Consider the following 57,671-nt stretch of genomic DNA (forward strand, 5'->3'; position numbering starts at 1 on the left):
CGCCCGCCGTTCGCCCCCCCCACCCAGAGGACCGACCTCATGCGTTCCACCCCCGCGCCCCGGCCCTTCGCCGTGCTCCTCGCGGCCCTCGTCGCCGTGCTCGCCGCGGCCCTCGCCTCCGCCGCACCGGCCGCCGCGCACGACGCGACCTCGAGGGCGTACGTCGAGGTGAAGGGCACCGGAAGCCACGTGGAGGCAACCCTCGACCTCGAGTACGACCTGCTCATGAAGTCGGCCTGGCTGTACGAGGAGGCCTACGGCGCGAAGGGCCGCACCGAGCAGCTGCACCAGCTCAAGACCAACGCCGACGCGGTGCACGAGTACGTCACCGGGCGCTTCGCCGTCGGCCACGAGGACGCCGCCTGCTCACCCCGCCCCGCCCGCGACGCGGACGTCCACACCCGCGGCACCCGCCCGTACGCCGTCCTCACCCTGGTCTACGACTGCCCGGGCGGCGCCGGCGGCACGTACACCGTCTCCAGCGCCCTCTTCCCCGACGCCGAGAGCTTCGTGCACAGCACGCAGACGATCGTCCACTACGACATCGACGGCCGGCGGGGCTCCCAGGTGCTGACGGCCGCCGAGCCCACCCTGGAGACCACCGGGCACCACGAAACCCGGCAGATCACCGACTTCTTCCTGCTCGGCATGGAGCACCTGCTGTTCGGCCTCGACCACATCCTCTTCCTGCTCTCCCTGCTCATCGGCGCCCGCGGCCTGCGCGACGTCGTCCTCGCGGCGACCGCCTTCACCGCCGCGCACAGCGTCACCTTCCTGCTGGCGGCCATGGGCCTCGTCCATGTGCCCGGATCGGTCGTCGAGCCGGTCATCGCCGCCTCCATCGCCGCCGTGGCCCTCGCGGGGCTCCTCCTGCGCGACCGCGAGGCCACCGGCCGCTGGCGGCTCCCGGTCGTCTTCCTCTTCGGCCTCGTCCACGGCCTGGGCTTCGCGGGCGCCCTCGGCATCGAAGAGAGCTGGTCCTGGGAACTGCTGCTGTCGCTGCTCAGCTTCAACGTCGGCATCGAGGCCGTGCAGCTCGGCATCATCGCGGTCACGTTCCCTCTGCTGGCCCTGCTGCGCCGCACCCCCGCCCACCGCTGGGCGCTGCCCGCGATGACGGCTCCGATCGTGGTCGTGAGCGTGTACTGGTTCTGCGAGCGGGTGGCCGTGCCGGCGTGACGGGGTGCGGCCGCCGGGTCGGTTGCCCGGAAGCGGTCAGGCCTCCAGGCGGACGGGCATCAGGACCGAGAAGGCGCCGTCGTCCTCCGCCCGGCGGATCGTCAGGGGCGCCGTGGGTGCGCCGAACTCCAGCACCAGCTGGTCTCGGGCCCCGGCGGCGAGGGCCTGGAGGAGGTACTCGCGGTTGACGGCGACGTCGTCCGGGCCCTCATCGCCGTCCTCGCACACGCTCACCGTGCCGTCGCCCGCCACCGTGAGCACGCTGATGTCGGGGGACTTCCCGTCCTGCTCCCGCGCCTCACCGGGGCGGACGGGCCCGGTCTCCAACGCTGCGCGGAGCGCCGGGACCTCGACGAGGACGCGCCGGCCCTCCGGCAGGCGCACGATGCGGCGGTAGTCGGGGAAGTCGTGGTCGAGACAGCGGCCGGCCGCCTGACGGTCGCCTGCCGCCAGGGCGACACGGTCACCGTCCACCGTGAGCTCGACGGACGCCTCGCCGCCGGCCAGGAGCGCCCGCATGGCGTCGGCGAGCGGGGACGGCACGACGACCTGGCGGCGGGGCCCGTCGTGCCCGGTGGCAGCGGTCTGCGCGACGGCCATCCGGTACCGGTCGGTGGCCACGACATGGAGCGTCCCGCCGTCGATGTCGAACAGGACACCGCCGAGCACCGGCAGTTCGGGGTCGGTCCCGGCGGCGAAGCGGACCGCGTCGAGTGCGGCGGCCAGGCCCGGGACGGGGACGGCCAGGCGGACGGTGGCGGAGGCGAGGGATGAGGACATGGGGTTCTCCTTGCGGTCGAGTAGGGCGCGGATCGCGGAGAACTCGACGCGGGCGTCGGACAGACCCCGTTCGAGACGGCGCAGTTGCGCCTGCAGCAGTTTCCTGACCAGGTCGGTATCGGCACTGGACCAGCCGGCCAGCACCAGGCGGATGTCCGCCAAGGGCATGCCGGTCCGGCGCAGCCGTGCCAGCAACCGGGCCTCTTCGAGCTGCTCGGGGCCGTACCAGCGGTAGCCGCTCGACGGTTCCACCCGGGTTGGGACCAGGACCCCGGCGCCGTCGTAGAACCGCAGCGCGCTCACGCCCAGGCCACTGTCCCGGGCCAGCTCACCGATACTGCGCATGTCGTTCTCCACACCCGGGACTCTGCCCCCTCCACCAGGTCGAGGGTCAACCCGCCTGCCCGGAGGGGCCGCGCCAGGCCCCCCACCAGACCGGCAGGTCGGCGGGTTGAACGGGGCGTGACGTCCGGCACCGGGGAAGGGACGTGGTTCTTCACCCGCCCGTCACGCGCCGGCCAGCGGGCCCGACCACGATCGTGATCGTTCCCGAAAGCCGTTCCCAGGAGGACCCCCGTCATGCTGCGCCGGACCCTGTCCGCACTCGCCGTCGTCTTCGCGCTCTCCGCCACCACCGGCACCGCCGCCGCCACTACGGGCAAGGCCCCGGCCGCCGAGGGCCGCGGCGCGCGCGTGCTGGACGTGATGACGTTCAACATCCACCACGCCCAGGGCACCGACGACGTGCTCGACGTCCCGCGGATCGCGGACGTCGTCCGCAGGAGCGGCGCCGACGTGGTCGGGCTGCAGGAGGTCGACAACCACTACTCCGCGCGCAGCGACTGGGCCGACCAGGCCGCCGACCTGGCGAAGCTGCTCGGCTACCACGTCGTCTTCGGCGCCAACATCGACAACGCGCCCCCGGCCGGCAGCGGCCACCGGATCCAGTACGGCACCGCGATCCTGTCCCGCTACCCGATCACCGCGTCGGAGAACACCTGGCTGTACAAGTCGCCCGGCCAGGAGCAGCGCGGACTGCTGCACGCCACCTTGAACGTGCGCGGCAAGGCCGTCCACTTCTACTGCACCCACCTGGCCGCCAGTTCGCAGACCGACCGCCTCCAGCAGACCCCGCAGATCGTGGACCTGATCGGCGACAGGGAGCCCGCCGTCCTCGTCGGCGACTTCAACGCCCTGCCGGACGCCCCCGAGTCGCAGCCGCTGCAGTCCCGCTACACCGACGCGTGGGCCCGTTCGCTGCACGGCCGTGGTGACGGCGCGACCTACCCCGCCGAGGCCCCGACCGAGCGCATCGACGCCATCTACACCACCGACGAGGTCAAGCCGCTCGTCACGCGCGTGGTGCAGGCCGACCCGACGGCCTCCGACCACCTGCCGCTGATCAGCAAGGTCCTGGTCACGCCCTGATCAGGAGCCGGGGCCCAGCCGTTCGACGACCGAGCGGAGCTGGTCGCGGTCGAGCTCGTAGACGGTCTCGCCTGCCCGTGGGTCGCGTGCGTGGAGCACGTGGAACAGCGGGGCGTACGGTCCGCCGAGGTCGACGAGGGTCGCCGAGGCCCCGCGTACCGCCCGCTCGGTGCCCTGCGGGCCGGAGAGGTCGATGCGGCTGAGGACCCCCGGGGTCACCCACACCGGGACCGACCCGAGGTGGCCGAAGAGCTGCAGATGGAAGTGGCCGCACAGGACGAGCCGTACGTCCGTGCCGCGTACGGCGTCCGCCAGTTGGGCCCCGTCCTGCAGCCCGAGGGCCTTCTGGGTCGCGACGTCGAGGGTGACGGGCGGGTGGTGGAGGACCACCACGGATCCGTGCGGCGCGGGCTCGGCCAGCACCTCGCGGAGCCAGCCGAGCTGGCGCGGGCCGACCCGGCCGTACACCTTGCCGGGGACGAGCGAGTCGAGCGTGATGAAGCGGTGGCCGCCGATCACGCTCACGGCGGCCCGCTCGCCCTCCGGGGAGTCGACGACCGCGGTCGCCAGGTCGTCTCCGTCGGCTCCCAGGTGGCCGCTGCCCAGCACCTTGGCGAAGGCGCCGCGCTCGTCGTGGTTGCCGGTGCAGAACACCACGGGCGCCCGCCTGCGCGCGGCGAACTCCCGCACCATCTCGCGTGCCGCGGCGTACGCCTCCGGGGAGCCGTCGTCGGCGACGTCGCCGCTGACGACGACGGCGCCGACGTCCGGGACGGAGTCGAGGGCCGCGAGCATCCGGCGCAGGGACTCCCGTGCGTCGATCCCGCGGGAGTTGGGCCCGTCGACGGGGCCGATGTGGATGTCGGACAGGTGAAGGATCCGCATCCCGACCACGGTACCCACTGTCTGACGCGGCGTCACCGGGGCCGGGCGCGGGCCTCAAGCGTGTCGGCGGGTGCTCACTTCAGGGGCTCCAGGCAGAGCGTGAAGTCCCGGCCGGAGCCGCCCTGGGTGTACCGCCGGTAGGCGTCGTCGCAGGTCCCGTCTGTCCCGGACTGCCGGTCGACGACCTTGAACTGGGCCTTCGCGTCACCGCAGTCCACGATCTCGAACTCCGGGTCCCCGACGGAGATCACGCCCGTGGCCGCCGCGTTCCCGGCGTGCAGGCAGTCGCCCGCGTCGGCGGTCGCGGCGCCCCCGAACCAGGTGGTGTAGCCGCCGTAGACCACGAAGCCGAGCACGACGAGCCCGACGACTCCCCTGACGATGCCCTTGACGCCTATGCGGCGTGCGGGCGCGGGCGCCGGAGGGCCGGGCACGCTGTACGGGTTGCCGGCCGGGGCACCGTACGGCGCGGGCGGCTGCTGGTTGTACGGGTTGGTGCCGGGCGGCGGTGGCGGAGTGCTCATCGCGGTTCCCCCTGGATCTCGTAAAGGCAAGGTCAAGTAGCCGGTGGAAGTTACCACCGGGACCTGCGCGGGGGACCGGATCACCGGAAATCTGTGGCCTTGACGTGACCGTTGGCCACGTCGGCGAGGCACGGCAGGCGCTCCGGGGTCCCGACACCGGTGGACGTCGCTTTTGTCAAGCCCCGAATTCCAGGGGCGTGACGCGACGCACCGGGCCGGGCTCAATGGAGGCATCGGTTCACGCAGAACGGGTGGCCCTCCCGGAACCATCCGGGTTTCCTGTCATCCCTCAGCAAGGAGAATTCTCATGGCCCGCACACCTCGTTCCCGGCGTCTGGCGATCTTCACGGCCTCCGCGGCCCTGGCGGCAGGGGGCGCCCTGATCCCCACCACGGCGTTCGCCGCTCCCGCGTCGGCGCAGACAAGCGCCGTGTCCACCCAGGCACCCCAGCAGCAGACGAAGACCACCGGCTACGGCGGCGACAGCGATTGCTGGGAGTCCGACTACGAATATTGGGAGTACACGGAGTACTGGGACTACACGGATTCCTACGACTACTACGACGGGTACTGGGTTTACTACTGATCCACGGCTGCCCGAAGACACGCGGGTGCCGGCCCGGCGGTGGAGACCGCCGGGCCGGCACCCGTCCTCCGCTGAGGCGGCCTCGACGTGGCCCGCCTTGCGTACGGGCCGACCCCTCCGGCCGCCCGATGCCCTCACGGCATGCGGGCCTGCGCGACCCGGCGCAGAAGGAGATGCGGATATCCGGCCATCCAAGCGACTGGCTCATGCCGGACGGCTGGCCGTCGCGGAAGAAGGCGTCTCAACTCGGGTCGGCGCTCGGGAGATGGCGGCCGACAGCCAGGAAGGCATCTGACGCCTGGCTGCCCGCGCCCGGCGCACCGGATGGTGCGCCGGGCCGCCGGCGGTTTACCACCAGATGACGACGTATCCGGGGCCGCCGTTCTCGCCGAGGGCGGGGAGGCCGATGGTGCGTGCGCCGCCTGATCCGCCGATGCCTGCGCCCTGGGGTGCTGGCTGGATGATGCCGTCCACCGCAGGACGGCCTCCCTGGCCACCCGGCTCACCGATCGGACCAGTGAGGGTGCCGTTTGCGCCGTTGTTGCCTTGGCGGACTGTGCCCTGGCCGGGGCAGGAGGCTGTGCCGCCGGCGCCACCGGGAATGAGCCCCCGCGCGCCGCCTTCGGCAGTCACGATGTCGCCTAGCCCGTTGTCCACCGTGCTTGGTGTGCCGGGGAAGCCGCTCGCAGGCCCGCCCGCGCCTCCTGTGCCGACGTCTACCACGACCGGTGTACCAGACTGGACGGGAAGGACGCACCAGGCGAATCCCCCGGCGCCGGCACCGGCTCCGGTGCGGGCGAAATCGCCTCCCTCACCGCCCCCGCCGGCGCCCCATGCCTGCACGAAGACCGTGGTGACGTCGGCGGGCGGCATGAATTGACCGTCGCTCTGGAAGTCCATCAGGCCGTGGGCGGGGGCGACACCGGGCAGGCCCTGGGGTCCGGCGGGTCCGGCGGGTCCGGCGGGTCCGGCAGGTCCCTGCTGGCCGGTCTCGCCCGGAAGTCCCTGCGGCCCGGCGGGTCCAGCAGGTCCAGCAGGCCCCTGCGGGCCGGGAGGTCCAGGCGGGCCGGGAGGTCCGGGAATGCCGGGGCGGCCCGGGTGACCATAGCCCGGGCGGCTGGGGCAGTAACCGGGGAAGTACGGGAAGAGAAAGCACGGATCAGCGAGGCCGGCTTGAGCGTCAGGCTTCACGGCGGCAGCCTCGCCACCATCGGCGTACGCGGCGCCCGTCAGAGCACTGGACGCCAGGGCCACGCTCGCGGCCGCCGTCAACAGCGCCCGAGGTATGGCTATTCGAGACAACATGTCACCTCCAGGAAGGGGCCCCGCAGCGGGCGGCAGCCGCCGCTATCTGTCATTGACGGCAGCGAGCCACCCGCAAGAATTGCCCTGCATAATTCGACGTGCACTTTCAGTAGCCGACCGAGTGACCCCCGGGACAGCCCCCTGAAGACGCGGCGCCCGGCGCGCCAGGTGGTGCGCCGGGCCGCCTGCGGTCTACCACCAGATGACGACGTATCCGTCGCCGCCCGCCGCACCTGGAGCGTCGGTGTCGCTGCCGCCGTCGCCGCCCTCGCCCGCACCGGTCGGTGCTGGCTGGACCACGCCGTCCACCGCGGGGCGGCCGCCCTGGCCCGGGGCGCCCGGTAGCGGGTTGCCCTCCTGGCCGTCCGCGCCCGTGCGGACGGTGCCCTGCCCGGGACAGACGCCCGTGCCACCGCTTCCCCCGATGAGCAGCGACGCGCCCCCGCCGCCGCTGGCCGACACGACGCCGCCCAGGTTGTTGTCCACAACGGTCGGCGTGCCCGGAGAACCGTTGGCCGGGCCGGCGCCACCGGCGCCGCCGGCGCCGACGTCCACCGCGACCGGTGTGCCCGGCTGGACGGTGAGGACGCACCAGGCGAAGCCGCCGGCGCCGCCTCCGGCGCCGGTGATCGCGCCGCCGCCTACGGCTCCGCCCCCGCCGGCGCCCCATGCCTGGACGAAGACCGTGGTCACCGCGGCGGGCGGCACGAACTCGCCGTCGTCGTCGAAGTCCACCAGGCCGTGGGCGGGGGCGACACCGGGCAGGCCCTGGGGTCCGGCGGGTCCGGCGGGTCCGGCGGGTCCGGCAGGTCCCTGCTGGCCGGTCTCGCCCGGAAGTCCCTGCGGCCCGGCGGGTCCAGCAGGTCCAGCAGGCCCCTGCGGGCCGGGAGGTCCAGGCGGGCCGGGAGGTCCGGGAATGCCGGGGCGGCCCGGGTGGCCGTGGTGGCCGGGGCGGCTCGGGCAGTACCCGGGGAAGTAGGGGAAGAGGAAGCACGGGTCGGCGAAGCCTGTTTCGGCACCAGGCTTTGCGGCGTCAGCTCGGCTGCTGTCGGCGTTGCCCCCGTATGCGGCACCTGTCAGAGCGCAGGACGCCAAGGCCACGCTCGCGGCCAACGTCCACAACCGCGGACCACCTGGGCGCCGCCGTGTGGGCGCCTGAAGCAGGGCTGTTCGGGACAACACGTCACCTCCGGCAAGGGGGGCCCGCAAGGCGCGGCTGACGCCGCTCACCAGGAGAGAGGAACTGTCGGAGACAGCGGCGAGCCCACAGAAAGAATCACTCTGCGCAGCATGTCGCGCACATTAAGTAGCCGACCGGGTGATCGCCCGGCCTGGTGTCGCGGCGCGGCCGGGCTCGCCTGACCAACCGGCGCCCGCGGCGGATGTGCCCGGACCGCGACAGCGAGCCTGCAGGAGGGGGTGAGTGAGCGGCATCGGGACCTGCGCAAAGCGCCCGCCTCCACCGCTGGGACGGGCGCTTCGGGTGCGCCGGGCCCGTTTCACGCCGGGCCGATGGCCACCGCCGGCACGGGTGATCAACCCGTGCCGGCGCAGACCGTACTGTCATACAGCCTGCACTTACGGAGACCGGACAGCCCGCCGGTGTGTGACAACAAGCTGGCAGCGCAGGCGATCTGACGCCCTGCGTCGTCATCCGGGGCCTTGCAGCAACGTCCGGTTTGTTTGAATCCCAGGTGTCTCGGACCCGGTAGCGCCGCGCCCGAAGTGGAACCCAGGCGGAGAGATCGGCTACAGCAGCGGCTTCGATGATGTCCCGGTTCGCCGAGGTCGAAGCGGGTTCGTCCGCCACACGTCAGCGCACCGTGTCGGGCAGGAGGCCCTCCTCGCGGAACTGCGTGCGAGACAGACGCGTGCCAGTTCGACGACACCCACACCGTCGCCGGGATCGTCACTGTCGGCATGAACGCCCGCGGCATGTGGTTCTGCGGCGCCGCCGGGCCGTGGCTGTCGGAATGGGACCGGCGCGTGTTCCAGGGCTGCCAGCCCAGCTACCACATGAAGAAGGGCGGCAACGGGCGTTGGCAGCTCCGCGCCGTCCTTTCCGTCCCCGTCCCAGGGCACTCCTCGCCGCTGGTCGCTACAGCAGTCGCCGAGCGCGCGAACCTCGCCCTCGCCGCCTCCGCCGCCCTCGCCCAGCCCGAGGCCGCGCCCGGGCACCCGGACGTAGCGCCCGGACACGACACCGGCACCGCACCCGCGCCCACCGACCAACCCGTGACCGACATCGCCGCCCTGGCCGCCGCCCTCGTCGGACGGCGGCCTGGTCGACGCCCTCACCGCCGCCATGGCGCGCCGCGACGAGGGGCGCCGCGCCGAAGTCGACGCCCTGGCCTCCCTCGTGGCCGGCCCCGCCCGCACCACTGCCAGCGAAGGAGCCCAGTAATGCCGTGCTCGTGCCAGTCCAAGCGAGAGCAGTTCGAGGTCGTCGCTACGAGCGGCAAGGTCGTCTTCACCTCCGGCAACAAGGCCACGGCCGAGACCGTCGCCACGCGTTACCCGGACAGCGTCCGCAAGAAGGCGCCGGCCGGAGCCAAGACTGCCGCCCAGGCCGGCGGCTCCTGACCGGACGGGCCAGGCGCCCCGGACGGCGTGCCGGGCCCGGTCGCGGTCTACCACCAGATGACGACGTATCCGGAGCCGCCGTTGTCGCCGGTGTTGTCGGCGCCGCCGGTGCCGCCGGTGCCGCCGGTGCCGGCACCTGCTGGCGCCGGCTGGATGATGCCGTCCACTGCCGGACGGCCTCCCAGGCCGCCGGGCGCAGCATTCGAGAACGATCCAGTGCCGCCGGTGGCGCCTTGACGGACCGTGCCCTGGATGCCGTTGCACTCGCCCATGCCGCCCGCACCACCAACTGGGGGCAGGAACCTGCCACCGAGGCCGCCGCGGCCGGCCACGAAATTGCCGAGGCTGTTGATCGCCCCGCTATTTCCGCCGACAAGGCCGTCCGATTGTCCGGACTGGCCCACGCCTCCTGCGGCTACGAACACCGTGACCGGTGTACTGGGCTGGACAGGCAGGACGCACCAGGCGAAGCCCCCGGCCCCACCACCGGATCCACTGAGGGCGGCGGCACCACTCGCACCACCTCCGCCACCGCCCCACGCCTGGACGAAGACTGTGGTGACATTCGCGGGCGGGACGAACTCGAAGGTACCGGGATCGTCGTAGTCCATCAGGCCGTGAGCCGGGGCGACACCAGGGGGGCCCTGCGGGCCGGTCTCGCCCTGCGGCCCCTGCGGGCCGGTCCCGCCCGGAGGTCCGGCCGGACCAGCGGGACCAGCGGGACCAGCGGGACCGGCCGGACCAGCGGGACCAGCAGGCCCGGGAGGTCCTGGCGGGCCGGGAATCCCGGGGCGCCCCGGGTGCCCGTGATGCCCGGGGCGGCTGGGGCAGTACCCGGGGAAGTATGGGAACAACAAGCACGGGTCCGCGAGACTGGTCTCAGCGCCGGGCTTCGCAGCGCGAGCCTGACCGCCGCCGGCGCCCTCGGCATACGCGGCACCAGTGAACGCACTGGACGTCAGGGCCACGCTCGCGGCCACTGCCCACCACGCCCGAGGTATGGCTATCCGGGACAACACGTCACCTCCAGCAAGGGGCCCACAACGCGCGGCGGACGCCGCTCACCAGGAGAGAAGAACTGTCGAAGACAGCGGCGAGCCCACAGCAAGAATCGCCCTACGTAATGTGACGTGCACATTCAGTAGCCGACCGGGTGATGCGGAACTGCCCCGACCTGGCGCGCCACGCGGTGCGCCGGGCCCCGGTGGTCAGGGCCCGCCCGTGACGAGGCCGGCGAGGCCGAAGACGCGCCGGATGTCGCGCCGGAAGACCACGGCCGTCACGAAGACCGCGATGAGCGTCACGTCGATCGGCTCGGCCCCATCGGACAGGCCCGCGAAGGAAAGGCCGCCCACACCACCCGCAGTGGGCACGGCCCAGGTGAGGATCCGTACCCACTCCCGGTCTGACCCCGTTTCGGCGTCCTGCCAGGAATGCGGCGACGACGGTCGGGACAGCCCGCCGCAGGTTTATGACGTTCGAATCGGCGGGCACCGCTGTAGCCCAATCCGTCCGTCCCGAAGCGGGTTTCTCCGGCCCAGGTCAGAGGAGGGTGCCCGGCAGGACGCTCTCCGTGCTGAACTGCGTGCGGTACGACTCCGCGTACCGGCCCTCCGGCGCCAGGAGTTCCGTGTGGGTGCCGCGCTCGACGACGCGGCCGTCCTCGACGACGAGGATGAGGTCGGCGGCGCGCACCGTGGAGAGGCGGTGGGCGATCACGACGGCGGTGCGGTCGGTAAGGGCCTCGGCGAGGATGCTGTCGTAGTCGTCGGGGTAGCGCTGGGCCTCCATGTAGCCCTGGCGTCCGCCGGTGGAGCATCCGGTGAAGTAGGAGGAACGGGAGGCGAAGTTGTTCAGCGGAGTGGTGTTGACCTCACCGTCGCTGTTCAGCGCCCAGCTGACGTCGAGGGCATCACCGACGCCGGCGTCCGTGGTGGTCGCCGCGTAGCCGGTCTTGACGGCGGTGCCCATCCCGACACCGTTGTCCCCGGCGAGGTAGGCGCTGCCGAGTGCCTGGAAGCGGCGGTTCCAGCCTTTCTCGGGCAGCCAGGTGGTCACCGTGGCGTGGTGCCGCCCGCGTCGCGGACCGCCGTCACGGCCTCCACCTCGGTGCCGGCAGCGGCCCGCACCGGCATGGAGGCGCAGTCGAACGGCGCGGCCGAAGCGGGAGCGCGGGTCTCCGTGCCGACCGACGCCTTGGTGTCCGGCCTGGCCGACGCGACCGACGCCCGGCTCTATGCGTAGTTGGACGCGAAGCCCGATTCGGGGCTGCGGGGGCCTCAGGCCAGGCCGCTGATGCCGTCCCCCAGTAGCTTCAGGCCGAGGACGAAGAACAGGGCGGCCATGATGGCGGCGTTGTGCCGGGCGGCCCGGTCCCGCCAGTTGGCGAGGATGCCCTCGGCTCGTTCACCCATGCACAGGTACACGGCGAGCGGGGCGAGGACTCCGAGCGACGCGATGACCACGAAGACGGCGAGCGCCCCGATCTGCTGAGGCACGGGGATCCCTGCCGAGCTGATGGAGGCGCCGGCGGCGATGGTCAGCGGGGCGTTCTTGGCGTTCGCGGCCGAGAGCAGCAGGCCGAGGCCGAGCACCTTCGGCGGGGTGAAGTGGTCGATCGCCGCCATCCACTTCGGCAGCTGCGCCTGTGAGGGGTCGCGTGGACGTCCCCGCCACTGCCGGGCCGCGAACAGGAGGAGCAGGACGCCCAGCGCCAGCTTGAGGGCCCCCACCCACGTGGCCGGGTGACCGTGCGCGGACGCCCCGCCGGGGCCGCCCACCGCCAGCGTGATCGCGCCGAGGACGGCCAGTCCCAGGAACCAGCCGAGGGCGAACAGCGTGCCGTTCGTCCGCCCCCGCGGGGTGGCCAGGACGAGGATGATCGCCACGATGGGGAGCGGACTGACCGCGACAGCGGCGGCCAGGCCGAGCACATCGCCGACGGCGTGTCCCAAGGCGGCCTCCTCGACGGTGGAGAGATCACGTGCGCCGGCCGTCCGGATCGGTGATCGTGCGCGCCGGACCGGCTCCGCTACCGATCGTGAGACGGGGGCCGCGTCGAGGCGCGGTATCCGTGCCGTACGGGTGACCGACGGACGTGGTGTCCCGGGCTCGGCCCTTCCGGCGACGCGACGTCACGGACGCCGTCCCGGCTATGACCCGAACTTCGTCCATTGCCCTTCGGAGACCACCTCGACGGAGCCGTCGAGGACCTTGATGGCCCGTCTGTTCGTCGATGGCGTAGGCCGGGATGCCGATGTCGGCGGCCCAGTGCTCCGCGTCGGCCAGGGTGTTCGTCGGGAAGGCGTCCAGGTGCGGGAAGATCGAGAAGTCGACGACTCCCAGGGCGCGGTCGTCCGGCGCGGACTGCCACTCGACGAAGTACGCTCCGATCCGGGGCGTCATCACCATGCTTCCGGCACTCACTCCCACCCAGACCGTGTCGGGCAGCGAAGGCAGCAGATCGGCCAGCCCGAACTCCCGCATCCAGTGGCACAGGTACGTCGCGTCGCCGCCGTCGACCAGGAGCACGTCGGCCTCCCGGACCCAGGGGACCCATCGCTCCGCGCCGATGGTGGGCAGTGCGGTGAGCTCGAGGACGCCGAGCGACGCCCAGCCCAGGCCGGTCAGGTGCTGCCACCGGGGCTCGGCGGCTGCGAAGCCCCGCACCGATGCCCGACCGCACATCGGGTGACCCCACTGTGCCGTCGGGACACAGAGGGCGTGGCACTCGGCGATCGGCTTGCCGAGAAGCCGCACGAGCGCCGAGTGGATCCTCGGGTTCGTGACGCCGCCTGACGTGAGCAAGAGCTTCAAGGTGCCTCCAGAATCGTGCGCGGAAGGTGCATGTGCCGGAACACCCGGGACCGTGCTGGAACAGCTCAGGCGTCAGCGCAGCGTGCCCGGGAGGAGGCCCTCCTCGCTGAACTGCGTGCGGTACAGCTCCGCGTACCGGCCGTCCGCCGCCAGGAGTTCCGGGTGCGTGCCGCGCTCCACGATGCGGCCGTCCTCGACGACGAGGATGAGGTCGGCGGCGCGCACCGTGGAGAGGCGGTGGGCGATGACGACGGCGGTGCGGTCGGCGAGGGCCTCGGCGAGGGCTTCCTGGACGGCGGCCTCGGAGGTGCTGTCGAGGTGGGCCGTGGCCTCGTCCAGGATGACCACGCGCTGGCCGGCCAGGAGCAGCCGGGCGATGGTCATGCGCTGGCGCTCCCCGCCGGAGAGGCGGTAGCCGCGTTCGCCGACGACGGTGTCGAGGCCGTCGGGGAGTTCGGCGACCAGCCGGTCCAGACGCGCGCGGCGCAGCACGTCGCGCAGTTCCTCGTCGGTGGCCTCCGGCCGGGCGAGCAGCAGGTTGGCCCGGATCGTGTCGTGGAAGAGGTGGCCGTCCTGGGTGACCATGCCGACCGTGGCGCGCAGGGAGGCGGCCGTCAGGTCGCGGACGTCGGTGCCGCCGACGCGGACGGCGCCCCCGTCGGCGTCGTACAGGCGGGGCAGCAGCTGCGCGATGGTCGACTTCCCGGCGCCGGACGAGCCGACGAGCGCGACGGTGTGGCCGGGTTCGGCCCGGAAGGAGATCCCGTGGAGGACCTCGCCGCCGACGCGGGTGTCCAGGACCGCGACCTCCTCCAGTGAGGCCAGCGACACCTTGTCGGCGGACGGGTAGCCGAAGCGGACGTCCTCGAACTCGACGGCGACGGGCCCGTCCGGCACCGGGCGGGCGTCGGGGCGGTCGGCGATGAGGGGCCGCAGGTCGAGTACCTCGAAGACCCGCTCGAAGCTGACCAGGGCGCTCATGATGTCGACGCGCGCGCCCGCGAGTGCGGTCAGGGGCGCGTAGAGGCGGGTCAGGAGGAGGGCGAGGGTGACCACGGAGCCGGCGTCGAGGGCGCCGGTGAGCGCGAAGTGGCCGCCCAGTCCGTAGACCAGCGCCAGCGCGAGGGCGGAGACGAGGGTGAGGGCCGTGATGAACGCCGACTGTGCCATGGCGGTCCGCACGCCGATGTCCCGTACCCGCCGGGCACGTTCGGCGAAGCGGGCCGACTCGTCGGCGGGCCGGCCGAAGAGCTTCACCAGGGTCGCGCCGGGTGCCGAGAAGCGCTCGGTCATCTGGGTGCCCATGGCGGCGTTGTGGGCCGCGGCCTCGCGCTGGAGGCGGGCCATGCGGGTGCCCATGCGGCGCGCCGGGACGACGAAGACCGGGAGGAGGACGAGGGCGAGCAGGGTGATCTGCCAGGACAGGGTGAGCATGACGCCCAGGGTCAGCAGGAGGGTGACGAGGTTGCCCACGACGCCGGAGAGCGTGTTGCTGAACGCGCGCTGGGCGCCGATCACGTCGTTGTTGAGACGGCTGACGAGGGCGCCGGTGCGGGTCCGCGTGAAGAAGGCGACCGGCATGCGCTGGACGTGGTCGAACACGGCGGTGCGCAGGTCGAGGATGAGGCCCTCGCCGAGGTTCGCGGACAGCCAGCGGTTCAGCAGCCCGAGGCCCGCCTCGGCCACGGCGATCACGGCGATCAGCACGGCCAGCGTGGTGACCCGGCCTGGGTCGCCGCCGGAGACGATGGCGTCGACGATCCAGCCGGCGAGGACCGGGGTCGCCACGGCGAGCAGCGCGGTCACGGTGCTCAGCAGGACGAACTGGGTGATGCGGCGCCGGTGGGGCCGGGCGAAGGCGCCGACGCGGCGCAGGGTGTCGCGGGCCAGGGGGCGTCGGTCCTGCGTGGCGTTCATGACGCTGTGCAGCTGGGTCCAGGCCGTGGTCTCCATGCTCATGCAGTGACCGTAGAACCTCGACCGACCTTGAGGTCAAGCGACCCCGCGAATGCGCCGGATCCGGGGTGCCCGCACCCGGTCCGGTTACTGGATGTGCATGACGACGTGCCCGAGGCGATGCTCGCCTCGAGGGGCGGCTACGGGCTCGACGGTCGGCTCCGGCTCCGCGGGCTCCTCCCAGCCGTGGCCCCCGGCTTCGCCACGCCGCCGCCCTCCCCTGGGCGCCGACGCGGCCCGCCCGGCACCGTGGGCGGGCCGCTTCGTCGTCCCGGGCTACGTCACGGGCAGGAACGGCTTCTTGCAGTGCATGCAGATCATCTGCTTCAGCCACTCCGCACGCTTGCGCTGAGAGGTCTGCTCCTTGCCTCGCTCCCGCGTACCCCACACCGCCCCGCCGACCGTCACGAGCAGCCCCAGCAGGATCACCCCCGACACCAGCAGCGCCACCCCGAACCCGGCCACCAGCAGCGGCCCGATCAGCGCTGCCTTCTCCTCCGCCGGTTGCGCGAAATCCTTCTTCAGCGCCGAGCCCGGATCCATCGTCGCCACGTACAGCTCCAGGCTCTGCACCTGAGTCGACCCGCATCGCTTGCACTGCAACACCGCCACCGCATCCCCCGATCCGTCGACAGACAACGAGAATGCGGGTTACCCCGCCAAGTCGACAAGATGACAAAACGCCTCGCGCGGAGGTTGCGCGGCCCGGGGATCACCCGGTCCGGCTACTGGATGTGCATGACGAGGTGCCCGAGGCGAGGCTTGATGCGGGCCCGCCGCTGTCCACGACCGCTCACTCTCCCCAAAAGCGGTAGCTGCCGGCCGTCGTGGGCCGTTCCTGGAGGTGACGTGGTGTCTCGAACAGTCATGCCCCGCGTGTTGCGGGCGGTGGTCACGAGCGTGGCCCTGGCGGCCGGTTCGATGGCGGGTGCGGCCGACGCGGCCGGTGCGGACGGTGGTGCCGCCTTCGAGGCCGGCGAACCTCTCGTCGGGAAGCGTGCGGCCCAGCCGTGCTCGTCCTTCCCGTACCTGCCCTGGCACTGCCCGGGCCGGCCCGGCCGCCCCGGTCCACCGGGGCCCCCTGGTCCGCCGGGACCCTCCGGTCCCTCCGGCCCTCCCGGTCCGCAGGGACCCGCCGGCCCCGCCGGCCCTCAGGGTCCGCAGGGCGGGACCGGTCCGCAGGGACCCGCCGGGCCCGCCGGACCGGGAGGTCCCCAGGGGCCCGCCGGGCCTCAGGGGCCGCCCGGAACCGCAGCCGCCCACGGCCTGGTGGACTTCGACGACGACGGTGTGTTCGTGCCCCCCGCCGCGGTGACCACGGTCTTCGTCCAGGCATGGGGCGCCGGCGGGGGTGGAGCCGTAGGCGGCGGCGCGATCACCGGCGCCGGAGGTGGCGCCGGCGGCTTCGCCTGGTGCGTCCTCCCCGTCCAGCCGGGCACACCGGTCGCGGTGGACGTCGGCGCCGGCGGCGCCGGTGGCGCCGGCGCGGCCAACGGTGCTCCAGGGACGCCGACCGAAGTGGACAACAACCTGGGCGGCGTCGTGTCGGCCGGTGGGGGCGGGGGCGCGTCGCTGCTCCTCGGCGGCAGCGGTGGCACGGGCTTCTGTCCCGGGCAGGGCACCGTCCGCATGGGCGCGGACGGCGGGATGGGCAACCCGCCACCCGGCGCCCCGGGTCAGGGCGGCCGCCCCGCGGTGGACGGCGTCGTCCAGCCCGCTCCGCCCGGTGCGGGCGAGGGCGGCGACGGCGGCAGCGACACCGACGCTCCGGGTTCGGCGGGCGGCGACGGATACGTCGTCATCTGGTGGTGACGCACCGCCCTCCGGTCCGAGTGCGCCCGCCCTCGCCTCACGGCCTCCCCGGGATTCCGGCCGGAGATCGATATCCTCGCGTCCAGTTCGGCGGACCACCTTCTCCAGGGAGAAGCTCATGCCACATTCGGGAGAGACCGCGGACGCGATTCCCCGGCCGCAGCGGTTCGCCGACGTCGAAGGCTGGTTCTGGCCGGTCGACCAATTGCTCTTCGACTGGTTCCTGCGCCGGCAGAGCAACCTCGAACACCAGGGTGACCTGCTGGAACTCGGTGCCTACATGGGGAAGAGCGCCATCTTCATGGGCGGCTACCTCCGTCAGGGGGAGCGGTTCACGGTGTGCGACCTGTGGGATTCCCCGGCCGTGGACGACCCCAACAGCGCCGAGATGAATTCGGCGTACGCGACGCTCACCCGGCGCGCGTTCGAGGCCAATTACCTGTCGTTCCACGACCGGCTCCCCACGATGGTGCAGGCCCCCACATCGGTGATCACCTCGCACGTCGGCGCCGGGAGCTGCCGCTTCGTGCACGTCGACGCGTCGCATCTGTACGAGCACGTCTCCGGCGACATCGCGGCCGCCCGCGAGCTGCTCGTCCCGGAAGGCATCGCGGCCTTCGACGACTTCCGGAGCGAGCACTGCCCGGGAGTCGCCGCCGCCGTGTGGGCGGCGGTGGCGACGGTCGGACTCAAGCCCGTCGTGGTCACGAGCACCAAGCTCTACGGCACCTGGGGGGATCCGGAGCAGGTCCGCGAGGAGCTGCTGCGGTGGCTGAGGACGCGCCAGGACCTGTGGCACGCCGTGGACCAGGTGGCGGGAGTGCCCCTGATCCGCATCAGGGGCACGAAGGCGAAGTCCCCGGCTCTGCCGGTCTCCCGCCACGAGCCGGTCAACGGGTACCCGTCCCCGTTCGGGGAACGGGCCTCCGCCGCCCGCCGCCTGGCCAAGGACCTCGTCCCTCCGGTCCTGGCCCGCGCCGTGCGGTCGGCGTGCCGCCGGCGCCGGACGTCATGAGGTGCTGAGCCCGTCCTCACCCTTCAGGAACGCCGCGACGGACGTCACGAAGCGGCCGGCGTCGTCGAGCCAGGGGAAGTGCCCGGCCCCGGGCTGGACGACGAGCCCGGCGTCCGGGAACAGCGCGGCGAACTCGGCGACCGTGGCCGGGGGCGCCCCGAGGTCGACCTGCCCGGCGAGCAGGAGGACCGGTGACGCCAGCCCGGCGAGCGCGGCACGGGTGCCGTCCGGGTCGAAGGCGCCCTCGGCACCGAAGGCGGACACGACCTCGTCGCTCATCTGCTCCCGTTCCGCCGCCTGGTGGGCCCGCGCCACCTCGTCCCAGCGGCCGTAGGAGAACGGCGCTACGGCCTGCCACCGCTCGGCGGTGGCCTCGCCCGCCACGATCGCCTCCAGGGCCGCGAACGCCTCCGGGAACCACGGTTCGTCCCGGCGCAGCAGGGCCGTCTCGCGCCGGAGGCCGCCCGTGATGGGGAGGCCGACGGCCCGGACGCTCGGCGTGACGAGGACGAGGCTGCCGACCCGGTGCGGATGGCGGCCCGCGTACTGCGCGGCGAGGTTGGCCCCCGCGCTGTGCGCGAGCACGTCCATCCGGTCGAGGCCGAGGTGCTCGCGCAGGGCCTCGACGTCGTCGACGAGCCGGTCGCAGCGGCAGGAGGCGATGTCCCGCGGCATCGCGGACCGGCCGGTGCCCCGGAGGTCCAGCCTGATCAGCTGCTGGTGCGCGGACAGGCCGCCGAGGTCACCGAGGTACACGGAGTCCTGCGGCCCGCCGGGCAGGCAGAGCAGCGGGCGGCCCGAGCCGAGGACGTGGTAGGCGAGCTCGGTGCCGTCGTACGAGGGGAAAACGGGCATGGCGGAGTTCCTTTCGGCGGTGCTGGGGGAAGCGCGGTACCGGTGGGCCCGGAGGGTCAGTGGTGTGCCTGTCGCGCGCCGGGGTGGTCCCGGACCAGACGGCGGGCGAAGAAGCGCTGTTCGCTCTCCACCTCGGACGTGGGCAGCTCCATGTGCCGGCCCGGGTTGGCGCGGAGCGTCTTGTCGCGGGAGGCGAAGGCGTCGAAGAGGGCGAGGGACGACGACCGCGGCACCAACTCGTCGTCCCACTGCAGGAGGAAGCGGACCGGGACGGTGATCCGGGCCGCCGTCCCGGCCAGGGACTGGTGACCGAGCAGCCCGAACACGGCGGCGGTGATCCGGGGTTCGGCGGCCACGAGCGGTACGCCGACGGCGGTGCCCAGCGACACGCCCCAGAACCCGACCGGGGCGTCCGGGCCGACACGGCCGTGGGCCTGCAGGGCGTCCAGGGTGGCCCGCCACTCCGGGACGGCGCGGGTGGCCAGCGCCGCGTTGTGGGCCGCGATGAGCGGGGCGACGGGCCCGCCCGAGGCCACCGCCTCCCTGATGCGTACCGCGGCGGCCTCGTCGGCGGCGGTCCGCGGGCGGTCGCCGTGCCCGGGTGCGTCGATGGCGGCGACCGCGAAGCCGCCGGTCGTCACATGGTGGTGGGCGCGGGCCAGGAGGCCCGGGGCCTTTTTGTCCCGGCCGCCGCCGTGGGCCAGCAGGATCAGCGGGCGGTCGCCCGCCGCGTCGGCGGGGGCGTCGGCGGGGGACCAGAGCACGCCGGTGATGTCGCCGAGGACGAAGAGGTGTTCCGAGACGCCGTTCGCGGTCGTCTCCGAGAGGAAGCGCATGGCTCGATGCCTTTCGGGATGCCTTCGGGCACTCCCGGGGACACCTGCGTCAGAGGGTCCGCGCAGCCGTGCGGGAGGGGAGCACCCGGCCTGTTACAGCGTTGATGGGTCTCACCTCCTCGGTCGTCACTGCACGGTGACGCTATCAGGCCCGTGATCGTGGGGCAGCCGGTTTTCCCGGCCCCTTCCCGGCCCCTTCCCGGCGGTCCCGTCGCCCCCCGGCGGTACGGGGGGCGACGGGGAGAAGCGCTAAGGCTGTCGGGAGGTGAACGCGGTCAGGAAGCGGTCGCGGAAGGCGTCCATCCGCCAGACCGGCGCGTCGTGTTCGGGCTGCAGCCCGTCGCTCCAGCCCCAGTCGGAGACCTGGTCCAGCACCTTGGGGTCGTGGGCGACGATCGCGACCGGCACGTCCCGGCTGGCGTTGACGCCGACGACCGTCGACACCGGCTGGTGGTCGCCGAGGAAGACCAGCACGGTGTTCTTGTTGCCGTACTTCGTCACGAAGTCGATGAGGCTGGTCAGCGAGTACTGGATGGCCTTGCTGTACTCCTGGCGCACCTGCTTGGGGTCCTTCCAGACCTCCTTGGGGTCCTTGCCCTCCTTCTTGATGGCGTCGTAGACCGAGCCGTCGCCTACCTGGTCCCAGTCGATCATGTGGGGGATCGGCGCCCAGGGGTTGTGACTGGAGGCCAGGATGATCTCCGACATCATCGGCTGGTTCGACGCCTTCCCGTGCTCCAGGCGCTCGAACGCCGACAGGGTGTACTGGTCGGGCACCGGCGACCAGCTGAACTTGGGCCCCTGGTACCCCATGGTGCGCGAGTCGTGGATGTGGTCCAGGCCGAAGAACTTGCCCTCCGGCCAGGCCCGGGTGACGCCGGGCATCATGCCGACCGTCCGGAAGTCGCCGGTGCGCTTGAAGGCACTGGTGAGGGTCATCCGGTCACTGGAGCTGACGTAGCGGTAGCGCTGCTGGTCCGGGACCCACAGCCCGGACAGGAAGGTGGTGTGGGCGAGCCAGCTGCCCGCGCCGGTGACGGGGGAGGTCAGCCACCCGCTGCGGGCGGAGAAGCCCGCGTCGGCGAGCTGCTTGGTGCCGCCCCGCAGCACCGCGTCGACGTCCGGCGCCATCGCCGGGTTCTCGACCGCGTCCCGGCCGTAGCTCTCGATGAACGTGAAGATGACGTCCTTGCCGCGCAGCCCGGACAGCAGCCGGTCGGACGGGATCTTCGCGAACGGGTCGTTGGCCACCTTCTTGGCGAACACCTTCTGGTCGGCCAGGCCCTGCTGCACCATGTCCACCTGGCCCCGCACCCGCAGGCTGGCGTCCTTGGCGGCGAAGTTCAGCCCGGAGACCTGGAGGCCGAGCGTCGCGCACGTCATCCAGACCACGCCGGCCACCAGGGTGCCGCGGCGTGCCACCGAGGGGTGCCGCACCATCACCTTGCACAGCCGCACGATCGCCAGCGGCATGAGCACGAGGAGCGCGAGGACGGCGAGCAGGGCCCCGGCCAGGGCGCCGTACGCGGTCGTCGCCCCGGCCGAGTCCTTCAGGAACGACAGCCCGTCGGAGAACAGGGGCCAGTCGAACAGCAGGTAGAACGGGCGTTGCAGCGTCTGGTAGAAGCCCATGTCCACGCAGTTGAGGACGACCAGCAGGCCGAGCAGGACCCCGCTGAGGACCGCCACCACGCGCCGGGGCCTGGGCGGCAGCACGAGCAGCAGGGCGGCCAGCAGGATCGGCTCCGCCGGGACGCGGACGAAGCGGGAGGCGGTCAGGTAGGGGAGCCGGTCGGGCATCAGGAAGGCGAAGAGCACCAGGGCGGCGGCGAGGATCGTGAGGCTCCACGACACGGCGCGGGTGACGTCCGGGTGCCGCTCCCGCCATCGGGCGAGGGCGCTGCCCGCGGCGGGAGCCGGTTCGCCGGGGGCCTCCTCGTGGGCCTGCTCGTCGTCCGCCCCGAGGTCGGGGGCGGGAGCCGCCTCCGTTTCGGGCTCGGGCTCCTGCTTCGCTTCGGGCTCGGTCTCCGCCGCCGCCTCCTCCTCCGGAGCGTCGCCCGGGGGTGGTTGCTCCGTCGTGTCCGCCTGGTCCGTTACCGGTCGCTGATGAGCGCTGGAGAGCGACAACCCGAAGTTCCTTCCAAGCGAGCCACAGTGATGGGGGCGACCCCCGCTGGAGGAGCTTGGGCCACCGACAAGCCTGTACGGCTCGCCCCACGCTCCGGTTCACCCATCTCCCGTACGTCGGGAAAACGGACCATTGCATGGGGATGTCTTTACGGAAGCGGGAGGGTCTCCACCTGGGCGTCCTCGCGGGGCACGCACCGCATCGGCATCGCGGTGGGGTGGACGACCGCGCCGCGGGCGAGTTCGCGCACGTGCGGGCCGGCGTCCGCCGGGCGCAGGCGCCACCGGGCGGCGACGGTGGCGACCTGGATGACGGCCTGCGTGAGGGCGAAGACGTTCCCCGGGCACTGGCGGCCGCCCGCGCCGAAGGGGATGGACGCGGCCCTGGGCAGGCGCGCGGCGCGTTCGGGCAGCCAGCGGTCGGGGTCGAAGGCGAGGGGGTCGGGGTGGAGTTGCGGCAGGTGGTGCAGGACGTACGGGCTGAACAGCACCGTCGCGCCCGCCGGGACGGCGACGTCGCCGAGGAGCACCTCCTCCGGGGAGAGCCGCAGGATGATCCACGGCGCGTACCGGCGCAGGGCCTCCTGGACGACGCGCCGGGTGTGGGGGAGGTGGGGCAGGTCCTCGAAGACGGCCGGGCGCCCGCCGAGGACCCGGTCCGTCTCCTCGTGGAGCCGGCGCTCCACCGTGGGCTCGCGGGCGAGTTCGTGGAAGACCCAGGCCAGGGTGGCGCCGGTGGTCTCGGTGCCTGCGACGAGCATGTTGACCAGCTGGTCGTGGACCTGGTCGTCGGTCAGCCGCTCCCCGGTCCCCTCGTCCGCGGTGAGCAGCAGGACGGAGAGCAGGTCGCCGTGGTCGGTGCCGTCGGCGCGGGCGGCCTCCACCACGTGCCGGGTCGCCGAGCGCAGACGCCGTACGGCCCGGTCGAAGCGCCGGTTGGCGGGGGTGGGCAGCCGCAGCAGGGCGTCGGGGAGCATGGAGCGGCGCGGGATCTCGTCCAGGACGACGGGCAGCGAGCGCTGCACCTCGGCGACGGCCTCCGCGCCGAGGTCCGAGGAGAACAGCGCCCTGGCCACGGTGGTGAGGGCGAGCGCGTTCATCTCCTCGTCCACGCGCAGGATCCCGCCCGGCCGCCAAGCGGCGGTGCGCTCGGCGGCGACGGCGGTCATGGTGGCCGCGTAACGGGCGATGCGGGCCCGGTGGAAGGCGGGCTGCATCAGCCGGCGCAGCCTGCGGTGCTCGGCGCCGTCGGCGGTGCCGACGCCGGAGCCGAGCAGAGGGCGCACCTTCTCGATGAGCACGCCCTGGTCGAACCGGCCCGCTTCGCCGACCAGCACGGCGCGGACCAGTTCGGCGTCGTTGACGACGTACGCGGGCAGGCCGCCCAGGCGGATGCGGACCACCGGGCCGACGGCGGGGAGCGAGCCGAGGAACTGCAGGGGCCGGCGCAGCAGTGCCGGGCCGTGGCCGAGCAGGGGCAGCGCACCGGGGGCCTCGGGAGCGCGCCGCACGGCGGAGGGCGCGCCGGCGGTCGCGGTGGTGGGGATGGGGGTCACGGCGTCCCGTCTTCCGTCGGGCCGGCGGTCGCTGCCGCCGGCGGGGCCAGAGGGGCGAGATGGGTGAGATGGGTGAGCGGGGCGAGGTGGGCGCGGTACCAGGGCGCGGCGGCGGCGAAGCGGGTGGCGAAGGCTCCCGGGGTGTGTCCGGTGCGCCGCCAGACGCGGCCGCTGTCGTAGTGGTGGTCCTGGCCGAACAGCGCGAGGTGGCGCAGGTCGCGGGGCCGCCCGGCGAGGAGCTCGCGGGCCTCGTCGTACGTGAGGTCGGCCGCGGGGGCGGGCACGCCCAGGTGCTCGGTGAGCGCCGCGGTCAGGTCGCGCACGGCGACCGGCTCCGGGTGGCCGACGTGGTGGACCTCCCCGCCGGGCACCGGACCCCAGTCGGCCACGGCCAGCGCGGCGATCGCCGCCGCCAGGTCCTCGACGGCGACCAGGGAGAGCAGGGCCCGGCCCCCGTCGACGGAGACCGGGAGCGCGGTGAGGGTGCGCACGAGCTGTGGGACCAGCCATCGGTCGCCCGGCCCGTACACGAACATCGGCCGCAGTACGACGCCCCCGGCGGCCCGGACCGCGCGCTCGCCCGCGAGCCGCGAGCGGCTGACGGCGGAGACCGGCGCGGGGACGAGGTCGCCCTCGGCGGCGCCGCGGTGCGGTCCGTCGCCGTAGACGGCGGCGGTGCTGAGGTGGACGATCCGCCGCACCCCCGCACGCCGCGCCTCGGCGACCAGGGCGGCGGTGCCCCGGTCGTTGACGAGGCCGCAGGCCCGGGGATCTTCCTCGTCCACGGTGCAGGCCAGGTGGAGCAGGGTGTCCACGCCGTCGCAGACGCCGTGCAGGGTGCCGCGGCGGGCGAGGTCGGCGTGGACGAGGCGGGCCGCGGGGTCGGCGACGGGCGGGCGGCGGTGCGTCAGCAGCCGCAACTCCACCGGCTGGCGGCGGAGTAGGCGGTGGACGGCACGGCCGGTGAAGCCGGCGGCGCCGGTGAGCAGGACGGTCCTCATCGGGTACCTCCGGGGGCGGACGGGAAGCCGACGGCGCAGGCCCTCGCCGCGGGCATCGGCTGGGCGGCGTTGCGGTGGCGTGGGAAGCCCAGGGCCGCCATGACCTGCAGGGCGCAGGGCGGGGCCGTGGATGGGCGGCGGTGTCCCGGTGGCCGTAAGTCCGGTCGCGGGCCGCAGGGTTGGTGGTTGGCGGCGGTCGTCATCGCGGGCCTCTCGGGGGCGGCGGGGAAGCTGACGGCGCAAGCCATTGCCGCGGGCGCCGGCCACACGGCAGTGCGGGAAGTCCGGTGCTGCCGAGGTCGGGAGGGCCAGCGGAGCGCTGGGCAGGGCCGTGGATGGGCGGCGGTGTCCCGGTGGCCGTAAGTCCGGTCGCGGGCCGCAGGGTTGGTGGTTGGCGGTGGTCGTCATCGCGGGCCTCCGGGGGCGGCGGGGACGCACGCCGGCCGGGCGGCGGTGTGATGGCGGGGGCAGCCGGGCGCTGCCGAGCCCCGGAGGGCCGGCGGGACGCAGGGCAACTCCGCCCGGTGGCGGCGGAGTTGCCGGTCGCCAAGGGTCGTCATCGGGGGCCTCCGGGCGCCGCGGACTGGATGAGCAACGCCGAGGTGAGCAGGGCGGACAGGAAGCCGACGACGAAGGCCATCGCCGCGGGCACCGGCCAGGCCGCCGTGCGGTGGCGCAGGAAGCGCAGCGCCGCCATGACCGGCAGGGCGAGCAGGGCGCAGGGGAGCAGTGCCCGGGGGTCGCGCAGCAGGGCCGCGGCCAGCACGGTGGCGAGCACCGCCCAGCCCAGCGCCGTCAGGGCGCTGGGCACCGGGCCGATGACGCCCGAGTACGTCCGGGAGCCGGGCTCGGACCGCCAGCGGGTCTTGCGGGCGAACTCGAAGTGCAGGAAGACGCAGGCGGGGACGAGCAGCAGCGGCAGCGCGTGCCAGCGGGCCGGCACGGGCGTGGAGGCGGTCAGGGAGACGTAGACGTACACGCTGAGCAGCAGTTGCACCGGGTGGGTGACGGCGAGGTTGAGCAGGACGCCGTCCCGGAGGCGGGGGGACCACCGCTCCAGCACCACCAGCAGCCAGGAGTACGCGAGGCAGGCGGTGAGCGGGAGCAGCGACACCGGGGACAGCGCCGCGTTCAGCGTGACGAGGAGCAGCGCCACGGCGCCCATCGCGGACCGCAGTTGGGCGACGGTGACCGTGCCCCGCACCAGGGGGCGGTCCGGGTTGTGCGCACGGTCGTAGTCGAGGTCCTTCTGCTCGTCGACCACCCGCAGCCAGAAGAGCACCAGGACGGCCGAGGCGCAGCGCACCGCCGTGCCGGCGCCGGGGTGCCAGGGCGTGCGGGTCGCCGCCGCGGCGGCGGCCTCCAGCGACAGCACCCACAGCGTGGCGTAGGGGACGTACACGTACGGGGTGAAGACCTGGACGGTGAAACGGACGAGCGCGGTCGCCGTCCTCATCGGTCCCCCTCCCGGTCCGGCGGGGGCGCGAGGATCTTGACGCGCCCGGTGGAGCCGTCCATCTCGATGAGCGCGCCATCGGGGATGACGGTGGTGGCACCGGAGACGGCGACGACCGTGGGGATGGCGAACTTGCGGCCGGTGATGGCGGTGTGCGAGAGCAGCGTGCCGCGTTCCACGACCAGCCCGCGCGCGCCCAGCATGAGGAAGAGCCAGCCGGGGTCGGTCTCCCGGGCCACCAGGATCATGTCCGGGCACGGTTCGACGGGCCGCAACGGGTCGAGGACGACGCGGGCGGTGCCGCGGACGACCCCGCCGCTGGAGCCCAGCCCCGAGAGTTCGCCGTCGCCGTCGCCGTCGCCGTCGCCGTCGCCGTCGCCGTGCCCGCCGGAGGCGGAGGCGGTCGTCGCCGCCGGGCCGCCGGGGAGCCGGTCGCGGACCGGGCCCAGGGTGGTGAAGCCCGGCGGCAGGTCCGGCCCGGGGGCCTCGTACTCGGCGCGGCGGACGTCGGCGAGCGCCTGGAGGTTGCCGCTGACCCCGCTGCCGTCGTACCAGCCGAACAGTTCGTCCTGGGTGAGGTGGACGACGTCGCCGGGGTCGCGCAGCACCCCGCGCGCGTGCAGGTCCTCGCCCAGCGAGGCGAAGACCGCCTTGCTGTAGCCGAAGAGCTCGCTGCGGAAGTAACGGGAGTTCTCCCGGTGGGTGATGGCCCGGCGCAGGGCCGTCAGCAGCGCGCGCACCAGCCGCAGCCGGGGCGAGCGGGCGCCGAGCGCGGCGGCCAGCCGTTCCTCGGCCGCGGCGCGCACCCGTAGTTCGGCCGCGCGCAGGGCGGGCCCGTCGAGGCCGCCGGCGGCGTGCTCTCCGGCCATCCGCAGCAGCGTCCAGGGGGTGCTGCGGAGGTTGGGCCGTTCCATCTTCAGTTCGTGCAGGCCGCGGTCGCCGTAGCGGTCGAGGTGCTCCAGGGCGGCCGCCCGTGTTTCCCGCCCGTACGCGCCGTCCCGTACGGCACGCCAGAGCTCCGGGCCCGGCTCCGGGCCGGAGCGCAGGGCGGCGGACAGCCGCGGGTCCCGGCGTACGGCTCCGGCCAGCCGCAGCAGCGACATCACCGCCTCGCTGCTGCGGTTGGACTCGTCGCCGCAGAGCAGGTCGCTGAGGAGGCCGGGGCCCTCGTGCGGCGCCCAGCGCGCGAGCAGCCGGCCGGTGATGCCGGCGGTGGCGCCGAGCACGGAGTCGTTGAGGAGGGTGACGCCCCAGTGGTTGCCGGCCTGCCGCCACACCTCGCGGTGGTCCTGGATGCGGGCGAGCGGATCGACGGCCGACCAGTCGGCGCCCCGGCGATCGGCGATCAGCGCCTCCCACCACTTCTCGAAGGCCGTCATGGACCGGTGGTGACCGGCGATCAGCCGGACGACCCGGGCCACTGGACGGACCAGCCGCACGGGGGAGGGGGCGGGCGCCGGGGCGGGGCCGCTGCCCTCGGCCAGGCCCATCATCGACTCCCACGAGGCGCGGAACCACGGGAAGACGGCGAGCCGGCCGTGCAGCCGGTACCAGGACTCCAGGTCGTAGTGGATCCGGTTGCGGTGCAGGCCGATCATGCGCTCGAGGTACGGCTCGTCGTCGTGGAGGGTCCGGGCCGGCACGCCCAGCCTGCGGTACAGGTCGTGGAAGATCGTGCGGTAGAACCGCTGCGCGAAGGAGTAGGTCAGCGCGGTGGTGGGTCCGGGGAAGCTCTCGGTGACGTTGGCGCTGCTCCACAGCCGGCGAAGCCGCAGGTCCACCGCGACCGGGCGGGACTGGACGAGGTGCACCCGTCCGTCGGCGGTGACGGCGCCCTCGACGTCCTGCGGCCGCCCGCCGAAGAGCTTCTGCACGGTGCGGCCGAGGGCCGCCAGTTCCCGTACGAGCGGGTCGTCGAGGACGGGGGCGTCGCGCAGTTCCGGCGGCACGGGCTGCGGCACCGGTCCGGCGTCGGGGCGCCGCGGGTCGGGGACGAGGCGTTCGGGCTTGGTGGCGACGACGCGCTCCAGCCGCTGCTCCGGGCCGCGCAGGAAGTAGTGGTCGACGCCGACCTTCTCCTGCACCACGCCTTCGCCCAGGCCCAGGCCCGCGGCGATCAGGGTGTCGGCGGCGCCCGTCCCCGGATCGCAGGTGAACATCACGAAGGAGCGTTCCGCCGGCACCATCCGCTGGACGCCGACGGCGACCGCGACGCCGCCGGTGCCGCCGGAGTCCACCGGCAGGCCGCGGGCGTGCCGGTAGAGCAGGGCCTCCGCGTTGTGCCCGGAGGCCCAGCAGGCCCGGACCCGGTCGACGAGCGCGGCGCGGCGCACCTGCAGGAAGCTGTCGCTGAGCCCCGCGAAGGGGTCCTCGGCGGAGTCCTCCCCGTGGACTCCCACGGTGCAGGCCCGTACGGCGGCCGGCGCGCCGGGGCCGATCACCTCGTCGAAGGCGGCGAGCAGCCGCCGTTCGGCCTCCGGCGGCAGGGGCGCGCCGGCGTACAGCTCGCGGATCCCGGCGGCCGCGGCCCGGACGGAGGCGGGGTCGGCGAAGTCCGTCGACCGCAGCAGGGCGTCGATGCGCGGGCGCAGCGGCCGGGTGAGGGCGCGGTGCCAGTCCGCGGGCAGGACGAAGAAGGCGGGCACGGTCAGTCCGGCCTCGCGCATCCGGGCGAGCCGCGCGAACTTGTACCCGCAGTCGTCGGCGGTCATCCGTTTCCCGTCCAGCAGCGGGACGAGGGCGTTGGGACGCCGGCGGGCGCGCCGGCCCCTGTCGTCGGTCACGGTCACGGTCACCACACCGCCGGGATCAGCCGCTTGCGGTGCCGGGCGTACGCGGCGTACCCGCGCAGGTCGGCCAAGGCCCGCTCCTCGGCGCGGATGCGCAGCACGACGGCGGGCAGCAGCAGCGCGAGGAACGCGGCCACGCTCAGCGGGTTGGCCAGGACCCCGACGAAGCCCGCGTGCGCCAGCACCATGCCGCTGTAGGCGGGGTGGCGCACCACCCGGTAGGGGCCGTCGGTCACGACCTCGTGGTCGCCGAGGGTGCGCACCTTGTGCGAGTAGAAGCGGCCGAGCCGGCGGATCGCGGCCAGGCGCAGCGCGGCACCGCAGACGAACACGGCCGTCGCGAACCACTGGCCGGGCCCCCAGCCCTGCCACCAGGGCGCCACGAAGAGGGCGGCGGCCACCACTGCGCCGCGGGCCGCCCCGTACCACTGCATGGTGCCGCGGTCGTCGCCGCCGCCGGCCCGCGGGGCGGCACGGAAGGTGACGCGCAGTTCGAGGAGGGTCCACAGCAGGTAGAGGCCGATCACCACGGCCTGGGCGCGGTGCCGGGGCTCGGACCAGTGGCCGCCCTCCCGGATCAGGGCCCAGCCCAGGGCCACCAGTCCGGCGGCGAACAGAGCGGGCGGGAAGAGACTCTCTAGGCGGGGGCGGCGCTCGTGCCGCGGCGGGGGTGCCGGGCGGGTGCCCGTCCCGGCATCCGGGGTCACCGGGTGCCTCCCGCGGAGGCGCCGCGCAGCCTGCGGTACGCGGCGGGGGACATCGCGTACCCGCTGAAGCGGGCCTCGCCGACCGGACCGCCGCTCGCGCTGAACCGGACGCGGACGTCACCGCCGCAGACCGGGGGCAGGGAGTCCGTCCACAGCCGGACCCGCTCGGCGCGGCGTACGGGACGGGCGGTGGCGGCGCGCAGCGAGGCCACGACGTAGCGGCGGTCGAAGTCCACCCGGCGTGACTGGTGGCCCAGCAGCGTCACGAACTGCCGTGCCGCCTCGGTGAGTTCGGTCAGCGATCGCAGCTCCACGCCGGTTCCGCGGGAGCGGGCGCGCAGATGGTGACCGCGGGGCGGGGAGAGCAACTCGGCGCTGTAGCCGCCGGGGCCGTGGTTGCGGTAGCCGGCGAGCAGGACGTTCTCGGGCCGGTGGCGGTGGACCAGTTCGGGGGCGACCATGGTGTCCCGGCGCGGCCCCCGGTCCTCGCCGGCCCGCGGTCCGGGCAGTCCCACGGCGCCCGGGCTCCCCGGGGCCGGGACGGCCACCGCGTGGATCCGTCCGTCGCAGACCGCGCGGTCCTGCTGCAGGCAGTGGACGCGCCACCCGCCGGGCGTCCCGGGCAGGGCACGTGCGGTGATCTCCACGGGGAGGTGCTTCTCGGTGAAGCGGCCGAACTCCAGCTCCAGTGCGTGGACCCGCCAGGCGGGACGGGAGTCCGCGTCCGCCCCGGCGATGCGCTCGACGAGTTCGGTGGCCCCGTCGATCAGCAGGGCCGCGGGCAGGTGGTCGAGGGGGTGGTCGAAGAAGAAGGGGTCCTGTTCGACCGTCCGCAGGCGGGCGGTCCAGGTCACCGCGGCGTCGCCGCCGCGGTGGGTGGCGCGCTCGTCCGTGGGTGCTTGTAAGACTGGCATCGGACAACAACTCCGTTGGTCTTCCCGGCGTTTCACCGTGCATGGGCAGGTTCGGTCGATCGGACCAGTTGTGTGTTGCGCGCTGGAGTCGACGCTACTACCCGTGGGTAATAACTCTCGGCGGGCCGGTCGGGGCGGGTGGATTCCGGCCACGGCCCGGCTCCGGCGTTACCGGGGGTCCGCCGTCGCGGTCACCGGGCGGACGGCGGCACGGGGTGCCGCGGGGCCCTGGGGCGTGCGAGGGTCAGCGTTTGCTGTTGCGAACAAAGTTGGCGTGATCCGGGTCCTCGAACAGGACCGAATTCCCCGGGGATTTCCCTTTCGTTCGCCGCGGCGGGTGTTCGCGCCGTGACGTGCGGTGAGGCCGAGTCCTCCGGGAGTCAGTTCCCGGGTGCGGTCCAGGCGTTCGGCCCGAGCCGGTCGATGATCGTACGGAGCTGCTCCCGGTCGAGCTCGTAGATCGTCTCGCCCGCCCTCGGGTCGCGTGCGTGGAGGGTGTGGAACAACGGCCCCCCGTGGGCGCCGATCTGGACCAGGGTGGCCGAGGCCCCCCGGACGGCGCGCTCGGTACCGGGCGGCGCGGTGAGGTCGACCCGCCCGACGACCCCCGGGGTCACCCACACCGGCACCGACTCCAGGTGCCCGGACAGCTGGAGGTGGAAGTGGCCGCACAGGATCAGCCGCACGTCCGTACCGCGGATCGCGTCGGCCAGCTCGCCGGCGTTCCGCAGTCCCAGCGCGTGCTGCACCTCGACGTCGAGCGCGATCGGCGGATGGTGCAGCACCAGCACACTGCCCATGGGGGCCGGGGTGGCCAGGACCTCGCGCAGCCAGTCGAGCTGGGCCCCGCCGAGCAGGCCGTACCCCATGCCCGGCACGAGCGAGTCCAGGGTGATGAAGCGGAAGCCGTCGACCAGGCTCACGGCCGCCCGCTCCCCGGCGGGCGAGGTGAGCATCGCCCGGGCGTGGTTGCCGCCCTCGGGGCGCAGGTGCCCGCTGCCCAGCGCCCGCGCGAAGGCGCGGCGCTCGTCGTGGTTGCCGGTGCTGTAGAACACCGGCGCCCGCCGCCGCAGGGCGAAGTCCCGGACGATGTCGCGCACGGAGATGTACGCGTCCAGCGACCCGTCGTCGGCGATGTCGCCGCTGATGACGATGACGTCGATGTCCGCGACCGGCTCCAGGTCGTTCAGCAGACCGCGCAGCGACTCCCTCGCGTTGACACCACCCGCCCTCGGCGCACCGAAGCGATCGAGATGGGTGTCGGAGAGATGCAGGATCCGCATTGCGCGTACGGTACTCGGCTCGCGGCGCGACGTCACCGATCATTGCGCCGCGCAACCGGACGGCGGCGCCGCGGAGCGGAACGGAGTTGCGGGGGGACGCGGCGGTTCGTGAGGCTTGGACCCGGCGACGGGAATCCGGAGAAGAGGGGGCCGCGCCATGGACCGTTCGTGGAAGCGCTTCGACTGGACGGCCACGGAGGTGCCGCAGGCGCCGCTCGACCACCGGCAACGGTTGCGGGCGGGCGTGCCGTTGACACTGCGGGCCGTCCAGGACGCGCGGGCCGTGCAGCGGCCGGTGTTCGACCCGGCGTTGCAGCAGTACCCCAACGCGTACCGTGCGGCCGACCCGCACTTCCCGGACGCCGGGGTGGAGGCGCGCTGGCTTGAGGCCCGCCGCCGGGCGACGGACCTCGTGCTCGCGGCCGTCGCGGACTCGCCGTGGGCGGAGCATCTGGTGCTGCGCGGCAGCAGGCTGCTGCGCGCCTGGTTCGGGGACGCCGCGCGGGAGCCCGGCGACCTGGACTTCGTCGTCGTTCCGCGGGAGTGGCGGATCGAGGAGCCGCGCACGACCGGGCTGTTCGAGGGCATCGCCCGCGCGGCCGGGCACGTCTCCGCGTCCGGGCCGGTACGGATCTCCGCCGCGGACGCGGTCGCGGAGGACATCTGGACGTACGACCGCGTGCCCGGGCGCCGGCTCGTCCTGCCCTGGACGGCGGACGGGCTGCCCGGCGGGATCGTCCAGCTCGACGTCGTCTTCAACGAGCGGCTGCCCACGCCGCCGGAGCGCTTCCCGCTCCCCGCCCTGTCGGCGGACGGCCCGCAGGCCGCGGTGCTCGGGGTCTCCCCGGAACTGTCGCTGGCGTGGAAGCTGATGTGGCTGGTCAGCGACAGGCATCCGCAGGGCAAGGACCTGTACGACGCGGTGCTGCTCGCCGAGTCCTGCCGGCTGCGGCCGGAGGTGCTGCGTGACGTCTTCCTCGACGCCGAGGGCTGGTACGCGCTGCACCCCGTCACCGCGGACGCGCTCGGGGACCTGGTGCCGGAGGTGGAGTGGCGGCACTTCGCGGCGGAGTACCCCCGGCTCGGCGGCGACGCGACCGCGTACGGCCGCCGCCTGACCACGGCCCTGGCCCCGACGTTCGACGCCGCCCCGCAGGGCGCCGCCCTGCGGGCCTGGTGGATGGCGCCCTGGCTCGCCGAGTACCGCGGCGTCCACGACCGCGAGGGCATGGCGGGTCTGCAGAAGCGGCTGGCCGCCGAGGTGGGTCCGCCGGTCGCCGTCGTCATCACCCGCCAGGTGCTCGGCCCCGGGCGGTGCAGCCCCGAGGACGCCCTCGCCATCATGCTGGCCGACCCGGCCTGGTCCCAGTGGGTCGAGATTTACGAGCGGCACCCGAAGTGGCGGCGTGAGCACCTGTCCGAACCGGGGGAGTGACGGCCGGCTCCCTACCCGGGGGCCGGTGGCCGGGGTAGGGCGCGTTGCGCGTCCGCGCTCTTGCCTGCGGCGGGCCGGGAGATCGGGGCCGGTTGGTGATCGCGGCCGCAGGCGGGTGCGGCTTCCGCCGTGACCGGTGAGGCCCGGCCCGCGGTGTGACGGGCGGTGGGCCGGGGCGAGGAGCGCCGCGAGGGTCGCCCATCAGGCGGCCGGGAACCGGAACCGGTCGATGACCGCGGCGGCAATGGCCGCGGGCGGGTGCGGCGGCCTGCGTGAGGTGCCGCACCCGCCCGAGGGTGTCCGTCAGCCGCGGGCGCCGGACGCCACGGGTTCGGCTTCCGCCGGGGCCGGCGCGGTCGCGGCCGCGGCGTGGCGGGCGGTGGCGCGGTGGACCGGGACGAGGAGCGCGGCCAGGGCCGCCGCCAGGCAGAGCACCGACAGCAGGCTGAACGCGTGGGTGTAGCCGGAGGCGTAGGGCAGGCCGGAGGGCTGGAGCCGGCTGGTGACCAGCACGCTGGTGACCGCGGCGCCGATGGAACCGCCGATCGTGCGGATGTTGGCGTTCATGCCGCTCGCGGCGCCGGTCTGCTCGGCCGGGACGCTGCGCACGATCAGGTTGGCCATCGAGGCGAAGGCGAGGCCGATGCCGAGGCCGAAGACGCCGGCCGCGAAGGCCACCTGCCACTGCTGGTCGTGCCAGGCGGCGAGGAAGCCGCAGGCCACCGCGCCCAGCGCGGCACCCGCCGTGAGCAGGCGCTTCGCGCCGACCACGGGCTCCAGGCGGCCGCTGAGGACGCCGGAGAGGAACATCGCCACCAGCATCGGCAGCATCAGCAGCCCGGCCCCCGTCACGCTGGCGCCGAAGCCGTATCCCGCGGCGCTCGGGGTCTGGGCGAAGCCGGGGAGGAAGGACCAGATCGAGTACATGCCCGCGCCGAAGAGGAGACCAGCGGCGTTGGTGGTCCACACGGCGCGCAGCCGCATGATGCGCAGGTCGATCAGGGGGTGGCGGGAACGGGCCTCGGCCGTCAGCCACAGGGCGAACAGGACGACCGCGGCGGCGAACAGGACGAGGGCGCGGCCGGAGGTCCAGCCCCATTGGGTGGCCTGGCTGAGCGGCAGCAGCAGGGCCACGAGCCAGCCCGACAGGAGGACGGCGCCGAGCCAGTTGACGCGTCCCTCGGCCCGGCTCGGGGACTCGGGCACGTAACGGAAGGCGATCAGCGCGGTGATCGCGACGACGCCGACGGGCAGCCAGAACAGCCAGCGGTAGTCGAGCGCCGAGACGATCGGGCCGGCCGCCACGATGCCGACGCCGCCGCCCGCGGCGATGACGGCGGACAGGTTGCTGATGCTCGGGCCCACCTCGCTCGCGGTGAACTCGTCCCGGATGATCCCGAAGGACAGCGGGAACAGTGCGCCGCCGATGCCCTGGATGACGCGGGCGATGATCAGTACGCCGATGGACGGCGCGAGCGCGGCGAGCAGGCAGCCGAGCGTCAGGACCACCAGGACGGCGACGAGGGTGCGCTTCTTGCCGACCAGGTCGCCGACCCGGCCGAGGATGGGGGTGAAGACCGAGGCCGACAGCAGGTAGGCCGTCATCACCCAGGTCGCGGTGGACTGCGAGGTGTGCAGGGCGTGCTGGACGGTCGGCAGGGCCGGCGCGATCAGCGACTGGAGCATGGAGAACACGCCCGCACCGGTCGCGAGGACCGCGAAGGTGAGGCGGGTGGACTTGCGTGGCATGGAAAGCCTCTCCGATTCCGAACGGGGGCGTGGCCGGGACCGTCCGGCCGTGGTCGTACGGGCCGCGTGGGCAGCCTGGGGACGGCGACCGCGCGCGGCGGCCGCCGGGGAAAGCCTGGGAACAGTCGGGGGACGGGCGATGCGCCGACGCAGGGCCCGTGGAAGGGGTCACGCCGGGGCGCGTACGCCTGACCGCCGCGTGCCGGGCACGCGGCGACGGGAACGACACCCCGACTGGTAAAGTGGAGGTATGCCTCCACTGTAGCGGAGGCTACCCTCCACTTCAAACTTCCGGTCAGGAGGCAGCAGTGACGGCCGACACGTTCCCCGTCAGCGCGATCGTCGCGTCCCAGCGCCCGCACCGCAGGGACGCGGCGCGCAACTACGACGCCCTGCTCGCGGCCGCCCGCGAGGCCTTCGCCGAGAACGGCGCCGAGGCCTCGCTGGAGGACATCGCCCGTCGCGCGGGCGTGGGCATCGCCACCCTCTACCGGAACTTCCCCACGCGGCGGCACCTCTTCGAGTCCGTCTACGCGGACGAGGTCAACGACCTGTGCCGGGTCGCCCAGGAGGTCGCCGACCGCGAGCCGTGGGAGGCGCTCACCTCCTGGCTGGGCCGCTTCGTCGACTACACCGTGACCAAGCGCGCCATCCGCGAGGCCCTCAACAACGAGTCCGACGTCTTCCTGGCCTGCCGCGACTCCATGTTCCAGGCCGGCGGCCCGCTCTTCGACCGCGCCCAGCAGGCCGGCGAGGCACGCGCCGACATCTCCTTCGACGACCTGCTCCGCATGGTCTCCGGCATCTCCGCGACGCACTTCGCGGACGACGCCCAGCGCGACCGCATCCTCTCCGTCGCCCTCGACGGCGTCCGCGTCCGCCGCTGAACCGCGGCGGACGCGCCGCAGGCGCCGGTCAGCCGCCCGGTCGCGGCGCGGCGTAGGCGCGGACGGCCACCCGCCGGTCCGGGCCCCACCGCTGCTCGACGGTGGCCAGCAGCGTCCATCCCAGCCGCTCGTACAGGGCGGCCGCGGCCGTGTCCGACGCGACGACGTCGAGCACCGGGTGCAGTCCGCGCAGCCGCGCCTCCTCGACGGCCGCGGCCATCAGCAGGGCCCCGATGCCGTGGCCGCGGGCCCCCGGCGCGACGAACAGCCGGCCCACGACCGCGGCCGGTCCGGCGGCCGCGCCCTCGCGCGCGCTCCACAGCCCCGGCGCGGCGTCGCTCCCGCTGCCCGCCCCGAGGCCGACGTGACCCACGACGACACCGTCCGACTCGGCGACCCACGCGGCGAGGGATGCCGCCCCGGAGATCCACGCGGCCGGTGCGGCGGGCCAGTCGACCGGGTAGCCGTCCCGGTCGTGGACCGCGGCGAGCACCCGCACGCACGCGTCGAGGTCGCCCTCCTCCCGCCGCCGGACCCGGATCGCCGCACCTGCCGTCGCCTCGTCCACCCGGGAATGCAACCACAGGTCGCCTGTCGCGCGGGCAACGGGAAACCGCCCGGAAACCCCTGGGCGGTGGCGGCCGGGTCGCCCGGGAGTGGCACCCGTACGGCGAGATCAAGACAAGTGCCCGCCGTGACGCGGGCGGCGGCTCCCCGGCGCGGGCAATCCACCCCATTCCCGGAGGACTTCGTGCACACGACCCGCACGCGAACCCACGCCCTGCGTGGACCCGCTTCGGCCGCGCGTCACTTCGACATGCGGGCCTCAATGCCGTCGAGCAGGAAGTCGAGGCCGATTCGGAAGGTGTGGTCGGCGTCCAGGTGGGCGGCATCGCGCACCACCGTGGCCAGCGCGGGGAATCGGCCGGTGGCGAAGGTCCGCTCCAGATAGGGCCCGAGTGAGGCCTGCCAACGCGCCTCGTCCATCCCGGTGGCCCGCTCCGCGCGCCGCTCGGCGACCTCACGGCGCACCGCGCCGATCGCGTACGCGTTGACCGCGGCGACCACCGGCATGACGGCGTCCACGTCGACCCCGCCCAGTGCGGCCACCACGGTCTCCCCACTGGCCAGCGCGTGCGGCCCGAGCTGGGGTCGGCCACCCAGGAGGTCGGCGAGCCATTCGTGCTCGTGGGCGGCGTGCCGGGTGGCTTCGGCAAGGGACCGGAGCACCTCCCGCCAGCCGTCCCCGGCCGGCCGGATCTCGGCGTGGACGGCGTCGACCATGAGGTCGAGCAACTCCTCCTTGCTCGCGATGTAGCCGTACAGCCGCATCGGACGGACGTCCAGTGCGGTGGCGACCTTGCGCAGCGACACCGCGTCCAGGCCCTCCGCGTCGGCCAGTTGGATCGCCGCCCGCACGATCCGCTCCCGGCTCAACGGGGCCGGCACAGGTCGATTCGGTGGCTCCGGCCTCTCCCACACCAACATGCCGCTCACCATACATCGCCTCGGACCGATACAGTGTATCGGTCAGTACGGTGTATCGAAGGAGAAGCGGCCATGACCATCGCCATCGTCGGAGCCGGCCTCGGCGGCCTGGCTCTCGCCCGTGTGCTGCACGTGAACGGCATGGATTGCGTCGTGTACGAACGAGAGTCGTCACGCGGTGCGCGCGGTCAGGGCGGCATGCTCGACATCCACTCCGGCCAGCGGGCGCTGCGCGAGGCCGGTCTGATCGACCGGTTCCACGCGATCGCCCGTGGTGAAGGCCAGGACATGCGTCTTCTCGAGCCGGACGGCACCCTGCTGCTCCAGGAGGACACGCCCGACGACGCCCCGCTCGCGCGACCCGAGGTCGACCGCGCCGACCTGCGCGACCTGCTGCTGGATTCCCTCCCCGACGACGTGGTGCGCTGGGGGCACGCGTTCACGTCCGCCGACAACGGCCTGCTGCACTTCGCCGACGGCAGCAGCGCGACGTATGACCTGCTGGTCGGCGCGGACGGCGCGCAGTCCCGCGTCCGCCCGCTGCTCACCGACGCCCGCCCGGCGCACATGGGCCAGAACGTCGTCGAGGTCGGCATCCCCGACATCGACCGCACGCACCCCGACCTCGCGGCGATGGTCGGGCGCGGCAACTACTGGGTGCTCGGCAACGGACTGTCCCTGGCGGCGCAGCGCAACGGCGACGGCCGCGTCCGCATCGGCCTCAGTTTCTACAACACCCCCGAGGACTGGTTCGCCACCAGCGGGATCCCGTTCGACGACCCGGCCGCCGCGCGGGCGCGGCTGATCGACCTGCTCCCCGGCTGGGACCCGCGGTTCACCGCGCTGATCGCGGCCTGCGACGACACGGTCGTCCCGAGGTCGATCAGCACCCTCCCGGTCGGCCTGACCTGGCCGTCGACGCCGGACGTCACGCTGGTCGGCGATGCCGCGCACCTGATGCCGCCGGTGGGGGAGGGCGCCAACATGGCGCTGCTCGACGGCGCCCTGCTCGGTCTCGCGCTGGCCGCGCACCCGGACGACTTCCCCGCCGCCGTCAGGGAGTACGAGCGCGAGATGTTCGAACGCACCGGCGCTGCCGCCCGGATGTCCGCGGACATCCAGGAACTGCTGATGTCGCCGGACGCCGGCAAGAAGATGCTCGCGTTTTTCCAACCCGGCTGAACGCGACCGCATACGCGGTTGTACGGCCCGACCGCCCTCCGCGCGTTCGGACAGCGCCTCCCCGAGATCCGGCCGGTCCGGCGCGGCCGACCCCGCCCACCAGGGGCTCTCCGGCCGGGAGGCGAAGAGGAAACGGGAAACCCCTGGTGCCGGCGGTCCGTCAGGGGTCACCGTGAGGGCCGACACGCGACCGAGGGCGGCGCCGGGCGCCGCCCCGTCTTTGGGGGAAGACCGCATGAGAGCACGACGCTGGGGAGGCGGGCTGGTCGCCGCCGTGGTGACCGCCCTGCTCCTCGCGCTCGTCCCGGCCGCCGCCGCCCGCGCGGCCGGGACCGGGGAGCAGAACTGGTGCAGCCTGCAGGGCATCGCCTCCGACGAGGCGCACCGGGCCGCGGACGCGGCCTGCCAGGAGTGGCGCAACCGCACGCTGTACACCTGGGGCGGCGGGCACGGCCCCGCGCCCGGCGCCAGTTACGGCACCATCGACATCCACGACCTGGAAGAGACCTGGAACGACCCGTACACCCGCGGCTTCGACTGCTCGGGGTTCGTCCGCTGGGCCTGGTACAAGGCCGTCGGGTGGGACATCCTCGGCGGCGGCACCGCCAAGTCGATGTACCAGAGTGCCGGGCGCACCTACCAGGCGGTGCACGGCAGCGGGGGCGGCAAGCCGGCCGTCTCCGACCTGGAGCCGGGGGACATCGTGTTCACCGGGGTCGGCGGCACGGTTGACAGCATCAGCCACGTGATGCTCTACCTCGGCGGCGGCTACGTCGTGGAGGCGTACCAGTCGCAGCACCCCGTCCGGGTGATCGACATCAACGCGCGCATCGACAACAACCGCCTGGTCGGGGTGGCGCGCATGCCGCAGGGCAGCCCCTTCACGGAGCCGCCCGGCTACGACGGCAGCCTCCAGGTCACCTGGGGCACCGACGTGGCCGTACGGCAGCACCCCAACAAGGCGGCGGCACTGGTGACCCGGCTGTCCGGGCCGGACCTGGTGTACGCCACGTGCCAGCAGCACGGGGAGACCGTCACCGCCGAGGGCTACACCAACGACGCCTGGACGTACCTGTCCAACCGCGGCGGCTGGATCAGCAACATCTACCTGAGGGGGCCGGCCTGGCTGCCCGAGGTGCCCGCCTGCACCGGCTCCGCCTACGACCCGCAGACCGGTTCCGGGGGCGGCGGCGACATCTCGCAGGGCGGCGCCTACAGCACCTGGGGCACCGGCGTGGCGGTCCGCTCGGAACCGTCCACGACCACCGGCACCACGGTGGCCCGGCTGGCCGGCCCGACGAGCGTCGCCGTGAGCTGCCAGACGCACGCGCAGACCGTGACGTCCGAGGGGTACACCAACGACGCCTGGTCCTACCTGCCGCAGTACGGCGGCTGGGTCACCAACATCTACATGCGCGGCGACGCCTGGCTGGCCGGGGTCCCCGCCTGCGACGGCAAGGGCACCTCCACGCCGGCCGGGGCGAGCCCGTACGGCACCTGGGGCACCGGCGTGGCGGTCCACGCCTACCCGGCGACCGGGTCCGCCGTGGTGGTCCGGCTCGCCGGTCCGACCAACGTCGCGGTGTCCTGCCAGAAGCACGCGGAGTCGGTGACGGCCGAGGGCTACACCAACGACGCCTGGTCGTACCTGCCGGAGTACCAGGGCTGGATCAGCAACATCTACATGCGCGGCGACGCCTGGCTGTCCGGTGTGCCGAGCTGCGGCGCCCCGGGCGGCGCGATCTGAGCGACCCCGGTCCGCCACGGCCGGCGTGGTCCCACCGCTCTCGGGGGCGGTGGGGCCCGCCGGACCGTGGCCATTTCTCGACCGTGCGCACCCCTTCGCCCGCGACCCTGGGAACCACGCCCCGCCCCGCGCACTCCTCACCTTCCGACGGGCACGCCGGTCAGGCGGCCGGGGACAGGGGACGGCGCCCTCCGCGCCGTACGCGGCGGGGACGGGATGGACCGGACACCACACAGGCCGACCGAGCCCTTCGGCCCGGCCCTGCGCGAACTGCGCCTGGAGCGCGGCCTGTCGCTGTCGGCGCTGGCCCGGCGCACCCACTACAGCAAGGGGTACCTGAGCAAGATCGAGACGGGCGGCAAGCCGGTCAACGCCGACGTCGCCCGGCGCTGCGACGAGGCGCTGGAGGCCGGCGGGACACTGCTCGCCCTGCTGCCGCCCGAGTCCGGGCCGCGAAGTACCCGGCTGTCAGGGGCCGATGACGAGGCGTCGCCCTGCCCCTATCCCGGGCTGTCCGCCTACGGCACCGAGGACGCGGGGCGCTTCTTCGGCCGCGAACGCGCCGTCGCGGACCTGGTGGAACGCCTCGGACGACGGGCCGGCCAGGGCCCGCTGGCCGTGGTCGCCCCCTCCGGGGCCGGGAAGTCCTCGCTGCTCCGGGCCGGGCTGCTCCCCGCCCTGGCCGACGGCCCGTACGGCCGGTGGCCGGTCGCCTTCTGCACCCCCACCGCGCGGCCCCTGGACTCCCTCGGGCACGCGCTGGAGCAGGCCCTGGAGCCTGCCGCGGGCGGAACGCCGCAGGACCCGGGCGAACAGGGGCCGCCCTCCGCGCGTGCCGCCGTCCTCGTCGCCGCGCCGCGCGGAGGATGCGTCGTCGTGGTGGACCAGTTCGAGGAGACGTTCACGCTCTGCGAGGACGAGGCCGAGCGGCGCTCCTTCATCGCCGCCCTCACCGGGCTCGCCGCGACCGGTGACGCCCTCGTCGTCCTCGGGATCCGGGCCGACGTCACCGGACGCTGCCTGGAGTACCCCGCGCTCGTCCCCGTCATCAGCGACGGGCTGTTCGCGCTGGGCGCGATGAGCCCGGACGAGCTGCGCGAATGCATCGTGCGCCCGGCGCGCGAGGAGGGCACCGAGCTCGAACCGGGACTGGTGGAGGTCCTGCTGCGGGACCTGGGCGCTGCGGAGTCGCCGGACTCCCCGGGGCACCCGGCGGGTGCCGTCCGGCCCGGCGGCGACCCCGGCGCGCTGCCGTTGCTCGCGCACGCCCTGATGGCCACCTGGCGGCAGCGCACGGGCCGCACCATGACCGTCGAGGGCTATCTCGCGGCGGGCGGCATCCACGGCTCCGTCGCCACCGCCGCCGAGGCGCTGTTCACCGCCCTGTCCCCGGCCGAGCAACTGGCCGCCCGCAGGATGCTGCTGAGGCTGGTCCGTGTCGGCGAGGACAACGAGCAGTCGCGGCGCCCCCGCGACACCGCCGACCTGCTGGACGGGCTGCCGGACACCGCCGCGGCCCGCACCGCGCTCGACTCCTTCGTCGCCGCGCGCCTGCTGACCGTCGGCACCGACCACGTCGAGATCGTCCACGAGGCGCTGCTGCGGGCCTGGCCGCGCCTGCGCACCTGGATCCACGCCGCCCGCGCCGACCTCCTGCTGCACCAGCAACTCGCCGCGGCCGCCCGCGAATGGGAACGCGAGGGCCGCGACCCCGCGCTGCTCCACCGCGGCGCACGACTGGCCGCCGCCCGCGAGTGGGCCGCGGGCCCCGGCCGTCGCGACGGCGAACTCGGCCCCGTGGAGGCGGACTTCCTCGCCGCGGCCGCCCACGAGGAGGACCTGCGGCGCACCCTCGTACGGCGCCGGGCCCGGCAGCAGCGGACCGGGCTGGTCGTGCTCGCCGTCCTGCTGGTGCTGGCGGTACTGGCGGGCGGCGTCGCCGTCGAGCAGCGCCTCGGCGCCGACCGGCAGCGCGCCACGGCGCTCTCCCAGGCGATGGCCGCCCGCTCCGCCGAACTGGCCGCCGGGCGGCCGGAGGCCGCGATGCTGCTGGCCGAGGCCGCCTACCGCACCGCCCCCACCACCGAGGCCCGCAGCGCCCTGCTCAGCACGCAGGCCAACGCCTTCGCCGGGCGGCTGACCGGCCACACGGCCGCCGTGAACGCCGTGGTGTTCTCCCCGGACGGCCGGCTGCTGGCGTCGGCGGGCTCCGACCGGACGGTACGGCTGTGGGACGTCGCCGGACGGACCGCGGCGGGCGTCCTCACCGGCCACCGCGGGCCCGTCCGGTCGGTCGCCTTCTCGCCGGACGGCCGGCTGCTCGCCTCGGCGAGCTCCGACGGCACCCTGCGGCTGTGGTCCGTACCGGAGCGCCGGACGGTCGCCGTGCTGACCGAACATCAAGGACCCGTACGCGCCGTGGCATTCGCACCCGATGGCCGCACGCTGGCCTCGGCCGGAGCCGACGGCACCGTACGGCTGTGGGACGCCGCGACCGGACGCCGGAAGGCCGTCCTTACCGGGCACACCGACGAGGTCCTCGCGCTGGCCTACCGCCCCGGCGGCCGGACGCTCGCCTCCGCGGGCGCCGACCGCACGGTGCGCCTGTGGGACACCCGGACCCGCCGGAGCACGGCCGTGCTGCGCGACCACAGCGGCGACGTGCTCGCCCTCGCCTTCAGCCCGGACGGACGCACCCTCGCCAGCGGCGGCGCCGACCGCACCGTGCGCCTGCGGGACGTCGCCGCGCCGCGCCGCACCACCACCCTCGCCGGGCACGACGACGACGTGAACGGGCTCGCCTTCGGGCCCGGCGGCCACACGGTCGTCTCCGCGGGCGGCGACGGCACCGTCATCCGCTGGGACGTCCACACCCACCTGCCCGTCGAGACCCTCACCGGCCACACCGACTACGTGCTGTCCGTCGCCGTGGCCGCCCACGGCGACCTCCTCGCCACCGCGGGCTTCGACCGCACCGTCGTCCTGTGGGACCTCAGCCGCAGCACGCTGGGCGCCTCACCCGTCACCGAGGTGTGGAAGGCCGCCTACGCCCCCGACGGGCGCACCCTGGCCTCGGCCGGCGGCGACGGCACCGTACGGGTCTGGGACATGGCGCGCCACGCCCCCGCGTCCACCCTCACCGGGCACAGCGGCCCCGTCTACGACGTCGCCTTCAGCCCCGACGGCCGGCTGCTCGCCTCCGCGGGCGCCGACCGCACCGTACGGCTGTGGGACACCCGGACCCGGCGGAGCCGCGCCATATTGCGCGGCCACGACGGCGCCGTCTTCGCGCTCGCCTTCAGCCCCGACGGGCACACCCTCGCGACCGGCGGCGCCGACCGCACGGTGCGCCTGTGGGACACCGCGACCGGGCGCCGCGCGGCCACCCTCACCGGGCACACCGACTTCGTGAACTGCCTCGCCTTCAGCCGCGACGGCCGACTGCTGGCCAGCGGCAGCGACGACCTGACGCTCCGCCTGTGGCATCCCGCGACGGGGCGCCGCGCGGCCGTCCTGACCGGTCACACCGGTTCCGTGCGCGGCGTCGCCTTCGCCCCGGACGGCCGGACCCTCGCCAGCGGCGGCAACGACGGCACCGTCCGCCTGTGGGACGTCCCGCGGGCCCGCGCCGCAGGGGTCCTCACCAGCCACACCGGGTCCGTCCGGGGCGTCGCCTTCTCACCCGACGGCCGCACCCTCGCCAGCAGCGGCAACGACCGCACCGTACGGCTGTGGGACCCGGCGGCACGGAGCCTGACCGCCACCCTCACCGGGCACACCCGCGCCGCGTGGAGCGTCGCCTTCAGCCCCGACGGCGCGACCGTGGCCAGCGCCGGCAATGACGGCACCATCCGCCTCTGGGACCCGGACGTCCGCCACCGCACCGCCGTGCTCTGTCGCCTCGCCGGCCCCTCCGTCCCGGCCCGCTGGCGGCACCTGCTGCCCGGCTACGCCTGGCCGGGCGCCTGCGGTTCGTCCAGCGGCTGAGCTCCGGGTGACTCCCGAGGGCCGGCCTCCCGGCATGAGGCGGCCCAACCGGCAGGTGGGCCTTTCCGGTTCGTCCTGGCCCGTCACGGCGGCGGCGCGGGCCGCGTGGCTCCCGGTCGGCGCACGCCGTCCAGGCTGCGGACCGTGTCCGTGCGGAGTGGTCGTACCGGCACGCTGCTCCCCGCGTCTGTGGCGGTGAAGCCGGGGGAAGGGTTCCGCCGGGCCGGGACCCGGACGGAGCATGCGTGCGGGTGCCGGTGGCGGTGGGGGCCTGACCGTCCTGGGCCCGCCGCAACGGCGGTGGCGCGGGGGCGAAGCCTGCGTCCGAGGGGCCCGCGCAGCGGGCCCTGATGGCCTTCCGTCAGGTAGCGCGCGGCCCGTGGCGGCACAACTCCGCAGGGCGCGTGAAGCCCGCTCGATCCGCACCCGTCGCCGGGCGGCACCGGTCCTCGACCGGATTCCGTGGACCGGGGCGGGGAGTCGGGTGCACGGGTCGCGCACGCCCTCTCGTGCCGCTGCTCACGGTCCGCACGCGCCGATGTCGTGGCACCGGTAACCGTCGGGGGCGCGCCGATGCGGCGGCGGCCGGGACGGTTCGGGCCTCCCCGGAAAAACCCGGTGCCCCCATCCGGTCCCGCTCACTACACTCGCGTTGATCGCGCGCCCCCCGACACCGTGGCGCGCTCCGTGACGAACGAAGGGAGCCCGGCCGTGCGTTACCGCACCGCAGCCGTCGTGCCCCCGTCACGCCATGAGGTGATCCTGGTGTCTTCGCAGGCCCGGTGCCCGCTGCGCGGCCGGCACCGGAAGTCCGCGACGACCATCTGACCCCCGCACACCCGCAACCGCACCAGCGGAGCCGGGGCCGGGGCCGACGGCCGGGTACGCCCTGCCGCGACCCGGTCGACGTGCACGGGGGCATCCCCACGGCCCGCACGCGGGCCGTCCCGTCCGGGAATCGCGCCGCCCACTCTCCGGATCACCCGAAAGGCCACCGGGCCATGCGCACCGTCAATCCGCTGACCGCCGTCCGCAACCTGGGCATCCTCGCCCACGTCGACGCGGGCAAGACCACCGTCACCGAACGGATCCTCTACCTCACCGGCGCCACCCACAAGCGCGGCGAGGTCCACGACGGCACGACCGTCACCGACTTCGACCCGCAGGAGCGCGACCGCGGCATCACCATCTTCGCCGCCGCCGTGAGCTGCGACTGGGACGGCCACCGGCTCAACCTGATCGACACCCCGGGCCACGTCGACTTCTCCGACGAGGTGGAGCGCTCCCTGCGCGTCCTGGACGGCGCGGTCGCCGTCTTCGACGCCGTCGCGGGCGTGGAGCCGCAGAGCGAGTCGGTGTGGCGGCGGGCCGACCGGCACGGCGTGCCGCGGATCGCGTTCGTCAACAAGCTGGACCGCGCCGGCGCCGACCTCGACGCCGCCGTCGGTTCGCTGCGCGAACGGCTGCACACCGTGCCGCTCGTCGTCCAGCTGCCGATCGGGCGTGAGGACGGCTTCACGGGCGTCGTGGACCTGCTGCGCATGCGCGCCCTGGTGTGGGCCGACGGCCACGGCACGTACGCCGAGGGCCCGGTGCCGGAGGACTTGCGTGAGGAGGCGCTGCGGCGCCGCCGTGCGCTGGAGGAGACGGTGGCGGAGCTGCATGCGGCCGCGTTCGAGGAGTTCTGCGAACGGTCGGCGCTGTCGGAGGCGACGCTGCGCTCCGCGCTGCGCGACCTGACGCTGGCTGGCGACGGCGTCGTGGTGCTGTGCGGCTCGGCGTACCGCAACCGCGGGATCGAACCGCTCCTGGAGGCCGTCGTCGACTACCTGCCGTCGCCGCTGGACGTCCCGGCGGTACGTCAGGCGGCCGACCCTGCGGCGCCGTTCACGGCGCTGGTGTTCAAGGTGAACGTCACCGCCACCGGGCGGCTGACCTACCTGCGGGTGTACGAGGGGACGATCAGGAAGGGGGACGCCGTGCTGGACACGCGCGCCGGACGCACCGAGCGGATCGGCCGGATCCTGCGGGTGCAGGCCGACCGGCACGTCGACGTCGACGCCGCGGTCGCCGGGGACATCGTCGCGGTGGTCGGGATCAAGTCCGCCGCCGCGGGGGCGACCCTGTGCGCCCCGGGGGCACCCCTGGTCCTCGAACCGCCGTCCGTGGCCGAGCCCGTTGTCTTCGTCGCGGTCGAGGCCGCCCGCAACACCGACACCGACCGCCTGGCGGTGGCCCTGGCCCGGCTGGCCGAGGAGGACCCCTCGCTGGCCGTGCGGACCGACCCCGAGACGGGGCAGACCGTCCTGTCCGGCATGGGCGAACTGCACCTGGAGGTGGCCGTGGAGAAGATCCGCCGCGAGCGGGGGCTGGACGTCCGCGTCGGACGGCCACAGGTTGCCTACCGGGAAACGCTCGTGCGCGGCGTGCCGGGGCTGGTCTTCCGGCACGTCAAACAGGAGGGCGGCGCGGGGCAGTTCGCGCACGTCGTCCTGGACGTCGAGCCGTCCGGGGAGTCCGCGTTCGCGTTCGTCTCGACGGTCGTCGGCGGGCGGGTGCCGAAGGAGTTCGTCCGCGCGGTCGAGGCCGGCTGCCGGGACGCCCTCGCCGAGGGCCCCCTCGGCGGCCACCCCGTCACGGGCGTGCGGGTCACCCTGACCGACGGCGCCACGCACTCCCGCGACTCCTCCGAGACGGCCTTCCGCACCGCGGGCCGCCTCGGGCTCCGGGAGGCGCTGCGCAGCGGCGTCATGGCCCTGCTCGAACCGGTCGTCGAGCTCACGGTCACCGTCCCCGACGCCGCCGTGGGCACCGTCCTCGGCGACCTCGCCGCCCGCCGCGGCCGCGTCACCGGCTCGACGACGCGCTCCGGCACGGCGGTCGTCACGGCGACGGTGCCGCTGGCCGAACTGTTCGGCTACGCGACCCGCCTGCGCAGCCGCACCCAGGGCCGCGGCACCTTCACCACCCGCCCCGCCGGGTACGCCCCGGCCCCCGCGGGCACGGTGACCCGGTAGCCGGCGCGCCCGGCCCCGCCCCCACGATCCCCGGGGGGCGGGGCCGGACCGCGTCGGGTCGGCTCACCCCTCCGCCATGAGGGCCTCGTTGACGTCCGCCACGCGCGCGTGGAGCGGGCCCTCGCGCACGATGTCGTCCCCGAGCCCCCGGCGGTGCGGCGCCACGTCGATGACGGTGACCAGGGTGTCGCCGAACCCGATCACCGCCCACCAGTCCTGTCCGGCCGCCCGGACACGCCACGTCGCCTTGACCCACCTCCCGGTGTCGGCCCGCACCTCCGCGGAGACCAGCTCCCAGGTCGCGGGGTCGAAGGCGAGCAGCGCCTCGACGGGTGCTCCGCGGCGCTCCAGGCGCTCGGTCACGTGCGGGCCGCGCGCGGTGAGCCGTACGGGCTCGCGCAGCACGTGCCGCACCCGCGCGAAGAGCGCCGCGGGGCCGGTGGCCACGTGGAAGCGGGCGGTGTCGAAGCGTGGTGCCAAGGGGGAGTCCTCACCGGGAACGCCGCCAACGCCGAAGGGCGATGGGCATCGTGACCAGGAAGGATACCGGCACACCCGCCGGCGGTGCGTCCGGTCGCGGCGACCTTGGCGGGATCGGGCCGCCGGGGTGGGGGCCGTATGCGGACGGCGTCGCCGCTGCGGCAGGATGTGTCACCTCGCGCCTGGACAACGCCTGTTCGGCGCGACTCCCCGAACATCCCCCGAACGTCCCCGAACGATGAGGCGACCAGTGACGACACACCACCCCCCGCGCCCCGTGCGTGAATCCGTACGCACGTGGGGAGGCGACCGGTGAACCGCGCCCTCACGCTGCACGACCTGATCGTCGCCGGTGCCGCGATCGCCGCCGGCGCCCTGGCGGGGCTGCTGCTGCGGCTGGCCCTGAAGTGGCTGGGCGAGCGGGCCAGGTCGACGAGGTGGGGCGGTGACGACATCGTCGTCGCCGCTCTGCGCACCGTCGTGCCGTGGGCCGCACTGGCGTCGGGCGCCTGGGTGGCCGCCGCGGCGCTGCCGCTGACCCGCATCGTCGACCGCACCGTCAACCAGGTGCTCGTGGCGGTGCTGATCCTGGCGGCCACGGTCGCCGCGGGCCGCATGGTCGCCGAGACGGTACGGTCGCTGGCGCTGGCCCGGTCCGGGGTCGCGGCCTCCGCGACGATCTTCGTCAACATCACCCGTGTCGTCGTGCTGGGGATGGGCTTCCTGGTCCTGCTGCAGACCCTGGGCATCTCCATCACGCCCCTGATCACCGCCCTCGGCGTCGGCGGTCTCGCCGTCGCCCTGGCCCTGCAGGACACCCTCGCCAACCTCTTCGCGGGCGTCCACATCCTCGCGTCCAAGACCGTGCAGCCCGGGGACTACATACGTCTCAGCAGCGGCGAGGAGGGCTACGTCGTCGACATCAACTGGCGCAACACCGTGGTGCGCCAACTGTCGGACAACCTGGTGATCATCCCCAACGCCAAGCTCGCGAGCGCGATCGCCACCAACTTCCACCAGCCCGAGCAGCAGATGTCGCTCATCGTCCAGGCGGGCGTGGGCTACGGCAACGACCTCGAGCACGTGGAGCGGGTGACCATCGAGGTCGCGGGCGAGGTCATGGCCCACGTCGAGGGCGGCATCCCCGAGCACGAGACGGTCGTCCGCTTCCACACCTTCGGCGAGTCGCGGATCGACTTCTCGGTGATCCTGCGGACGTCGGAGTACGGGGAGCAGTACCGGATCAAGCACGAGTTCATCAAGCGCCTGCACCGCCGCTACCAGGAGGAGGGCATCGAGATCTCCTTCCCGACGCGGAACGTGGTGCTGCGTCAGGAGCAGCAGGACGCGATAACGCTGCCGCACCAGCGCACGGTCCCGGCGCCGGACCCCACCCCCGGCGGCTGACGGCCGCCCGCCGGGCACGCACTTCGGTGCGTGCCCGGCGGACTTCCTCCCGCTGGGACCGCGCCCTCGGCGCCGCCACCTACTCGGCCTCCTCGGATTCCGGCAGGTGGCAGGGGCCCGACCCCATCGGGAGCGCCATCCGATCTCGGCGACGATGCGGTCTTTCGGCCTGGAGGTGGCCACACGCGTCGCGGTGAATTCGGTGGTCTTCCGTTCGTCTCGTCAGAACCTCACCACCTGGGGCACGTACATCGAGATGGCCTCGCGGCTATGTGAGCCGACGCTCCTGGCCCTCGGTGTCCTCGCGGTCCGCGGGCGCGCGCGTCAAGCGGTGATGCAGCACAGCGGCCCGGCTCCCCTCGGTGGGGTTCCGGGCCGCTGTGCTGCGCCGTGGCGCGTGTCGGCCGAAGTGCAGTGGCTACCACCAGATGACGACGTATCCGGGGCCGCCGTTCTCGCCGCCGGCGTCCGGGCCGACGCCGCGTGCGCCGCCTGAGCCGCCGATGCCTGCACCCGGCGGCGCCGGCTGGATGATGCCGTCCACTGCCGGACGGCCTCCCTGGGCACCGGGCCCACCCGGGGCGACGCCCGAGCCATCTCCGCCGTTGGCGCCTTGTCGGACTGTGCCCTGGCCAGGACAGAAGGCCGTGCCGCCAGCGCCACCGTTGAGGTGCGACCCGAATACGCCGCCGTTGGCAGTCACGACGTCGCCGAGGCCGTTGTCCACCGTGCTGGGTGTGCCCAGATCGCCGGGAAAGGACGGGGGTGCGCCCGAGCCTCCCGTGCCGACGTCCACCGCGACTGGTGTGCCCGGCTGGACGGGAAGGACGCACCAAGCGAAGCCTCCGGCGCCGCCACCGGATCCACTGTTGTTAACGTCGCCTCCACCACCGCCCCCGCCGCCGCCCCACGCCTGGACGAACACCGTGGTGACGTTGGCGGGCGGCACGAATTGACCGTCGTTCTGGAAGTCCACCAGGCCGTGGGCCGGGGCGACACCGGGCGGGCCCTGCGGGCCCTGCGGGCCCTGTGGCCCCGGCGGCCCGACAGGTCCGGCGGGCCCGTCAGGTCCCTGCTGGCCGGTCTCGCCCGGAGGCCCCTGAGGTCCGGCGGGTCCGGCGGGTCCCTGCGATCCGGGAGGCCCAGGCGGGCCGGGAGGCCCTGGTGGGCCGGGTATCCCGGGGCGGCCCGGGTGACCGTGGCCAGGGCGGCTGGGGCAGTACCCGGGGAAGTAGGGGAAGAGGAAGCACGGGCCGGCGAGCCCGGCTTGAGCGTCGGGCTTCACGGCGGCGGCCTCGCGACCGTCGGCGTACGCGGCACCCGAGAGAGCACTGGACGCCAAGGCCACGCTCGCGGCCACCGTCCACATCCGCAGACCACCTCGGCGTCGCCCTCGGGCTCCATGGGGCATGGCTATTCGAGACAACACGCCACCTCCAGCAAGGGGGCCCGCAACGCGCGGCAGAGGCCGGATCACCAGGAGAGGAGAGCTGTCGGAGACAGCAGCGAGCCCACAGCAAGAATCGCCCTGCCTGTTGCGTCGTGCACATTCAGTAGCCGACCGGGTGATTTTGTCCCCGCATCGGCCCGGCACTCCTGCAAGGGCCCCGGGCGGCTGTGCTGCGCCGTGGCGCCGACTGGCGGCCGCGACCTCGGCGGCCGGGAGGAGGCCGGCGAAGAGGCCGGCCTCCTCTACGAGCGTGCTGAGCGGGGCAGATGGTGCATCGGCACTCTCAGAGCCGCTAGCTGCGAGCGCACGCGACTTCGGTCAGAGTCAGGGCGCTGTCCGAGCTGAGCGCCCATGTCGTGCCAGTCCAGATGACCCAGGGCGTCGGGACGGGGTCATCCCCGCTGGCGTCAGTGACGGCCCCACCGGTGACGGCCGCGCAGATGGCCTGCCAAGTCTCAGACCGGAATCCGACGTTCAGACCGTTGATCATTGGCCCGTTGCACAACGAACTGGCTGCGGTAGTGGTGGTGCTCGCACAAGTAAGCGTCGCGCCGTGCACGATCTGGGTCGAGAGGAACTGACCGAAGACCGGTTCCGATCCCGGCGGCCCCGCCGGTCCGGTGTCGCCCTTCGGCCCTTGCGGCCCAGCGGGACCCACCGGCCCTTGCTGGCCGGGATCGCCCTTCGGCCCTTGAGGCCCGGCGGGACCCACCGGCCCTTGCTGGCCGGGATCGCCCTTCGGCCCTTGAGGCCCGGCGGGGCCCTGCGGCCCGGCGGGGCCCTGCGGGCCGGGAGGTCCAGGCGGACCGGGGCGACCAGGGCGGCCGTGGTGGCCGGAGCAGTATCCGGGAAGCCCCGGGATGAAGAAGCACGGGTCGCCGGAACTGTTCTGGGCGCCGGGTTTCGCGACGTCAGCGTGGCCACGGTCCGCATACGCCGCACCCGTCACTGCGCAGGACGCCAGGGCCACGCTCGCGGCCACCGTCCACGCCCGCATACGGCCTTGGCGCCGCCGTGTAGACGCCTGAGGCTCGGCTATTCGGGACAACACGTCACCTCCAGGGAGGGGTTCGCGATCGCGGCCGACCCCGTTTCCAGGGAGCGGCGCTGTCATGGGCAGCAGCGAACCCAACGCAAGAATCGCCCAGCGTGGCGACTCAGGCACTCTCGGTAGCCGAATGGGTGATGCTCGGTCCTCACGGCAGCGAGCGGCTGGTCCTCGGTGAGGGTCATGCGGGCCGCGACCGCCGGCCATGTCACGGCGGGCACGGTCCAGGCGCGGGCCGTGGGCACCCTCACCCCACTGGCGGGCGACCGGTACCGGCGCGGTTACCGCGACGGCCGGGACGACGGACGCCACGACGCCCGCTCACGCCCGCGCTGCCGGAACCAATGGGACTCCTACCGCCCCCAGAGCTGGAACTCCTACTGCTGAGCCCGACCTATCATGATCCCCTCAGAACCTGGGCGCGGGGGGACGAGAGTTGACCACTGGGGACAACGACCGGGTCTTCACCGGGAGCTGGGTCATCGAGACCAACCTGCGGCCCCTGTGCGAGTCGGTGGCGCACTTCACGGGGTACGGGTTCGACGACCGGGACTGGCAGGCGATCGACGCGGCCCTCCCGGCGACGGACGTCGAGCGGCACGACGGCTGGTACGCGTACCCGCTGTCGGGCCGTGTGCCGCTGACGCTGCTCGTCGCGGGCGACCCCGGTTCCTCCGTGGTGTTCGTGCGGTTCGCGGGCGAGCCCGGCGAGGGCGAGAGGGCCCGGATCGAGGCGGCGCTCCACATCTCGCGACCTGGGCCGTGCGATGACGGCCGCTACTGGCACACGCGCTTGAAGTCGTCCGCCCCCACCCGTGCGCGGAAGCGCACCTCGTGGCCCGCGGAGTCGGTGAAGACCGCCGACGTCGGTGACAGCAGCGTCATCGTGCCCCGCTGCGTGGGGTTGTCCCAGTCCGGCGGGGGGTTGAAGGCGCCGCCGGAGAGCGGGGTCTCCGCCTCGAAGTACGTCGAGCCGATGAGGGCCTCGTCGATCCCGCAGTGGGTGTACAGCTCGTAGGGGATGGAGGTCGGGGCCGGGGCGGTCGGGAACCGGACGGACGGAGCAGGGGCAGTGGGGAGCGCCACGCGGGGGGCGTCCCGGTCGGCGCAGCCCGCGAGGGCGGCGGCGAGGGCGGCGGCAGCGGCCGCGAGGGCGGCGGTGCGTGCGAAGTGCCTGGTGGTCATGGCGGTTGGACGTGGTTGCCGCAGGGTGGGTTCCGTCGGCGCCGCCCGTTCAGGGCGCCGCCGCCCGCGGGCTGCCGCGCCCGACCGGGACGCAGGTCGCGGCGACCAGGAGCGCGGCCGCGACGCCCGTCACGAGGACCGGGGCAGGGGTGAACGTGGCGGCGAGGATCGCCGCCGCGGCGAGCGCGTGCACCACGTCGGGCGCGGTGGGGTGCACGGCGGTCCGGCGGTGCAGGAGCCACACGGACAGGACGAACCCGGCGACGGGCACCGTGTAGGCGGCCGCCGCGCCGTGGGCGCCCAGATGGCCGTGCCCGGTCGCCTGGGCGACGTTGACGGCGAGTCCGGCACCCACCGCCGCGGCGCAGGCGAAGACCGCGTAGTGGCCGTAGCCCCACAACGTGGCCGTGGTGAAGCTGTTGAGGCGGCGGGAGGCATTCTGGGCGAAGTACAGCCACCACAGGGCGCAGACGGTGAGGGTGCCGCCCAGCACCAGCGTGGCGATGTCGCCGAACGTGGCGTCGGTGTCGAGGGCGGTACGTACCGCCCCGGCGGCGGCCGTGATGGACTCGCCCAGCACGATGAGGGTGAACAGGCCAAAGCGCTCGGCGATGTGGCGCGGGTGCCAGGTGGTGTGGGCCGCCCGCTCGGCCCACACGGGAACGGCGAGTTCGGCCAGGGCGAGTACGGCGTGCGCCGGGAGGCGGATGTCGCCCGGCACCACCAGGTGCGCCAGCCAGCCGGTCTGCACCACCAGGATCCCCGCGGCGTACCGCAGACAGCACCGGCGCCGCTCGGGGTCGGAGCCGGCGGCCCGCAGCCACTGGCTGACCATGGCGAGCCGCATGACGACGTAGCCCCAGGTGATGACGGTGTAGTCGCCGTGCTGCAGGGCGGCCGCCGTGCCCGCGGACATGACGAGGGCGCCGCTGATCTGCACGACGGTGAGCAGGCGGTACGGGACGTCGTCCGTGTCGTAGGCGGAGGCGAACCAGGTGAAGTTCATCCACGCCCACCAGATCGCGAAGAACACCAGCGCGTAGCCGAGGACACCGCGCCCGACGTGCCCTCCGGCCAGTTCCTCCTCGAACGCGGCGGACGTCTGCGCGACGGCCACCACGAAGCAGAGGTCGAAGAAGAGCTCCAGCGCGGTGGCGGTGCGGTGCTTCTCGTCGGCGACGCGGGCGACCATCCGCCGCCGCCACGCCGTGGCGGTGTTCTGCGGCGCGCTCACGCCGCTCCCGTCCCCGCAGCGCACGCCGTGCCGCGCCGTCCGGGAACCGCTTCCTCGCTCACGGCACGCTTCCTCACATTCCCGGGGACAGGGCTCTGCTTCCTCCACTGAGACCGGACGTCCTGCGCGCGTGTGACACACCCCGGGGAACGGGGCGTCACCGGGCGCGCCGCCCCGTCCCGCGGTGCCGGGGTTGTCACACTTCGCGGGCGGCGCCGGTCGGAAGCGGTGGATGCCCGGTCGTCCTCGCGTGACCGCCTCCGGTTCCCGAGGCCGTCTCCCGTTCACCCCCGAAAGGTTTCTCATGGCAGGCCATGGCGTTCCCGAACCTGTCGGCGACGATCCCCTGGCGCGGTCGTCCACCGCCGGGGAACCGGCTCCCGCGACGGGCGCCAGTCGTACGAGCGTCGACAAGTACGGGGTGCTCGTCGGGTACAGCGGCTCAGCCCCCAGCAGGCGGGCGCTGTCGTACGCGGCCGGAATGGCGCGGCGCACCGGCGCGGCGCTCCTCATCGTCCACGTCGCGAAGGAGAACCCCGTCGCGTCGCTGCTCGGCTACGAGAACCCGGGTGGCGGCTGCGGGCCGCACGCCGGCGGCACGCACACGCTGCTGGGGCAGCTCGCCTGCGAGGACCATCTGTCGGGGCTGCCGTGGACGCTCATCCACCGCAGGGGCGCCGTCGCGCAGGAGCTGGAGAAGGCCGGCCGAAAGTACCGGGCGAACGCCATCATCGTCGGCCGCAGGCGCGGGGCCGGCATCCGGCTCTTCCGCCCGATCTCCGACCGGCTGGCGCGCAGCGCCCAGCGGCCGGTCATCGTCGTCCCCTGACGGCGGCCCCCGGAACCCTCTGCGCGGCCGCCCGGCCGGGGGCTGGCCTTCCTTCGGGAAGGCCGGCCCCCGGCTCGGCATGGAACGGTCGGCACCTCGGTCTGCGGTCAGCGGGAACTGATCAGCAGGCCGGGTACGACGGTTCGGCCGGTGCGGAACTCGGTGTACGCCCACTGCTCGACGTCGGGCTGCGGACCCACGGGGTTCAGTGTCACCTGCGCGTTCCCGCCCCGCTGCACCGCGGACGGTGTGGTCAAGGTGGCGTTGCGCCGGTCGGCCTTCTCAGGGATGACGGTCACCCCGAGCCGGTAGGGAATGTCGGGTGACGTGGCCGTCTGGGCGTGCACGTAGGCGGTGTAGACGCCGGGTTCGGGGAAGAACCGGACGCTGCGCTCGTTGCTGTGCCACGACGCCCAGCTCCGGTCGACCAGCTTGCCGTCCTTGTAGAGGTACAGGTCGAGATTGGTGTTGGGGTCGTCCGAGGCCGTCTGCACGACGAGTCCGGCCGCGCCGCGCGGCACGGTGATCTTCGTGCCTTGGGTGCCCACCCCGCCGGGGGAGAAGACGCCGCCGCTGACGGAGGTCGTGAGCTTCTTGTCCGTCCAGGTCACGGGGGTGTACCCGGTGGTGCGGCCGGCCAGCGGGCCGGTGAAGCCCGGTTCCAGGAAGCCTTGGCCCTGGCCGCCGGTGCGGCCGAACTCGATTCCCGTGTCGTCGTACGGCCGCGGCGTGAAGCCCCACGGACGGCCGGCGACCGTCAGGCGCACGCGGTGCTTGGCGCTGCTGAAGACCAGTGAGCCGGTGGTGTAGCGGTCCCAGGTCGCGGTGCCGCGCTCCAGGGTGATGGTCACCGTGGCGGTGGCACCGGGCTTCACCGAGATCGTCCGGGGGCTGACCGTCACCTTCATACCGGCCAGTCCCTCGACGCGCGCCGTGTACGTCTCGGTTCGCGTGCCGACGTTGGTCAGCCGACGCGTGAGGCGCACCGGCTTCGTCCCGTCGTACTCGCGCAGCGCGATCGAGGGCAGGTTGATCTCCTTGCCGTCCGGAGTCGCCGCGGAAGCGAAGGCGGTCAGTTCGGCTGCGGAAGGCTCGATCACCAGGCCCGGGTCGTCGGCGGACGAGGTACGGGGCATGCCGGAGCCCTGCTGCAGCGGGCTGGCCGTGCCCTTGGTGTCGGTGGCGGTGGTGCGCAGGGCCGAGGCGGTCGCGCCGGGCGACCACTTCGGGTGCCGGGTGCGCAGCAGCGCGGCCATGCCGGCCACGTGCGGGGCCGCCATGGAGGTACCCGAGTACGCGTCGAAGAGACGCCCGCCGTCCATCGGCGACACCGCCGCCACCACGTCGATGCCGTCCGCGACGAGGTCGGGCTTCTGCAGTCCGGTGTGGACCTGGTCGGGGCCGTACGACGAGAGGCCGGCCACGCTCGGCAGTCCCACGAGGCTGCTGCCGTCGCCGCCCTCGACCAGCGACGCGGTCCCGTCCGTACGGTGCGCCCACAGGTAGTTGAAGAGCTTGCCCGCCTGTTCGGCGCTCCATAGGTAGACGGTCGGGAAGTCGTAGATCACGTTGAGCCGGGTGTTGCCGGTCGACTGGAACAGCACCACGCCGACACCGCCGGCGGCCTTGACCGTCGCCACCGCGTCGACGGGGTCGATGAAGTCGCAGGCCACGATCTTGCCCTTGACCTTGGCGGGGTCGAGACTTCCGGACCAGCAGTACTGCGCGCCGTCGTCGAGCGATCCGGCCTGGTCGGCGAAGACGATGGGGGTGCTGCGACGGGACGGCAGCTGGTCCATCGACGTGCCGACGATGCGGGTGCCGTCGCCGAGCCGCACGGTCGCCTCGTGGGAACGCTCCACCGTCGCGCCCACCGTGGTCACCCACGGTTCGGCGTTGCTGACCATTCCGGACATGCCGTCGTTGCCGGCCGCCGCGGCGACGAAGACGCCGGCGAGGTAGGCGTTGAGGAAGGCGTCCCCGATCGGGCTGTTGGGCTGGTAGTCGCCCATCGAGTTGCCGATCGAGTAGTTGATGACCTGGACACCGTCGGCCACGGCCGCGTCGATCGCCGCGATGATGTCTGCGTCCGTGCCCGAGCCGCCCCAAAGGGCCTTGTACACGGCGATCCGCGCGTCGGGCGCCACTCCGGAGATCGCGCCGTAGTCATGCCCGAGGACCATCGCGTGCTTGACGGGAAGACCCGCCGCGGTGGAGGCGGTGTGGGTGCCGTGTCCGTTCATGTCTCGCGCCGAGAGGGTCTCCCCGTCGGGGAGCGAGCCGTAGGCGCTGAGCCACCCGTCGGCGAAGTACCGGGCGCCGACGATCTTGCCGTTGCAGGCGCCGGCGGGGAAGCCCTCACCGGTCTGGCAGGTGCCGTGCCAGCCCGCCGGCCGCGGCATGGTGGCAGCGAAGGAGGCGCTCTCCGGCCAGATGCCGGTGTCGATCACGCCGATGACCACATCGGAGCCGTGAGCCGGCTTGGTCTGCGTCGCGGTCTGCGGAGCCCTACCCGTCGGCGCCTGTGCCGGGGGCTGCGCCGCCTGCGTTGTCCCGGTCGTCGCCGCGTCGGCCTTCACGAGACGGGCCGGGGTGACCGCCGCGACGCGCGGGTCCTTGGACAGCTTGCCGGCCTGCGCGCCGGTCAGTTTGACGGCGAAGCCGTTGAAGGCGGTCGTGTAGGTCCGCTGAGCCCGCACACCGAAGTCGCCGAGTACGTCACGCTGCGCTTCGCCCAGGTGCTGCCGGTACTTCTCGGCCGCGGCCGAATGGGGCTGGAGTTCCTGCCCGGCCACCGGCCTCGTCGCCGCGAGGCCCTTGACGCCGCCCGTGTACGAAGTGACGGGCGCTTCCCGCAGCCGCACGACGTACTGCCCCTTGATGGTGCCGGGCTGCGCGGCGGTGTGCAGGGCGCCACCGCCCGTGAGGGCGGCTCGGGAGTGGTCGTACTGGCCCAGCCTCAGGTCCGGCAGCGGAGCGCCGGTCTGTGCCGCGGCCGGCCCGATGTTCCCCAAGCCGCTGAATATGGTGGCGAAAACGGTGATTGCCGACGCCGCGACGATGCGGCGTCGTCGTCGTCGAAGGCTCGCGCTCGTGACCACGAGTCTCCTCCCATGAAGTGAACGGTGTGAATGTCCGTCACACCCAACCTCC

General features: G+C 73.9%; 44 protein-coding genes and 2 pseudogenes. 16 read left to right on the top strand and 30 right to left on the bottom strand.

Annotated elements, in window-relative coordinates; genetic code table 11:
- Positions 1–39 precede the first annotated feature (39 nt).
- A complete protein-coding gene (locus tag PV410_RS10085) occupies positions 40–1,179 on the top strand; it encodes a HupE/UreJ family protein (protein WP_500323733.1) in 1,140 nt (379 codons plus the stop codon).
- 36 nt (positions 1,180–1,215) lie between these two features.
- Here the strand turns inward: PV410_RS10085 and PV410_RS10090 are convergent, their stop codons facing one another.
- Complete coding sequence (locus PV410_RS10090; RefSeq protein ID WP_500323734.1) at positions 1,216–2,304, bottom strand: DNA polymerase III subunit beta family protein; 1,089 nt, start codon at positions 2,302–2,304, stop codon at positions 1,216–1,218.
- Positions 2,305–2,538: 234 nt separating this feature from the next.
- Between PV410_RS10090 and PV410_RS10095 the strand changes: the two genes are divergently transcribed.
- On the top strand, positions 2,539–3,387 hold the full coding sequence (locus tag PV410_RS10095) for an endonuclease/exonuclease/phosphatase family protein (RefSeq protein WP_500323735.1): 849 nt from the start codon (positions 2,539–2,541) through the stop codon (positions 3,385–3,387).
- On the opposite strand, the gene PV410_RS10100 is transcribed toward PV410_RS10095, so the two are convergent.
- Both PV410_RS10100 and PV410_RS10105 read right to left on the bottom strand, forming a co-directional pair.
- Positions 3,388–4,272 (bottom strand): metallophosphoesterase family protein, encoded by an 885-nt coding sequence (locus PV410_RS10100; RefSeq protein ID WP_500323736.1) that lies wholly within the window; start codon positions 4,270–4,272, stop codon positions 3,388–3,390.
- Positions 4,273–4,346: 74 nt separating this feature from the next.
- Positions 4,347–4,796 (bottom strand): LppU/SCO3897 family protein, encoded by a 450-nt coding sequence (locus PV410_RS10105; protein ID WP_500323737.1) that lies wholly within the window; start codon positions 4,794–4,796, stop codon positions 4,347–4,349.
- 307 nt (positions 4,797–5,103) lie between these two features.
- On the opposite strand from PV410_RS10105, the gene PV410_RS10110 reads away from it, so the two are divergent.
- Positions 5,104–5,382 carry a hypothetical protein gene (locus PV410_RS10110; RefSeq protein WP_499515071.1) on the top strand — a complete coding sequence of 93 codons (279 nt, stop codon included), beginning with the start codon at positions 5,104–5,106 and terminating at the stop codon, positions 5,380–5,382.
- A 348-nt stretch (positions 5,383–5,730) separates the two neighbouring features.
- Here PV410_RS10110 and PV410_RS10115 read toward each other — a convergent pair whose 3' ends face one another.
- Positions 5,731–6,282, bottom strand: coding sequence for a glycine-rich domain-containing protein (locus PV410_RS10115; RefSeq protein WP_499515072.1), 552 nt, complete (start codon positions 6,280–6,282; stop codon positions 5,731–5,733).
- A 597-nt stretch (positions 6,283–6,879) separates the two neighbouring features.
- A complete protein-coding gene (locus PV410_RS10120; RefSeq protein WP_499515073.1) occupies positions 6,880–7,422 on the bottom strand; it encodes a glycine-rich domain-containing protein in 543 nt (180 codons plus the stop codon).
- Positions 7,423–9,090: 1,668 nt separating this feature from the next.
- Between PV410_RS10120 and PV410_RS10125 the strand changes: the two genes are divergently transcribed.
- Positions 9,091–9,270 (top strand): hypothetical protein, encoded by a 180-nt coding sequence (locus PV410_RS10125; protein ID WP_500323738.1) that lies wholly within the window; start codon positions 9,091–9,093, stop codon positions 9,268–9,270.
- Positions 9,271–9,317: 47 nt separating this feature from the next.
- Here the strand turns inward: PV410_RS10125 and PV410_RS10130 are convergent, their stop codons facing one another.
- The 8 genes and pseudogenes from PV410_RS10130 to PV410_RS10165 all read right to left on the bottom strand — a co-directional run bounded on the left by PV410_RS10130 (position 9,318) and on the right by PV410_RS10165 (position 15,654).
- Positions 9,318–9,881: a glycine-rich domain-containing protein gene (locus PV410_RS10130; RefSeq protein WP_499515075.1), complete on the bottom strand. Its 564-nt coding sequence runs from the start codon at positions 9,879–9,881 to the stop codon at positions 9,318–9,320.
- 597 nt (positions 9,882–10,478) lie between these two features.
- Entirely contained in the window at positions 10,479–10,643 is a 165-nt protein-coding gene (locus PV410_RS10135; RefSeq protein ID WP_499515076.1) for a hypothetical protein, read from the bottom strand.
- Between the two features lie 169 nt (positions 10,644–10,812).
- A pseudogene (locus tag PV410_RS10140) lies at positions 10,813–11,022 on the bottom strand (ABC transporter ATP-binding protein); the annotation flags it as partial.
- Positions 11,011–11,462: pseudogene (locus PV410_RS10145) on the bottom strand (tannase/feruloyl esterase family alpha/beta hydrolase); the annotation flags it as partial. The pseudogenes PV410_RS10145 and PV410_RS10140, both read right to left, overlap by 12 nt.
- Before the next feature lie 87 nt (positions 11,463–11,549).
- Positions 11,550–12,224 carry a GAP family protein gene (locus tag PV410_RS10150; protein WP_499515077.1) on the bottom strand — a complete coding sequence of 225 codons (675 nt, stop codon included), beginning with the start codon at positions 12,222–12,224 and terminating at the stop codon, positions 11,550–11,552.
- A gap of 25 nt (positions 12,225–12,249) precedes the next feature.
- Positions 12,250–12,939 carry a Type 1 glutamine amidotransferase-like domain-containing protein gene (locus tag PV410_RS10155; RefSeq protein ID WP_500323739.1) on the bottom strand — a complete coding sequence of 230 codons (690 nt, stop codon included), beginning with the start codon at positions 12,937–12,939 and terminating at the stop codon, positions 12,250–12,252.
- 219 nt (positions 12,940–13,158) lie between these two features.
- Entirely contained in the window at positions 13,159–15,045 is a 1,887-nt protein-coding gene (locus tag PV410_RS10160; RefSeq protein ID WP_500323740.1) for an ABC transporter ATP-binding protein, read from the bottom strand.
- A gap of 273 nt (positions 15,046–15,318) precedes the next feature.
- On the bottom strand, positions 15,319–15,654 hold the full coding sequence (locus PV410_RS10165; RefSeq protein ID WP_500323741.1) for a hypothetical protein: 336 nt from the start codon (positions 15,652–15,654) through the stop codon (positions 15,319–15,321).
- A 657-nt stretch (positions 15,655–16,311) separates the two neighbouring features.
- On the opposite strand from PV410_RS10165, the gene PV410_RS10170 reads away from it, so the two are divergent.
- Together PV410_RS10170 and PV410_RS10175 are read left to right on the top strand one after the other, a co-directional pair.
- The gene (locus tag PV410_RS10170; protein ID WP_500323742.1) at positions 16,312–16,854 is read left to right on the top strand and encodes a glycine-rich domain-containing protein; all 543 of its coding nucleotides are present in this window, start codon (positions 16,312–16,314) and stop codon (positions 16,852–16,854) included.
- A 118-nt stretch (positions 16,855–16,972) separates the two neighbouring features.
- Complete coding sequence (locus PV410_RS10175; RefSeq protein ID WP_500323743.1) at positions 16,973–17,869, top strand: class I SAM-dependent methyltransferase; 897 nt, start codon at positions 16,973–16,975, stop codon at positions 17,867–17,869.
- Here PV410_RS10175 and PV410_RS10180 read toward each other — a convergent pair.
- The 10 genes from PV410_RS10180 to PV410_RS10225 form a co-directional block, all read right to left on the bottom strand.
- Entirely contained in the window at positions 17,864–18,724 is an 861-nt protein-coding gene (locus PV410_RS10180) for an alpha/beta fold hydrolase (protein WP_500323744.1), read from the bottom strand. The genes PV410_RS10175 and PV410_RS10180 overlap by 6 nt on opposite strands.
- A 56-nt stretch (positions 18,725–18,780) precedes the next feature.
- Positions 18,781–19,560, bottom strand: coding sequence for a dienelactone hydrolase family protein (locus PV410_RS10185; RefSeq protein ID WP_500323745.1), 780 nt, complete (start codon positions 19,558–19,560; stop codon positions 18,781–18,783).
- Positions 19,561–19,809: 249 nt separating this feature from the next.
- Positions 19,810–21,687 carry a sulfatase gene (locus tag PV410_RS10190; protein ID WP_500323746.1) on the bottom strand — a complete coding sequence of 626 codons (1,878 nt, stop codon included), beginning with the start codon at positions 21,685–21,687 and terminating at the stop codon, positions 19,810–19,812.
- Positions 21,688–21,836: 149 nt separating this feature from the next.
- Entirely contained in the window at positions 21,837–23,243 is a 1,407-nt protein-coding gene (locus tag PV410_RS10195) for a cytochrome P450 (protein WP_500323747.1), read from the bottom strand.
- Positions 23,240–24,244 (bottom strand): NAD-dependent epimerase/dehydratase family protein, encoded by a 1,005-nt coding sequence (locus PV410_RS10200; RefSeq protein WP_500323748.1) that lies wholly within the window; start codon positions 24,242–24,244, stop codon positions 23,240–23,242. Before PV410_RS10200 ends, PV410_RS10195 begins: the two co-directional genes overlap by 4 nt.
- Before the next feature lie 556 nt (positions 24,245–24,800).
- Entirely contained in the window at positions 24,801–25,700 is a 900-nt protein-coding gene (locus PV410_RS10205) for a UbiA prenyltransferase family protein (protein WP_500323749.1), read from the bottom strand.
- Positions 25,697–28,483 carry a PEP/pyruvate-binding domain-containing protein gene (locus tag PV410_RS10210; RefSeq protein WP_500323750.1) on the bottom strand — a complete coding sequence of 929 codons (2,787 nt, stop codon included), beginning with the start codon at positions 28,481–28,483 and terminating at the stop codon, positions 25,697–25,699. Before PV410_RS10210 ends, PV410_RS10205 begins: the two co-directional genes overlap by 4 nt.
- A gap of 8 nt (positions 28,484–28,491) precedes the next feature.
- Positions 28,492–29,196, bottom strand: coding sequence for a methyltransferase family protein (locus PV410_RS10215; RefSeq protein WP_500323751.1), 705 nt, complete (start codon positions 29,194–29,196; stop codon positions 28,492–28,494).
- Positions 29,193–30,110 carry an AfsA-related hotdog domain-containing protein gene (locus PV410_RS10220; RefSeq protein ID WP_500323752.1) on the bottom strand — a complete coding sequence of 306 codons (918 nt, stop codon included), beginning with the start codon at positions 30,108–30,110 and terminating at the stop codon, positions 29,193–29,195. The genes PV410_RS10215 and PV410_RS10220 overlap by 4 nt, the downstream gene beginning before the upstream one ends.
- A 380-nt stretch (positions 30,111–30,490) precedes the next feature.
- Complete coding sequence (locus tag PV410_RS10225) at positions 30,491–31,393, bottom strand: metallophosphoesterase family protein (protein ID WP_500323753.1); 903 nt, start codon at positions 31,391–31,393, stop codon at positions 30,491–30,493.
- Between the two features lie 157 nt (positions 31,394–31,550).
- On the opposite strand from PV410_RS10225, the gene PV410_RS10230 reads away from it, so the two are divergent.
- Positions 31,551–32,828 (top strand): nucleotidyl transferase AbiEii/AbiGii toxin family protein, encoded by a 1,278-nt coding sequence (locus tag PV410_RS10230; RefSeq protein WP_500323754.1) that lies wholly within the window; start codon positions 31,551–31,553, stop codon positions 32,826–32,828.
- A gap of 303 nt (positions 32,829–33,131) precedes the next feature.
- On the opposite strand, the gene PV410_RS10235 is transcribed toward PV410_RS10230, so the two are convergent.
- Positions 33,132–34,577, bottom strand: a complete 1,446-nt coding sequence (locus tag PV410_RS10235) for an MFS transporter (protein ID WP_500323755.1) — start codon at positions 34,575–34,577, stop codon at positions 33,132–33,134.
- Positions 34,578–34,885: 308 nt separating this feature from the next.
- On the opposite strand from PV410_RS10235, the gene PV410_RS10240 reads away from it, so the two are divergent.
- Positions 34,886–35,464: a TetR/AcrR family transcriptional regulator gene (locus tag PV410_RS10240; RefSeq protein WP_499515095.1), complete on the top strand. Its 579-nt coding sequence runs from the start codon at positions 34,886–34,888 to the stop codon at positions 35,462–35,464.
- A 28-nt stretch (positions 35,465–35,492) separates the two neighbouring features.
- Here PV410_RS10240 and PV410_RS10245 read toward each other — a convergent pair whose 3' ends face one another.
- Positions 35,493–36,032, bottom strand: a complete 540-nt coding sequence (locus tag PV410_RS10245; protein WP_500323756.1) for a GNAT family N-acetyltransferase — start codon at positions 36,030–36,032, stop codon at positions 35,493–35,495.
- 239 nt (positions 36,033–36,271) lie between these two features.
- Complete coding sequence (locus PV410_RS10250; RefSeq protein WP_500323757.1) at positions 36,272–36,952, bottom strand: TetR/AcrR family transcriptional regulator; 681 nt, start codon at positions 36,950–36,952, stop codon at positions 36,272–36,274.
- A gap of 72 nt (positions 36,953–37,024) precedes the next feature.
- Between PV410_RS10250 and PV410_RS10255 the strand changes: the two genes are divergently transcribed.
- From PV410_RS10255 to fusA, 4 genes are all read left to right on the top strand, one after another.
- Positions 37,025–38,134, top strand: coding sequence for an FAD-dependent oxidoreductase (locus PV410_RS10255; protein WP_500323758.1), 1,110 nt, complete (start codon positions 37,025–37,027; stop codon positions 38,132–38,134).
- Between the two features lie 235 nt (positions 38,135–38,369).
- Positions 38,370–39,881: an NlpC/P60 family protein gene (locus tag PV410_RS10260; protein WP_500323759.1), complete on the top strand. Its 1,512-nt coding sequence runs from the start codon at positions 38,370–38,372 to the stop codon at positions 39,879–39,881.
- Between the two features lie 216 nt (positions 39,882–40,097).
- Entirely contained in the window at positions 40,098–43,868 is a 3,771-nt protein-coding gene (locus PV410_RS10265; RefSeq protein ID WP_500323760.1) for an nSTAND1 domain-containing NTPase, read from the top strand.
- Positions 43,869–44,869: 1,001 nt separating this feature from the next.
- Positions 44,870–46,885, top strand: a complete 2,016-nt coding sequence (gene fusA / locus PV410_RS10270) for an elongation factor G (protein ID WP_500323761.1) — start codon at positions 44,870–44,872, stop codon at positions 46,883–46,885.
- Positions 46,886–46,948: 63 nt separating this feature from the next.
- On the opposite strand, the gene PV410_RS10275 is transcribed toward fusA, so the two are convergent.
- Positions 46,949–47,365 (bottom strand): hypothetical protein, encoded by a 417-nt coding sequence (locus tag PV410_RS10275; protein ID WP_500323762.1) that lies wholly within the window; start codon positions 47,363–47,365, stop codon positions 46,949–46,951.
- A gap of 312 nt (positions 47,366–47,677) precedes the next feature.
- Here PV410_RS10275 and PV410_RS10280 point away from each other — a divergent pair, with 312 nt between their 5' ends.
- On the top strand, positions 47,678–48,772 hold the full coding sequence (locus PV410_RS10280) for a mechanosensitive ion channel family protein (RefSeq protein ID WP_500323763.1): 1,095 nt from the start codon (positions 47,678–47,680) through the stop codon (positions 48,770–48,772).
- Positions 48,773–49,190: 418 nt separating this feature from the next.
- On the opposite strand, the gene PV410_RS10285 is transcribed toward PV410_RS10280, so the two are convergent.
- Positions 49,191–49,748, bottom strand: a complete 558-nt coding sequence (locus PV410_RS10285) for a glycine-rich domain-containing protein (RefSeq protein ID WP_499515105.1) — start codon at positions 49,746–49,748, stop codon at positions 49,191–49,193.
- Positions 49,749–51,453: 1,705 nt separating this feature from the next.
- On the opposite strand from PV410_RS10285, the gene PV410_RS10290 reads away from it, so the two are divergent.
- Both PV410_RS10290 and PV410_RS10295 read left to right on the top strand, forming a co-directional pair.
- The gene (locus PV410_RS10290) at positions 51,454–51,657 is read left to right on the top strand and encodes a hypothetical protein (protein WP_500323764.1); all 204 of its coding nucleotides are present in this window, start codon (positions 51,454–51,456) and stop codon (positions 51,655–51,657) included.
- Between the two features lie 49 nt (positions 51,658–51,706).
- Entirely contained in the window at positions 51,707–52,288 is a 582-nt protein-coding gene (locus tag PV410_RS10295; protein ID WP_500323765.1) for a hypothetical protein, read from the top strand.
- Positions 52,289–52,504: 216 nt separating this feature from the next.
- Here the strand turns inward: PV410_RS10295 and PV410_RS10300 are convergent, their stop codons facing one another.
- Positions 52,505–53,689, bottom strand: a complete 1,185-nt coding sequence (locus PV410_RS10300) for a low temperature requirement protein A (RefSeq protein ID WP_500323766.1) — start codon at positions 53,687–53,689, stop codon at positions 52,505–52,507.
- 304 nt (positions 53,690–53,993) lie between these two features.
- Between PV410_RS10300 and PV410_RS10305 the strand changes: the two genes are divergently transcribed.
- The gene (locus tag PV410_RS10305; protein WP_500323767.1) at positions 53,994–54,518 is read left to right on the top strand and encodes a universal stress protein; all 525 of its coding nucleotides are present in this window, start codon (positions 53,994–53,996) and stop codon (positions 54,516–54,518) included.
- Positions 54,519–54,625: 107 nt separating this feature from the next.
- On the opposite strand, the gene PV410_RS10310 is transcribed toward PV410_RS10305, so the two are convergent.
- Entirely contained in the window at positions 54,626–57,532 is a 2,907-nt protein-coding gene (locus PV410_RS10310) for a S8 family serine peptidase (protein WP_500323768.1), read from the bottom strand.
- Between the last annotated feature and the right edge of the window lie 139 nt (positions 57,533–57,671).

The sequence above is a fragment of the Streptomyces sp. PA03-5A genome (assembly GCF_033792725.1).
GTDB lineage: Bacteria > Actinomycetota > Actinomycetes > Streptomycetales > Streptomycetaceae > Actinacidiphila.

What these genes read in the sequence shown, in the direction of transcription:
- PV410_RS10085 (WP_500323733.1), top strand. Translation starts at nt 40, where the DNA reads ATGCGTTCCACCCCCGCGCCCCGGCCCTTCGCCGTGCTCCTCGCGGCC.
- PV410_RS10090 (WP_500323734.1), bottom strand. Translation starts at nt 2,304, where the DNA reads ATGCGCAGTATCGGTGAGCTGGCCCGGGACAGTGGCCTGGGCGTGAGC.
- PV410_RS10095 (WP_500323735.1), top strand. Translation starts at nt 2,539, where the DNA reads ATGCTGCGCCGGACCCTGTCCGCACTCGCCGTCGTCTTCGCGCTCTCC.
- PV410_RS10100 (WP_500323736.1), bottom strand. Translation starts at nt 4,272, where the DNA reads ATGCGGATCCTTCACCTGTCCGACATCCACATCGGCCCCGTCGACGGG.
- PV410_RS10105 (WP_500323737.1), bottom strand. Translation starts at nt 4,796, where the DNA reads ATGAGCACTCCGCCACCGCCGCCCGGCACCAACCCGTACAACCAGCAG.
- PV410_RS10110 (WP_499515071.1), top strand. Translation starts at nt 5,104, where the DNA reads ATGGCCCGCACACCTCGTTCCCGGCGTCTGGCGATCTTCACGGCCTCC.
- PV410_RS10115 (WP_499515072.1), bottom strand. Translation starts at nt 6,282, where the DNA reads ATGGACTTCCAGAGCGACGGTCAATTCATGCCGCCCGCCGACGTCACC.
- PV410_RS10125 (WP_500323738.1), top strand. Translation starts at nt 9,091, where the DNA reads ATGCCGTGCTCGTGCCAGTCCAAGCGAGAGCAGTTCGAGGTCGTCGCT.
- PV410_RS10130 (WP_499515075.1), bottom strand. Translation starts at nt 9,881, where the DNA reads ATGGACTACGACGATCCCGGTACCTTCGAGTTCGTCCCGCCCGCGAAT.
- PV410_RS10160 (WP_500323740.1), bottom strand. Translation starts at nt 15,045, where the DNA reads ATGAGCATGGAGACCACGGCCTGGACCCAGCTGCACAGCGTCATGAAC.
- PV410_RS10175 (WP_500323743.1), top strand. Translation starts at nt 16,973, where the DNA reads ATGCCACATTCGGGAGAGACCGCGGACGCGATTCCCCGGCCGCAGCGG.
- PV410_RS10180 (WP_500323744.1), bottom strand. Translation starts at nt 18,724, where the DNA reads ATGCCCGTTTTCCCCTCGTACGACGGCACCGAGCTCGCCTACCACGTC.
- PV410_RS10185 (WP_500323745.1), bottom strand. Translation starts at nt 19,560, where the DNA reads ATGCGCTTCCTCTCGGAGACGACCGCGAACGGCGTCTCGGAACACCTC.
- PV410_RS10200 (WP_500323748.1), bottom strand. Translation starts at nt 24,244, where the DNA reads ATGAGGACCGTCCTGCTCACCGGCGCCGCCGGCTTCACCGGCCGTGCC.
- PV410_RS10205 (WP_500323749.1), bottom strand. Translation starts at nt 25,700, where the DNA reads ATGAGGACGGCGACCGCGCTCGTCCGTTTCACCGTCCAGGTCTTCACC.
- PV410_RS10220 (WP_500323752.1), bottom strand. Translation starts at nt 30,110, where the DNA reads ATGCCAGTCTTACAAGCACCCACGGACGAGCGCGCCACCCACCGCGGC.
- PV410_RS10225 (WP_500323753.1), bottom strand. Translation starts at nt 31,393, where the DNA reads ATGCGGATCCTGCATCTCTCCGACACCCATCTCGATCGCTTCGGTGCG.
- PV410_RS10230 (WP_500323754.1), top strand. Translation starts at nt 31,551, where the DNA reads ATGGACCGTTCGTGGAAGCGCTTCGACTGGACGGCCACGGAGGTGCCG.
- PV410_RS10235 (WP_500323755.1), bottom strand. Translation starts at nt 34,577, where the DNA reads ATGCCACGCAAGTCCACCCGCCTCACCTTCGCGGTCCTCGCGACCGGT.
- PV410_RS10250 (WP_500323757.1), bottom strand. Translation starts at nt 36,952, where the DNA reads ATGTTGGTGTGGGAGAGGCCGGAGCCACCGAATCGACCTGTGCCGGCC.
- PV410_RS10255 (WP_500323758.1), top strand. Translation starts at nt 37,025, where the DNA reads ATGACCATCGCCATCGTCGGAGCCGGCCTCGGCGGCCTGGCTCTCGCC.
- PV410_RS10260 (WP_500323759.1), top strand. Translation starts at nt 38,370, where the DNA reads ATGAGAGCACGACGCTGGGGAGGCGGGCTGGTCGCCGCCGTGGTGACC.
- PV410_RS10265 (WP_500323760.1), top strand. Translation starts at nt 40,098, where the DNA reads ATGGACCGGACACCACACAGGCCGACCGAGCCCTTCGGCCCGGCCCTG.
- fusA (WP_500323761.1), top strand. Translation starts at nt 44,870, where the DNA reads ATGCGCACCGTCAATCCGCTGACCGCCGTCCGCAACCTGGGCATCCTC.
- PV410_RS10290 (WP_500323764.1), top strand. Translation starts at nt 51,454, where the DNA reads ATGCGGGCCGCGACCGCCGGCCATGTCACGGCGGGCACGGTCCAGGCG.
- PV410_RS10305 (WP_500323767.1), top strand. Translation starts at nt 53,994, where the DNA reads ATGGCAGGCCATGGCGTTCCCGAACCTGTCGGCGACGATCCCCTGGCG.